General features: G+C 72.5%; 52 protein-coding genes (2 of these 52 only partly in view). 17 read left to right on the forward strand and 35 right to left on the reverse strand.

The window, feature by feature from the left end; all coding sequences use genetic code 11:
• Both ACWCPF_RS18455 and ACWCPF_RS18460 read right to left on the reverse strand, forming a co-directional pair.
• Window positions 1-267: the 5' portion of a quaternary amine ABC transporter ATP-binding protein gene (locus ACWCPF_RS18455; protein ID WP_451046082.1), read on the reverse strand. The gene continues 822 nt to the left of window position 1, outside the view; the window shows 267 of its 1,089 coding nt (coding positions 1-267); its start codon is at window positions 265-267; the stop codon falls past the left edge of the window.
• A gap of 20 nt (window positions 268-287) precedes the next feature.
• Entirely contained in the window at window positions 288-1,757 is a 1,470-nt protein-coding gene (locus ACWCPF_RS18460) for an aldehyde dehydrogenase family protein (RefSeq protein ID WP_451046083.1), read from the reverse strand.
• Between the two features lie 228 nt (window positions 1,758-1,985).
• On the opposite strand from ACWCPF_RS18460, the gene purU reads away from it, so the two are divergent.
• Complete coding sequence (gene purU / locus ACWCPF_RS18465) at window positions 1,986-2,858, forward strand: formyltetrahydrofolate deformylase (protein ID WP_451046084.1); 873 nt, start codon at window positions 1,986-1,988, stop codon at window positions 2,856-2,858.
• Between the two features lie 38 nt (window positions 2,859-2,896).
• Here the strand turns inward: purU and ACWCPF_RS18470 are convergent, their stop codons facing one another.
• Window positions 2,897-3,733: a 5,10-methylenetetrahydrofolate reductase gene (locus ACWCPF_RS18470; protein WP_451046085.1), complete on the reverse strand. Its 837-nt coding sequence runs from the start codon at window positions 3,731-3,733 to the stop codon at window positions 2,897-2,899.
• A gap of 3 nt (window positions 3,734-3,736) precedes the next feature.
• The gene (betA, locus tag ACWCPF_RS18475; protein ID WP_451046086.1) at window positions 3,737-5,413 is read right to left on the reverse strand and encodes a choline dehydrogenase; all 1,677 of its coding nucleotides are present in this window, start codon (window positions 5,411-5,413) and stop codon (window positions 3,737-3,739) included.
• A 202-nt stretch (window positions 5,414-5,615) separates the two neighbouring features.
• On the opposite strand from betA, the gene ACWCPF_RS18480 reads away from it, so the two are divergent.
• Window positions 5,616-6,362, forward strand: a complete 747-nt coding sequence (locus ACWCPF_RS18480) for an IclR family transcriptional regulator (protein ID WP_451046231.1) — start codon at window positions 5,616-5,618, stop codon at window positions 6,360-6,362.
• A 1-nt stretch (window position 6,363) separates the two neighbouring features.
• Here the strand turns inward: ACWCPF_RS18480 and ACWCPF_RS18485 are convergent, their stop codons facing one another.
• From ACWCPF_RS18485 to lnt, 8 genes are all read right to left on the reverse strand, one after another.
• The gene (locus ACWCPF_RS18485; protein ID WP_451046087.1) at window positions 6,364-7,494 is read right to left on the reverse strand and encodes an aromatic ring-hydroxylating oxygenase subunit alpha; all 1,131 of its coding nucleotides are present in this window, start codon (window positions 7,492-7,494) and stop codon (window positions 6,364-6,366) included.
• 109 nt (window positions 7,495-7,603) lie between these two features.
• On the reverse strand, window positions 7,604-8,764 hold the full coding sequence (locus ACWCPF_RS18490; RefSeq protein WP_451046088.1) for an NAD(P)/FAD-dependent oxidoreductase: 1,161 nt from the start codon (window positions 8,762-8,764) through the stop codon (window positions 7,604-7,606).
• Window positions 8,761-9,123: a bifunctional 3-phenylpropionate/cinnamic acid dioxygenase ferredoxin subunit gene (locus ACWCPF_RS18495; RefSeq protein ID WP_451046089.1), complete on the reverse strand. Its 363-nt coding sequence runs from the start codon at window positions 9,121-9,123 to the stop codon at window positions 8,761-8,763. Before ACWCPF_RS18495 ends, ACWCPF_RS18490 begins: the two co-directional genes overlap by 4 nt.
• Before the next feature lie 240 nt (window positions 9,124-9,363).
• A complete protein-coding gene (locus tag ACWCPF_RS18500; RefSeq protein WP_451046090.1) occupies window positions 9,364-9,996 on the reverse strand; it encodes an MBL fold metallo-hydrolase in 633 nt (210 codons plus the stop codon).
• Entirely contained in the window at window positions 9,996-11,081 is a 1,086-nt protein-coding gene (locus tag ACWCPF_RS18505) for an S-(hydroxymethyl)mycothiol dehydrogenase (RefSeq protein ID WP_451046091.1), read from the reverse strand. The genes ACWCPF_RS18500 and ACWCPF_RS18505 overlap by 1 nt, the downstream gene beginning before the upstream one ends.
• A 281-nt stretch (window positions 11,082-11,362) precedes the next feature.
• Window positions 11,363-12,478: a terpene synthase family protein gene (locus ACWCPF_RS18510; protein WP_451046092.1), complete on the reverse strand. Its 1,116-nt coding sequence runs from the start codon at window positions 12,476-12,478 to the stop codon at window positions 11,363-11,365.
• A gap of 195 nt (window positions 12,479-12,673) precedes the next feature.
• Window positions 12,674-13,153 carry an NUDIX hydrolase gene (locus ACWCPF_RS18515; protein WP_451046093.1) on the reverse strand — a complete coding sequence of 160 codons (480 nt, stop codon included), beginning with the start codon at window positions 13,151-13,153 and terminating at the stop codon, window positions 12,674-12,676.
• 34 nt (window positions 13,154-13,187) lie between these two features.
• Window positions 13,188-14,798 carry an apolipoprotein N-acyltransferase gene (lnt, locus tag ACWCPF_RS18520; protein ID WP_451046094.1) on the reverse strand — a complete coding sequence of 537 codons (1,611 nt, stop codon included), beginning with the start codon at window positions 14,796-14,798 and terminating at the stop codon, window positions 13,188-13,190.
• Window positions 14,799-15,186: 388 nt separating this feature from the next.
• On the opposite strand from lnt, the gene ACWCPF_RS18525 reads away from it, so the two are divergent.
• Window positions 15,187-16,224 (forward strand): O-antigen ligase family protein, encoded by a 1,038-nt coding sequence (locus tag ACWCPF_RS18525; RefSeq protein WP_451046095.1) that lies wholly within the window; start codon window positions 15,187-15,189, stop codon window positions 16,222-16,224.
• Between the two features lie 39 nt (window positions 16,225-16,263).
• Here the strand turns inward: ACWCPF_RS18525 and ACWCPF_RS18530 are convergent, their stop codons facing one another.
• Both ACWCPF_RS18530 and ACWCPF_RS18535 read right to left on the reverse strand, forming a co-directional pair.
• Window positions 16,264-16,839: a hypothetical protein gene (locus ACWCPF_RS18530; protein WP_451046096.1), complete on the reverse strand. Its 576-nt coding sequence runs from the start codon at window positions 16,837-16,839 to the stop codon at window positions 16,264-16,266.
• Between the two features lie 89 nt (window positions 16,840-16,928).
• On the reverse strand, window positions 16,929-17,729 hold the full coding sequence (locus ACWCPF_RS18535) for a glutamate racemase (RefSeq protein ID WP_451046097.1): 801 nt from the start codon (window positions 17,727-17,729) through the stop codon (window positions 16,929-16,931).
• Between the two features lie 57 nt (window positions 17,730-17,786).
• On the opposite strand from ACWCPF_RS18535, the gene ACWCPF_RS18540 reads away from it, so the two are divergent.
• Window positions 17,787-18,962 (forward strand): glycosyltransferase, encoded by a 1,176-nt coding sequence (locus ACWCPF_RS18540; RefSeq protein ID WP_451046098.1) that lies wholly within the window; start codon window positions 17,787-17,789, stop codon window positions 18,960-18,962.
• A gap of 41 nt (window positions 18,963-19,003) precedes the next feature.
• Here ACWCPF_RS18540 and ACWCPF_RS18545 read toward each other — a convergent pair whose 3' ends face one another.
• Window positions 19,004-20,323, reverse strand: a complete 1,320-nt coding sequence (locus ACWCPF_RS18545) for a TerD family protein (protein WP_451046232.1) — start codon at window positions 20,321-20,323, stop codon at window positions 19,004-19,006.
• 303 nt (window positions 20,324-20,626) lie between these two features.
• On the opposite strand from ACWCPF_RS18545, the gene ACWCPF_RS18550 reads away from it, so the two are divergent.
• From ACWCPF_RS18550 to ACWCPF_RS18565, 4 genes are all read left to right on the forward strand, one after another.
• Window positions 20,627-21,064, forward strand: coding sequence for a DUF6643 family protein (locus ACWCPF_RS18550; protein WP_451046099.1), 438 nt, complete (start codon window positions 20,627-20,629; stop codon window positions 21,062-21,064).
• 42 nt (window positions 21,065-21,106) lie between these two features.
• Window positions 21,107-21,931 (forward strand): MOSC domain-containing protein, encoded by an 825-nt coding sequence (locus tag ACWCPF_RS18555; protein ID WP_451046100.1) that lies wholly within the window; start codon window positions 21,107-21,109, stop codon window positions 21,929-21,931.
• A 318-nt stretch (window positions 21,932-22,249) separates the two neighbouring features.
• On the forward strand, window positions 22,250-22,855 hold the full coding sequence (locus ACWCPF_RS18560) for an Rv1733c family protein (RefSeq protein WP_451046101.1): 606 nt from the start codon (window positions 22,250-22,252) through the stop codon (window positions 22,853-22,855).
• A 107-nt stretch (window positions 22,856-22,962) separates the two neighbouring features.
• Window positions 22,963-25,410 (forward strand): right-handed parallel beta-helix repeat-containing protein, encoded by a 2,448-nt coding sequence (locus ACWCPF_RS18565; RefSeq protein WP_451046102.1) that lies wholly within the window; start codon window positions 22,963-22,965, stop codon window positions 25,408-25,410.
• 5 nt (window positions 25,411-25,415) lie between these two features.
• Here the strand turns inward: ACWCPF_RS18565 and ACWCPF_RS18570 are convergent, their stop codons facing one another.
• Window positions 25,416-27,788, reverse strand: coding sequence for a hypothetical protein (locus ACWCPF_RS18570; protein WP_451046103.1), 2,373 nt, complete (start codon window positions 27,786-27,788; stop codon window positions 25,416-25,418).
• Window positions 27,789-28,019: 231 nt separating this feature from the next.
• Between ACWCPF_RS18570 and ACWCPF_RS18575 the strand changes: the two genes are divergently transcribed.
• Window positions 28,020-28,850, forward strand: a complete 831-nt coding sequence (locus tag ACWCPF_RS18575) for a DeoR/GlpR family DNA-binding transcription regulator (protein ID WP_451046104.1) — start codon at window positions 28,020-28,022, stop codon at window positions 28,848-28,850.
• Window positions 28,851-28,902: 52 nt separating this feature from the next.
• Complete coding sequence (locus ACWCPF_RS18580) at window positions 28,903-29,373, forward strand: SRPBCC family protein (RefSeq protein ID WP_451046105.1); 471 nt, start codon at window positions 28,903-28,905, stop codon at window positions 29,371-29,373.
• A gap of 142 nt (window positions 29,374-29,515) precedes the next feature.
• Here the strand turns inward: ACWCPF_RS18580 and ACWCPF_RS18585 are convergent, their stop codons facing one another.
• Window positions 29,516-30,640: a PLP-dependent cysteine synthase family protein gene (locus ACWCPF_RS18585; protein ID WP_451046106.1), complete on the reverse strand. Its 1,125-nt coding sequence runs from the start codon at window positions 30,638-30,640 to the stop codon at window positions 29,516-29,518.
• A 308-nt stretch (window positions 30,641-30,948) separates the two neighbouring features.
• On the opposite strand from ACWCPF_RS18585, the gene ACWCPF_RS18590 reads away from it, so the two are divergent.
• Window positions 30,949-31,272 (forward strand): hypothetical protein, encoded by a 324-nt coding sequence (locus ACWCPF_RS18590; RefSeq protein WP_351916999.1) that lies wholly within the window; start codon window positions 30,949-30,951, stop codon window positions 31,270-31,272.
• Window positions 31,273-31,515: 243 nt separating this feature from the next.
• Window positions 31,516-32,043, forward strand: a complete 528-nt coding sequence (locus ACWCPF_RS18595; RefSeq protein WP_451046107.1) for an ATP-binding protein — start codon at window positions 31,516-31,518, stop codon at window positions 32,041-32,043.
• A 60-nt stretch (window positions 32,044-32,103) separates the two neighbouring features.
• On the opposite strand, the gene ACWCPF_RS18600 is transcribed toward ACWCPF_RS18595, so the two are convergent.
• Genes ACWCPF_RS18600 through ACWCPF_RS18610 form a run of 3 tightly spaced genes read right to left on the reverse strand, consistent with a single transcriptional unit; the run spans window position 32,104 to window position 35,731 of the window.
• A complete protein-coding gene (locus ACWCPF_RS18600) occupies window positions 32,104-34,692 on the reverse strand; it encodes an ABC transporter permease (protein WP_451046108.1) in 2,589 nt (862 codons plus the stop codon).
• Window positions 34,689-35,444, reverse strand: a complete 756-nt coding sequence (locus tag ACWCPF_RS18605) for an ABC transporter ATP-binding protein (protein WP_451046109.1) — start codon at window positions 35,442-35,444, stop codon at window positions 34,689-34,691. The genes ACWCPF_RS18600 and ACWCPF_RS18605 overlap by 4 nt, the downstream gene beginning before the upstream one ends.
• The gene (locus ACWCPF_RS18610) at window positions 35,441-35,731 is read right to left on the reverse strand and encodes an SHOCT domain-containing protein (protein WP_451046110.1); all 291 of its coding nucleotides are present in this window, start codon (window positions 35,729-35,731) and stop codon (window positions 35,441-35,443) included. Before ACWCPF_RS18610 ends, ACWCPF_RS18605 begins: the two co-directional genes overlap by 4 nt.
• Before the next feature lie 245 nt (window positions 35,732-35,976).
• On the opposite strand from ACWCPF_RS18610, the gene ACWCPF_RS18615 reads away from it, so the two are divergent.
• Window positions 35,977-36,162, forward strand: a complete 186-nt coding sequence (locus ACWCPF_RS18615; protein WP_451046111.1) for a DUF1272 domain-containing protein — start codon at window positions 35,977-35,979, stop codon at window positions 36,160-36,162.
• Between the two features lie 20 nt (window positions 36,163-36,182).
• On the opposite strand, the gene ACWCPF_RS18620 is transcribed toward ACWCPF_RS18615, so the two are convergent.
• From ACWCPF_RS18620 to ACWCPF_RS18630, 3 genes are read right to left on the reverse strand one after another with little or no spacing between them, the layout of a single operon-like run.
• Window positions 36,183-36,605, reverse strand: a complete 423-nt coding sequence (locus ACWCPF_RS18620) for a PPOX class F420-dependent oxidoreductase (RefSeq protein WP_451046112.1) — start codon at window positions 36,603-36,605, stop codon at window positions 36,183-36,185.
• Window positions 36,606-36,625: 20 nt separating this feature from the next.
• On the reverse strand, window positions 36,626-37,510 hold the full coding sequence (locus ACWCPF_RS18625; RefSeq protein ID WP_451046113.1) for an NAD(P)-dependent oxidoreductase: 885 nt from the start codon (window positions 37,508-37,510) through the stop codon (window positions 36,626-36,628).
• A gap of 33 nt (window positions 37,511-37,543) precedes the next feature.
• Window positions 37,544-38,059 carry an SRPBCC domain-containing protein gene (locus tag ACWCPF_RS18630; RefSeq protein WP_451046114.1) on the reverse strand — a complete coding sequence of 172 codons (516 nt, stop codon included), beginning with the start codon at window positions 38,057-38,059 and terminating at the stop codon, window positions 37,544-37,546.
• 148 nt (window positions 38,060-38,207) lie between these two features.
• On the opposite strand from ACWCPF_RS18630, the gene ACWCPF_RS18635 reads away from it, so the two are divergent.
• Window positions 38,208-39,164 carry a LysR family transcriptional regulator gene (locus ACWCPF_RS18635; protein ID WP_451046115.1) on the forward strand — a complete coding sequence of 319 codons (957 nt, stop codon included), beginning with the start codon at window positions 38,208-38,210 and terminating at the stop codon, window positions 39,162-39,164.
• Window positions 39,165-39,231: 67 nt separating this feature from the next.
• Window positions 39,232-39,756, forward strand: a complete 525-nt coding sequence (locus ACWCPF_RS18640) for a hypothetical protein (protein ID WP_451046116.1) — start codon at window positions 39,232-39,234, stop codon at window positions 39,754-39,756.
• 16 nt (window positions 39,757-39,772) lie between these two features.
• Here the strand turns inward: ACWCPF_RS18640 and ACWCPF_RS18645 are convergent, their stop codons facing one another.
• Window positions 39,773-41,017, reverse strand: coding sequence for an ROK family protein (locus ACWCPF_RS18645; protein WP_451046117.1), 1,245 nt, complete (start codon window positions 41,015-41,017; stop codon window positions 39,773-39,775).
• Between the two features lie 27 nt (window positions 41,018-41,044).
• Complete coding sequence (locus tag ACWCPF_RS18650; protein ID WP_451046118.1) at window positions 41,045-41,707, reverse strand: alpha-ketoglutarate-dependent dioxygenase AlkB family protein; 663 nt, start codon at window positions 41,705-41,707, stop codon at window positions 41,045-41,047.
• Between the two features lie 77 nt (window positions 41,708-41,784).
• On the opposite strand from ACWCPF_RS18650, the gene ACWCPF_RS18655 reads away from it, so the two are divergent.
• Window positions 41,785-42,924 (forward strand): methyltransferase, encoded by a 1,140-nt coding sequence (locus ACWCPF_RS18655; RefSeq protein ID WP_451046233.1) that lies wholly within the window; start codon window positions 41,785-41,787, stop codon window positions 42,922-42,924.
• On the opposite strand, the gene ACWCPF_RS18660 is transcribed toward ACWCPF_RS18655, so the two are convergent.
• The 9 genes from ACWCPF_RS18660 to ACWCPF_RS18700 form a co-directional block, all read right to left on the reverse strand.
• Window positions 42,911-43,753, reverse strand: a complete 843-nt coding sequence (locus ACWCPF_RS18660) for a class II fructose-bisphosphate aldolase (protein ID WP_451046119.1) — start codon at window positions 43,751-43,753, stop codon at window positions 42,911-42,913. The genes ACWCPF_RS18655 and ACWCPF_RS18660 overlap by 14 nt on opposite strands.
• Before the next feature lie 59 nt (window positions 43,754-43,812).
• Window positions 43,813-44,694: an SIS domain-containing protein gene (locus ACWCPF_RS18665; protein WP_451046120.1), complete on the reverse strand. Its 882-nt coding sequence runs from the start codon at window positions 44,692-44,694 to the stop codon at window positions 43,813-43,815.
• 45 nt (window positions 44,695-44,739) lie between these two features.
• Complete coding sequence (locus tag ACWCPF_RS18670; RefSeq protein WP_451046121.1) at window positions 44,740-47,085, reverse strand: MFS transporter; 2,346 nt, start codon at window positions 47,083-47,085, stop codon at window positions 44,740-44,742.
• Window positions 47,086-47,274: 189 nt separating this feature from the next.
• Window positions 47,275-49,209 carry a molecular chaperone HtpG gene (htpG, locus tag ACWCPF_RS18675; protein ID WP_451046122.1) on the reverse strand — a complete coding sequence of 645 codons (1,935 nt, stop codon included), beginning with the start codon at window positions 49,207-49,209 and terminating at the stop codon, window positions 47,275-47,277.
• Between the two features lie 135 nt (window positions 49,210-49,344).
• Window positions 49,345-49,947 (reverse strand): hypothetical protein, encoded by a 603-nt coding sequence (locus ACWCPF_RS18680; RefSeq protein WP_451046123.1) that lies wholly within the window; start codon window positions 49,945-49,947, stop codon window positions 49,345-49,347.
• 94 nt (window positions 49,948-50,041) lie between these two features.
• On the reverse strand, window positions 50,042-51,349 hold the full coding sequence (locus ACWCPF_RS18685; protein ID WP_451046124.1) for an NAD(P)/FAD-dependent oxidoreductase: 1,308 nt from the start codon (window positions 51,347-51,349) through the stop codon (window positions 50,042-50,044).
• On the reverse strand, window positions 51,346-52,140 hold the full coding sequence (locus tag ACWCPF_RS18690) for an amino acid ABC transporter ATP-binding protein (RefSeq protein ID WP_451046125.1): 795 nt from the start codon (window positions 52,138-52,140) through the stop codon (window positions 51,346-51,348). Before ACWCPF_RS18690 ends, ACWCPF_RS18685 begins: the two co-directional genes overlap by 4 nt.
• Window positions 52,137-52,904, reverse strand: coding sequence for an amino acid ABC transporter permease (locus tag ACWCPF_RS18695; RefSeq protein ID WP_451046126.1), 768 nt, complete (start codon window positions 52,902-52,904; stop codon window positions 52,137-52,139). Before ACWCPF_RS18695 ends, ACWCPF_RS18690 begins: the two co-directional genes overlap by 4 nt.
• A 9-nt stretch (window positions 52,905-52,913) precedes the next feature.
• Complete coding sequence (locus ACWCPF_RS18700; protein ID WP_451046127.1) at window positions 52,914-53,819, reverse strand: substrate-binding periplasmic protein; 906 nt, start codon at window positions 53,817-53,819, stop codon at window positions 52,914-52,916.
• A gap of 230 nt (window positions 53,820-54,049) precedes the next feature.
• Here ACWCPF_RS18700 and ACWCPF_RS18705 point away from each other — a divergent pair, with 230 nt between their 5' ends.
• Window positions 54,050-55,228, forward strand: coding sequence for a CdaR family transcriptional regulator (locus ACWCPF_RS18705; protein ID WP_451046128.1), 1,179 nt, complete (start codon window positions 54,050-54,052; stop codon window positions 55,226-55,228).
• A 166-nt stretch (window positions 55,229-55,394) separates the two neighbouring features.
• Here the strand turns inward: ACWCPF_RS18705 and ACWCPF_RS18710 are convergent, their stop codons facing one another.
• A protein-coding gene (locus ACWCPF_RS18710) for an alkaline phosphatase family protein (protein ID WP_451046129.1) crosses the window boundary here: on the reverse strand, window positions 55,395-56,055 show its final stretch. 764 nt of this gene lie beyond the right edge of the window; only the last 661 of its 1,425 coding nucleotides appear in the window; the start codon falls outside the window, past its right edge — the gene reads right to left on this strand; it ends in the stop codon at window positions 55,395-55,397.

Genomic DNA, 56,055 nt, shown 5'->3' on the forward strand with positions numbered 1-56,055 from the left:
CGTGGACTTGCCCGAACCGGACAGGCCCATCACGACGAAGACCTCGCCGGGCGCGACCTCGAAGTTCACATCGCGCACGGCGGCGGTGCAGCCGGTGCGGTCCATGAGCTCGCGGCGGGTGAGGCCGCACAGCTCCGTGGAGTCCGGGACCCGGTCGGCCTTCGGCCCGAACACCTTCCACAGGTTGCGCACGGAGATGACCGGGGTGGAGTCCGAGTCCCGTGGCGTACCGCGCCGCTGGGGGACCTCGGTCTGTGTTGGGGTCACGATCGACCTCTTTTCGGCGTTCAGCCGCGGAACCAGCGCTGCGGCCGGGGTTGGATGTTCTGCCAGATGTGTTTGGGCTCTCGGTACTCCGCCAGGCCGGTCGGTCCCAGCTCCCGGCCCACGCCCGAGTGCCCGAAGCCACCCCATTCCGCCTGCGGCACATAGGGGTGGTAGTCGTTGATCCACACCGTGCCGTGGCGCAGCCGCCCGGCGACCCGCTGGGCCTTGCCGGCGTCCTGCGTCCAGACGGCTCCGGCGAGTCCGTACTCGGTGTCGTTGGCGATGCGTACGGCGTCGTCCTCGTCGGTGAAGCGCTCCACGGTGAGCACCGGCCCGAAGGACTCCTCGTGCACGACGCGCATGTCCTGCCGGCACTCGTCGAGGACGGTCGGCGGGTAGTAGTGGCCGCCCGCCAGGGCCGGGTCGTCGGGGCGGGCGCCGCCGCAGCGCAGCACGGCGCCCTCGGCGAGCCCGGCGGCCACGTACGCCTCGACCTTGTCCCGGTGCGCCGCGGAGATCAGCGCGCCGGTCTCGGCGTCGGCGTCGAAGGGCCCGCCGAGCCGGATCCGCCGCGCGCGCCGCACGACCTCGTCGACGAACCGGTCGTGCAGCGAGTCCTCGACGATCAGCCGGGCGCCGGCCGAGCAGACCTGCCCGGAGTGCAGGAAGACGGCCGTGAGAGCGAAGTCCACGGCCGTCTCGAAGTCGGCGTCGGCGAACACGACGTTGGGGTTCTTGCCGCCGAGTTCCAGGGCCACCTTTTTCACGCCCGCCGCGGCGGTGGCCATGATGCGTTTACCGGTCTCGAGGCCGCCGGTGAAGGAGACCATGTCGACGGCCGGGTCCTCGGACAGCGGTGCGCCCACCTCGGGGCCGGCGCCCAGCACGAGGTTGGCGGCGCCCGCCGGCAGCCCGGCCTCCTCCAGCGCCCGCATCAGCAGGATCGAGGTGGAGGGGGTCAGCTCACTGGGCTTGAGGACGATCGTGTTGCCCGCCAGCAGAGCGGGCGCGACCTTCCAGGACGCCTGCAGCAGCGGGTAGTTCCAGGGGGTGATGAGGCCGCACACGCCGATCGGCTCGTACACGACACGGCTGACGGCGTCGTCCCGGCCGGTGTCGATGACCCGGCCGGCGTCGGTGCCCGCGATGCCGCCGTAGTAGCGGAAGCAGGAGACGACGTCGGCGATGTCGTACTCGCTCTCCACCAGGCGCTTGCCGGTGTCCAGCGATTCGGCGCGGGCGAACGCCTTGGCGTCGCGCTCGAGGATGTCGGCGGTGCGCAGCAGCAGCGCGCCCCGTTCGCGTTCGGGGGTGCGGGGCCAAAAGCCCTCGTCGAAGGCGCGGCGGGCCGCGGCGATCGCGGCCTCGGCGTCGGCGCGGGCGCCTTCGGACACGGTGGCCGAGAGGGTTCCATCAGCGGGACATCGAATTTCCCGGCGCCCGCCGGCCACCGCGTCCCGCCATTTCCCGTCTACATACAGGTCTGCCACGCGCCTAGCCCTTCAAAGCCCTTGAACCGAAAATGCGTTGCGCATCATGCAATCAATTGCTCGTGGTGGAACACCCTGGCGAATGTCCAGACCGACGTCAAGAGGTTCACCGATGACGATTCGGCTTTGCGGGCACTTGCCCTGCCGCCCTTGACCTCAGACGGCACCGAGCCGACCATGTTGCGTATCGCTCACCATGTTGTGCAATACGCACCAGCGGAGGCCTGCATGTCCCCTCGACCGCAACCTGGCCGTGAGTTCGTCCTCACCCTCTCCTGCCCCGACAGCGCCGGACTGGTCCACGCCGTGAGTGGCTTTCTTGTGAGGAACTCGGGCAACATCCTGGAGAGCCAGCAGTTCGACGACCGGCTCCAGGGCCGTTTCTTCATGAGGGTCCACTTCGACGTTTCCGATCCAAACGCCGATCTGGAAAATCTGCGTTACCGATTCGGACCCGTCGCCCAGGCCTACGGCATCTCCTGGACCCTGCGGGACGCGTCGACCCCGACCCGGACGCTCATCATGGTGTCGAAGTTCGGCCACTGCCTGAACGACCTGCTGTTCCGCCGGCGCACGGGCTCCCTCAACATCGAGATCCCCGCGATCGTCTCCAATCACCGCGACTTCGAGGCGCTGGCCGACACCTACGGCGTCCCCTTCCACCACATCCCGGTCACCAGGGACACCAAGGCGGAGGCCGAGGCGCGGCTGCTGGAGCTGGTGCGCGAGCTGGACGTCGAGCTGGTGGTGCTGGCCCGCTACATGCAGATCCTCTCCGACGACCTGTGCAAGCAGCTCGAGGGTCACGCCATCAACATCCACCACTCCTTCCTCCCCAGCTTCAAGGGCGCGAAGCCCTACGACCAGGCCTACGACCGCGGGGTCAAGCTCGTCGGCGCGACGGCGCACTATGTGACCTCGGATCTCGACGAGGGCCAGATCATCGAGCAGGACGTGGTCCGGGTGGACCACTCCCTCGACCCCGGCGAGCTGGTCACCGTCGGCCGGGACGTCGAGGCCCAGGTGCTCGCCCACGCGGTGAAGTGGCACAGCGAGAGCCGCGTGATGGTGGAGGGCAACCGCACGGTGGTCTTCCGTTGAGCGAGTCGAGCCCGTCCGGCGCTTGAGGACGAGGCCCCTCAACGGCCGATCCGCTCCAGTACGGCCCGCCGCCACCGCTCCGTCTCGGCGATCTGGTTGAACGTGAACAGGTGCAGCCCCGCCACCCCGGCCGAAGGCGCGGTGAGGGCCCCCTCGGTCCGCGAGAGCAGCCGCTCCGGCGCATACCCGCCGGGCACGGCGAAACGCAGGAACCACGACGGATGCCGCGTGAGAAAGCGCGTCGACTCCCCGACCCCGATCTTCGTCGCCATCGACAGCAGCTTCGCCCGCTGCACGGGCCCGGCGACGCCCACATACAGGGGCAGGGCGATGTCCCGCCGTCGTATACGGCCGATCCACTCCCCCAGCACCCGGGGGTCGAAGCACAGGTTGCTGACGATGTTCGTGGCGTGCGCGCGCTTGTCCCACATCGCCTGGATCGTGACGTCGTCGTGGATCAGGGGATGGCTCTCGGGGTAGCCGGTGACGCCGACGTGCGCGAAGGGCCTGCCCAGCTCGCCCAGCCGGCGCAGCACCGGCAGCGCCCCGTCGTAGGCCCCGGCGGGCGGGTCCGCGTCGCCCGCCGGGACGAAGACGTCGTCCACGCCCGCCCCGCGGAGCCGGTCGACGACCTCCTTCAGATGCGCGTCGTCCCGCAGCAGCCGCGCGGGCACGTGCGGGACGACGCGATAGCCGTGCGCCGCGAGCCGGCCGGCGAGGTCGAGGGTCGGCTCCAGGCCCTTGACCGGCGACGCCGTCACGGTGACGACGACCTCGCGCGGGACATGGGCGAGGACCTTGTCCTCGGTCGCCCCGGCGGGCAGCACCTCGTAGCGCACGCTCTCCAGCAGCGCCCTCAGCCCGTGGCCGGCCAAGGTCTACCCGGCCTGCTTCTGGGCGTCGCGGTGGCGGTAGTACACGGCCTTGGAGGCGGGCAGCGGTTCCTTGCCGAGGATCAGGTCGGCGGCCTTCTCGGCGACCATCATCACCGGCGCGTAGATGTTGCCGTTCGTGACGTACGGCATGACGGACGCGTCCACCACGCGCAGGCCCTCCACGCCGTGCACCCGCATGCTGGTCGGGTCGACGACGGCCATCTCGTCGGCGGAGGGGCCCATCTTGCAGGTGCAGGAGGGATGCAGGGCCGTCTCGCCGTCCTTGGCGACCCAGGCGAGGATCTCCTCGTCCGATGCGACCTGCGGGCCGGGCGAGACCTCGCCGTCGTTGTAGGGGGCCATCGCGGGCTGGTTGAGGAGGTCGCGGGCCACCCGGATCGCCTCGACCCACTCGCGGCGGTCCTGCTCGGTGGAGAGGTAGTTGAAGCGCAGCGCCGGGTGTTCGCGCGGGTCCTTGCTCTTGATCTTCACCGAGCCGATGGCGTCGGAGTACATCGGTCCCACGTGGACCTGGTAGCCGTGGCCGCCGGCCGGGGAGGAGCCGTCGTAGCGGACCGCGATGGGCAGGAAGTGGAACATCAGGTTGGGGTACTCGACGTCCTCGTTGCTGCGCGCGAAGCCGCCGGCCTCGAAGTGGTTCGTGGCAGCCGGACCCTTGCGGAACAGCCACTGCAGACCGATGAAGGGGGCGCGCCACCTCGCCATGTACGGCTGCATGGAGACCGGCTGCTTGCAGGCGTACTGGACGTACACCTCCAGATGGTCCTGCATGTTCTCGCCGACGCCGGGGAGGTCGTGGACGACGTCGATGCCGAGGGCGCGCAGTTCCTCGGCGTTTCCGACGCCGGAGAGCTGGAGCAGCTGCGGGGAGTTGATCGCGCCGCCGCAGAGGATCACCTCCTTGGCGCGGACCTGCTGGAGCGCGCCCTTGCCCCGCTGGTACTCGACGCCGACGGCCTTCTTGCCCTCGAAGAGGACGCGGGTGACCAGGGCGCGGGTCTTGACCGTGAGGTTGGGGCGCTTGCGCACGGGCTTGAGGTACGCCTTCGAGGCCGACAGCCGACGTCCGCGGTGGACATTGCGGTCGAACTTGGCGAAACCTTCCTGCCGGTAGCCGTTGACGTCGTCCGTGGGTGCGTGGCCCGCCTCCTGCGTGGCCTTGAGGAAGGCGCCGAAGAGCGGGTTGGTGGCGGGGCCGCGTTCGAGGACGAGGGGGCCGTCGTGGCCGCGGAACTCGTCGTCCGGGTCGGCCGCGAGGCAGTTCTCCATCCGCCGGAAGTAGGGCAGACAGTGCGCGTAGTCCCAGGTCTCCATGCCGGGGTCGGCCGCCCAGCGCTCGTAGTCCATGGGGTTGCCGCGCTGGAAGATCATGCCGTTGATGCTGCTGGAGCCGCCCAGTACCTTGCCGCGCGCATGGTAGACGCGTCGGCCGCCCATGTGGGGTTCGGGCTCGGACTCGTACTTCCAGTCGTAGAACCGGCTGCCGATGGGGTAGGTCAGCGCCGCGGGCATGTGGATGAAGACGTCCCACGGGAAGTCGGACCGGCCGGCCTCCAGTACCAGCACCCGGTTCGCCGGGTCCGCGGAGAGCCTGTTCGCCAGTGCGCTGCCGGCCGATCCGCCGCCGACGATGACGAAGTCGTACTGCAAGGGAGCCATGGTGCCTCGTCTCGCTCGCGCCGTAGATACGCGAGGCATGCTAGTACCGGTATCTCTATATGCACCAGGTTGCGAACCACGCAACTTAGCGAGGGTTGATTTCCGTCCCGTTACTTGCAAGCGCGTTGTTTACTACGCGTATAGTTTCACTGTGAGCAACTACAGCACTGACCCAGAAACGTCGAATTCACAGGCCGGCGGAGTGCAGTCGGTGGACCGCGCCATCAGCGTCCTGGAGATCCTCGCGCAGCGCGGCGAAGCGGGCGTCAGTGAGGTCGCGGCCGAGATCGATGTTCACAAGTCCACCGCCTTCCGGCTTCTCGGCGCCCTGGAGGCGCGCGGTCTGGTGGAGCAGGCGGGCGAGCGTGGCAAGTACCGCCTCGGGTTCGGCATCGTACGCCTGGCCGGCGCCGTCACGGGGCGCATCGACATCACGCAGCAGGGCCGCCCGGTCTGCGAGCGGCTCGCCGAGGAGATCGGCGAGACCGTCAACATCGCGGTCATGCAGGAGCAGTACGCGATCAACCTCTACGAGGTGCGCGGCCCGGGCGCCGTCACCGCGCACAACTGGGTGGGCGAGCTGACCCCCCTGCACGCCACGTCGAGCGGCAAGATCCTGCTGGCCCATCTGCCGGCCAAGGAGCGGGCCGCGCTGCTCTCCGAGGCCGGCCTCAAGAAGTCCACCCCGCGGACGATCACCGCGAAGACGAAGCTCGAGAAGAACCTCGCCGAGGCGCGGGAGCGCGGCTACGCCTGGACCCTGGAGGAGCTGGAGATCGGCCTGCACGCCATGGCCGCACCGGTCCGCAACCGGGACGGCGAGGTCATCGCCGCGCTCAGCGCCTCCGGCCCCTCGTACCGGTTCACCGAGGAGCGACTGCACGAGCTGGCTCCGGTGCTGATCAAGGGCGCGGACGAAATCAGCCACCGGATGGGGTACCTGGGCTGAGTCACCCCTGGGGGGTGCCCAGACGCTCGTTGACCCAGTCGTGGAACGCGCCGATGTGGTGCTCGCTGGGCACCAGCACGCCTCCCTTGGCGTACAGCCGGGAACTCATCCCGGGCTGGGTGCGCTCGCAGGCCTCGAAGTCCTGCACATTGACACGGTGGAACAGCTCCACGGACCGGCTGACGTCCTTGCCGCTCTCGACGACATGCGGGAGATAGAGCCAGTCGCACTCGACGACGGTGCGGTCGGCGGCCACCGGGTACATCCGGTGGAAGATCACATGGTCCGGGACGAGGTTGATGAAGACCTGCGGCCGGATGGTGATCGCGTAGTAGCGGCGGTCCTGCTCCTCGGCGACGCCGGGTATGCGGTCCAGCCCCTCGGAGCCGTCCACGGTGAACCCCTGGACCTCCGCGCCGAACTCCGCGCCGTGCCCGACGTAGTACTGGGCCGCGTAACCGTCCGCGAACTCGGGGAGCACCTCGGTGAGTTCGGGGTGGATGGTGGCGCAGTGGTAGCACTCCATGAAGTTCTCGATGATGAGCTTCCAGTTCGCCTTGACGTCGTAGACGATCCGCTTGCCCACCGAGAGGTTGTCGATGTCGTAGCGCTCGATCGACTCGACGTCGCCGAGGCGGCCGATGACCTCCCCGATGACGTCCTCCTCGAAGGACGGCGGGTTCTCCGCCAGACAGACCCAGACGTAGCCGAGCCACTCGCGGACCGCCACGCTCACCAGGCCGTACTCGGTGCGGCCGACGTCGGGCATCTTGGTGAGGTTGGGCGCCGCGACGAGCTTGCCGTTCAGGTCGTACGTCCAGGCGTGGTACGGGCACTGGAAGGCGCGTTTGACCTCGCCGGTCTCCTCCGTGCACAGCTTGGCGCCGCGATGCCGGCAGACGTTGAAATAGGCGCGGACGGAGTGGTCGCGCGCACGGGTGACCAGGATGCTCTCGCGACCCACGTCGACGGTCCGGAAGGCGCCGGGCTTCGCGAGCTCGGAGGTGCGGGCCACGCAGAACCACATGGTCTCGAAGATGCGCTCCTGCTCCTGGGCGAAGATCGCCGGGTCCGTGTAGGAGGAGCCGGGGAGGGTGGCGATCAGACTGTCCGGCAGACTGGTCGAGGTCACGGTGCACTCCTCAAGAAACGTCAAAGCGGGGAGCGCCCCCATAGGGGCGCGGGGAACTGCGCGACCAGCCACAACGGCGCCGCAGACAAAGAACAACGCATCACGGCGCTCACAGCGCAGCGTTCAACCGCTTGCGCCACCGCGTGAACACCCTCGGCTGATTCATCCCGAGCACGGCGACCGGCTGATCGGCCCGCCGGTAGACGGCCAGGACATTGCGGTCGCCGGAGGCGCCCTCCTCGACCGTCACGCTGTCCGCGCCCGCCGCGGACCCGGCGAACTGGATCTTCACTCCGTACTGGTCGGACCAGAAGTAGGGCGGCCGGGGCACCCCCGGCTCCACCGCGCCCCCCGCCAGCAGCGTCGCGACGGCCGCGGCGGGACGCTCCAGCGCACCGGTCCAGTGCTCGACGCGACGATGCGAGCCCACGCGAGGGTCGTACCAGTTGGCGCAGTCGCCGACCGCGACCACGCCGGCCAGGCTGGTGCGGCCGTCCGCACCGCACTTGACGCCGTTGTCGAGGGCGACGCCGGATCCCTCCAGCCACTCGACGCACGGTCGAGCGCCGACCCCGACGACGACGATGTCCGCGGGAACGCTGCGGCCGTCCTCGAGGAGCACGGCGTCCACCCGGGTCTCCCCGCTCAGCCCCTTGACGCCGACCCCGCACAACAGCCGCACGCCGTGGTCCGCGTGGAGGGCGGAGACGACGGCGCCCATGGTCTCGCCGAGCGGTCCGGCGAGCGGCGTCGGGGCGGCCTCGATGACGGTGACGTCGAGCCCGAGGGCGTAGGCGGTGGAGGCGACCTCGGCGCCGATGAAGCCGCCGCCGATCACCACCAGCCGTCCGCCGCGGCCGAGTTCGTCCCGCAGGGCGCGGGCGTCGTCCAGGGTGCGCAGGGTGTGCACGCCGGCCAGGCCCTCGGAGCCGGGCAGCATGCGTGCGGCGGCGCCGGTCGCGATGACGATGCCGTCGGCGCGCAGCGTGCGGCCGTCGGCGAGCCGGAGGGCGCGCTCGGCGCGGTCGAGTCCGGTGGCGCGGACGCCGAGCAGCCACTCCGCCGCCAGTTCCTCGTCGTCCGTCTCCAGCGCGAGGTCCGCTTCGCCGAGGTCGCCGGCCAGGAACTCCTTGGACAGGGGCGGTCGGTCGTAGGGGCGGTGGAGCTCGTCCCCGATGACCACCAGGCGTCCGTCGTAACCCTGTTTGCGCAGTGAGCGGGCCGCCGAGAGCCCGGCGAGCGAGGCTCCCACCACGGCGACGGTCCTCACGCGGGGCCCCCGGCCAGCCGGGCCGAGATGCACGGCGGCAGGTTGGGGGCGTCCGTGGACAACCGGATGTGGATCACGCCGTCCTCGACCACGACCTCGTGGGTGCGCACGGGCAGCTTGGCGGGCGGGGAGTCGACCGCGCCGGTCCTGAGGTCGAACGTCGAGGCATGCAGCGGGCATTCCACCTCGCAGCCCTCCAGCCAGCCGTCGGCGAGCGAGGCGTCCTGATGGGTGCAGGTGTCGTCGATGGCGAAGAGCTCGCCGTCGTCGGTGTGGAACACCGAGACCGGCGGATCGATGTCGAGCCGGAAGGCCTCACCTCGCGGGAGATCCGCGAGTCGGCACGCGGGAATCATCATGACACCTCGGTGCGTATAGCGAAACGGATTGCGGTAAGCGCAACATCAGTCTGGGGTCGCCCCGAACCCTTGTCAAGGCATCCAGAAGGCCCGCGGAACAGCCTCTCGCTGTTCCTCATCACACAACTCTCGGCGCGATACGAAACACAAGGAAGGCGACAGACGGAAGACGACAAATGCACGCCCACCTCGCCGGGACCGCAGGTCCGGGAGGGGGCGTGCACAGTGCGGGGACGACGGTCAGAAGCCCCGGTCGATCCACTCCTGAAGGTGCGGGGCCTCGGCCGCGATCGTGGTCGTGTCCCCGTGGCCGGTGTGCACGACGGTGTCGCCCCCCAGCGTCAGCAGCCGGTGCCGGATGGAGTCCACGATCGTCGGGAAGTCGCTGTACGACCGTCCCGTCGCCCCCGGGCCGCCCGCGAAGAGCGTGTCACCGCTGAACAGGGCCGCCAGCTCCGGCGCGTACAGGCACACCGCGCCGGGGGCGTGGCCGGGGGTGTGCAGCACGGTCAGCTCGACGCCGGCCACCGCGAGGATCTGGCCGTCGGCGAGTTCGCCGTCGGGCAGCCGGTCGGGGTGGGTCTGCTTCCACAGCGGCAGGTCGTCGCCGTGCAGCAGGATCGGGGCGCCGGTGCGCGCCGCGAGTTCGGGCGCGGCGTCGATGTGGTCGTTGTGGGCGTGGGTGCACACGATGGCGCGCAGGGTGCGCCCGCCGAGGGCCGCGGCGATCGCCTCGGCGTCATGCGCCGCGTCGACGACGATCGCCTCGCTGTCGTCGCCGACGATCCACACGTTGTTGTCGACGTCCCACGTGCCGCCGTCCAGGGAGAACGTCCCCGAGGTGACGAGCCGCTCGATGCGGGCGCCGGCCATCAGAAGACCACCACCGAGCGCAGCACGTCGCCGCCGTGCATCCGCTCGAAGGCCTTCTCGACGTCGTCCAGCGCGATGGTCTCGGTGACGAACGCGTCCAGATCCAGCCGGCCCTGCAGATAGAGGTCGACGAGCATGGGGAAGTCCCGGCTCGGCAGACAGTCGCCGTACCAGGAGGACTTCAGCGCGCCGCCCCGGCCGAAGACGTCCAGCAGCGGCAGCTCCAGCTTCATCTCCGGGGTCGGCACCCCGACCAGGACGACCGTGCCGGCCAGGTCACGGGCGTAGAACGCCTGCTTGTACGTCTCCGGGCGGCCCACCGCCTCGATGACGACATCGGCGCCGAAGCCGCCGGTCAGCTCCCGGATCGCCTCGATCGCGTCGGCGTTCCGGGAGTTGACCGTGTGGGTCGCGCCCAGCTTCTTCGCGGTGTCCAGCTTGTGGTCGTCGATGTCCACGGCGATGATCTTCGCCGCGCCCGCCAGGCGCGCTCCGACGACCGCGGCGTCCCCGACGCCGCCGCAGCCGATGACGGCCACGGTGTCGCCGCGTCCGACCTGGCCGGTGTTGATGGCCGCGCCGATGCCCGCCATCACGCCACAGCCCAGCAGGCCGACGGCGGCCGCCGAGGCCGCCCGGTCGACCTTGGTGCACTGCCCGGCCGCGACCAGCGTCTTCTCCGCGAAGGCGCCGATGCCCAGGGCCGGCGACAGCTCGGTGCCGTCGAGCAAGGTCATCTTCTGCTTCGCGTTGTGGGTGTCGAAGCAGTACTGCGGGCGTCCGCGCAGACAGGCCCGGCACTGCCCGCAGACGGCACGCCAGTTGAGGATGACGAAATCGCCCGGGGCGACATCGGTGACGCCCTCCCCCACCGACTCCACGACGCCCGCGGCCTCATGGCCCAGCAGGAAGGGGAAGTCGTCGTTGATGCCGCCCTCGCGATAGTGCAGATCGGTGTGGCAGACCCCGCAGGCCTCGATCTTCACCAGCGCCTCGCCCGGGCCCGGGTCGGGCACGATGATCGTCTCCAGGCTGACGGGGGCGCCCTTGCCGCGCGCGACGACAGCACGGACCTGATGCGTCATGGCCACTCCTCGGTTGGTGCGAGACCTGAGTCTGATGTTGCTCATTACGGCACACCTCTCATGTGCCGCAACAAGCATCGTGGAGCACCGACCGGGGGTCAAGGATCCGACACGGGGGGCTGGTTCACGCGAGCGTCGCGCGTGCGCCCTGAAGGGGCGCGGGGAACTGCGCGACCAGCCACGACGACGCCGCAGCAAAACGACTGCAGATCGCGGCACTTCCAGCGAAGCGCCCAGCGGAGCGCGTCGCGGAGCGCCCAGCGGAGCGCCCGGCGGAGCGCTCAGGCGACCGCCGAAGCCGCCTCGTGGCGGTCCCCGCAGTGCGGGCAGAAACCGGCGGCGGGCCAGGACTGCGCATCGCCCTCCAGCCGATCATGGGTGGGCCCCTGCGGCCCCGTCCGCGGGGTGGGGCGTCCCGCGCGATCGTTGTGCCGTCCGGTGAGGGTGTGCCATTCGAGGTTTCCGCGCATCCAGTGCCGCAGCCCGGCGAGGTAGCGGCCGAGTTCGGGCGAGGCGCCGCGCGCGACCTCGGGCTCCCTCCGCAGATAGGCGCGCATGAGGCGGTCGTGGAGCGCGCCGGTCGCGTCCATGCCCTGCTCGAGACACCAGCCGTGGCGGGCGGCCAGCACGGTGGGCAGGCTGTGGCTGCCGACGTCGGCACTCTCCTTGGCGACCGAGTACAGATCGTTCACCAGCATGATCATCAAAGAGGCGGCGAGCGACAGCGACCGGACGCCGGGCTCTTCCCAGTCGCGGGCGGACAGTTCATAGCCGCCGACGACGTCGATCAGCGCCAGGCAGGCCATGGCGCCGTTGTACTTGCGATGGGCCAGGTACTCCGCGGGGTCGGGAACATGCCCCGCGATGCGCCAGGAGTTCTCCGCCGCCATGGCCAGGAACGTGGCGATCGTCTCGTGGCGCAAACGGCCTACTTGCGTCGGCGTGCCCAGGCGTGCCAGGTGGCCCGCGGTCTCGCGGAGCGCATGCGTCACCGGGTCGCCGCCGACGAAGTCCTCGACCGAGGGGCAGTCGGCCATCGGGGAACAGCTCTCCAGCGCGGTCAGCGTCCCCGCGAGCTTCGAGGCGCTCAGGGCCAGCCGGACGCCTTCGACCCCCTCGTCGCAGTAGTGGTCGTCCGCCGCGAAGAGGGCGGTCATGTTGCGGGCGGCGAGCAGCAGGTGATCGTCGTCGACCGCGTCAGGGTGCGTCAACGCCGCGAACGTGCCGAACCGGTAGCCGCTCAGCTCGGCCCGCTGCCCCGGAAACAGACCGAGGCTCTGTGCCCAAGCAACGATTTCTTCGTCTGCGCTGCGAGCCGCCCTCTCGTCGTGGACGACGGGGAAAGGGCACAGGACACTCGGCACGAGCAGTTCCCGAACGAAAGTTTCGCTACTCATACCTAGCATAATGCGGCGAATGCGCCGTCTTGAGGACGCGCGTTTCCGGCCACAACCGAAATAGTTCCGAAACGCGTCTGTTCAAGCGCGACTCGACCTGCCTTGGTACAGCGGTCAGTTCCGGGCCGGAAGCGCCAATCTGTCCAATCTCAAAGCAGGGTCGCGGCCTCGCCCCATCTGGTCAGCGGCCGTACTTCACTCCGACGTCGTGGTGTCGAACCATGTGGGTTCGTCGGAGAGCGCCTGCTTGATGCGGAACAGCTGCCGCTCCCGCATCGGCGGCAGGGCGTCCACCGCGAACCAGCCCACCGCGATCGACTCGTCGTCGTTGACCCGGGCCTCGCCGCCGACGGCCCGGCAGCGGAAGGTGACGTCCATGAACTGGCACTGGTCGCCGTTCGGATACTCCACCCGCCGCCCGGAGCGGACGAGGACGATCCGTTCGGGGACGCACCTGACGCCCGCCTCCTCGTACACCTCCCGCACGGCACAGTCCGCGGGCTGCTCGCCCGGGTCCGGGATGCCCGAGATCACGCACCACTCGTGGTTGTCGGCGCGCTGTCCCAGCAGCACCCGCCCCTCGTCGTCTAGGACGACGGCGCTGACGCCGGGAAGCCAGAGCAGTCGGTGGCCGGCGGCGGCCCGGATCTCGGTGATGAACTCAGGAGTCGGCATGCGACCGACCCTATCCAAGATCCAAGCGGCCTCGTCAGTCCGTCGCGCTGCGCCGGGCCCGCAGGCCGAGGCCGATCGCCCAGCCCAGGCCGCCGACGGCGACGAGCACCAGGGCGATCTCGGGCAGGATGCCCAGCTTCGTGGCCGGGGTCTCCGAGGAGCGCAGGGGCACCTTCTGCACCAGGGAGTCCGCGACGAACATGCCGGTCTTCTGGGTGATCTTCCCGTCCGGCATGATGATCGCGCTGACGCCGCTGGTCACGGGCACCGTCACGGTCCGGCTGTGCTCGACCGCGCGGACCCGCGACATGGCGAGCTGCTGGTAGGTCATCTCGCTGCGGTCGAAGGTGGCGTTGTTGCTGGGCACGGAGATCAGCTGCGCCCCGTGCGTGACCGTGTCGCGTACGGCCCAGTCGAAGGCCGCCTCGTAGCAGGTGGCGAGGCCGACCTTGGCGCCGTCCATGTCGAAGACACCCGGCTTGCTGCCCCGGCTGAAGTCCTGGTGGACCATGGAGGTCCAGGTCTCGTTGATGGCGCCGATGAACGAGCGCAGCGGGAGGTACTCCCCGAACGGCTGGACCTGCCGCTTGTCGTACGTCTGGGTCGGGCCCTCGACCGGGTCCCACAGGATCTGCTCGTTGTAGAGCTTGCCGTCCCGCTGGACGACCCCGCCGACCGAGATCGGCGCGCCGATCGCCTTGGCCGCCTTGTCGATGACGGCGGCGGCGTCCGCATAGGCGAAGGGGTCGATGTCGGAGGAGTTCTCGGGCCACAGCACGAAGTCGGGCTGGGCGACCTTGCCCGCCTTGACCTCGGCGGCCAGCCGCTCCGTCTCCCGTACGTGGTAGTCGAGCACGGCCCGGCGCTGGGCGTTGAACTCCAGGCCGAGGCGGGGCACGTTGCCCTGGATGACGGCGACCGTCGCGGTGCCGTCCTCCGCCTTGTCGCTCACCAGGGTGCGGGCCGCCACGGCGGCCACGACCGGGACGGCCATGCTGAGCAGGGCCACGGTGGCCGCCGACCGCCGTACCTCGCCCGAGCGCCGCCGCTCCAGGGCGAGGCGCACCACGTCGTACAGGCCGAAGCCGCACAGGACGACCGCGAAGCCGAGCACGGGGGTGCCGCCGAGCGCGGCGAGGGGCAGGAACACGCCGTCCGCCTGGCCGAAGGCGATCTTGCCCCAGGGGAAGCCGCGGAAGGGCACACGCGCGCGTGCGGCCTCGCCGGCGATCCAGAGCGCGGCCGCCCACACGGGCCAGGCCGGCAGCTTCGACACGGCGGCGACGCCGACGCCGACCAGCGCGACAAAGACCGCCTCGATGGCCACCAGGGCGAGCCAGGGTCCGGGGCCGACCTCCACGCCGGTCCACACCAGCAGCGGCAGCAGGAAGCCGAGGCCGAAGAGGTAGCCGAGGCCGAGGGCCGCCTTCCAGCTGCGTCCGCGCAGCACCCAGCCGAAGCCCGCGAAGGCCGGCAGCGCCAGCCACCACAGGGTGCGCGGCGGGAAGCTGACGTAGAGCAGCACTCCGGAGAGCACCGCTGCGGCGGCCGGGACGAGGCGCAGCAGCCGCGCGCCGCGCGCGGTCGGCGCGGGGCGGGGCTCCAGCTCGTCCGACTGGCCCACGGAAGTTGCGGTGACGGTCACTCCGGGAGTGTACGGCGCGTGACCATTTGGCCGACAGCGCAGTCCGCGGGGCGGGCGCACCACCCCGGCGCACGACCCCGGCGCAACTCATCCACAAACCGCCCATCAGCCGTTACGGTGTGCCAGAGCTCCGGTCGCGCGGGCGGTCGGGGTCCGTCACGGTTCAGGGCCGTCACGGTCGCGGGGGCGACCGGGTTCGGGGGGACGGGTGGGTTCCACGGGGATGACGTCCACGGCCGGAACGGGCGCGGACGACGACAACGACGAAGACGACGACGGCAACGGAGAAGCAGGGGAAACCGGAGGAACCGGGGAGACCGGGGAGACCGGGGAGACCGGGGAATCCGAAGGAACCGGGGAAAGACGAAACGTTTCTGACGCGGCGGGCGTGGCCGTGCTCGGGGCCTGCGCCGTCTGGTCCCTGGTCACCGCCGCCGTGCACGGCGGACGCCCCGAGGGCGTGCTGCTCGCGGTGCTGGCGCTGGCCGCCGGCTACGCGGCGGGGCGGATCTCCGGTGCGCTGCTGCCGGTCGCCGCACCCTGCGCCGGAGCGGTCGCGGGGCTCACGCTGACGGTGGCGCTGCCCCGGCTCGCCCCGGGTCCCGAGATCGTCGCGCCGCTGGGCCACGCCGGCGCCACCGCCGCCGTGCTGACTCTGTCGACCGGCGCCGCGTGCTGCGCCGCATGGGTGACCCGACGGCCGCTGCTCCGGCTCGCGCTGTGGCTGCTCGCCGGGGGCGGCGCGGTCGCCGGGGCGCTGCTGGGCTCGACCACGGCCGTGGTGACCTGTTGTGCCGTGCTGCTGTGCTCGCTGGCCGCCGGCCGGGTGCGCCACCGGGGTCCGACACTCGCGACGCTGGCCGCCGCCACCGCCGTGGTCACGGGCCTGACCTGGGCGGTCGCCGCGAAAGCGCTGCCGGCCGGACTCACCGAGGCCCTGACGGACCACCTCACGGCGCGCCGGCTCGATCTGTGGCACGACGCCCTGGGCATGGCCCGCCGCGAGGCCGGCCTCGGCGTCGGCCCCGGACGCTTCGGAGAGCTGAGCCCGACGGCGGCCGAGGCGTCCCTGTCCGACGGCAAGCCGCACTCTGCGCCGCTGCAGCTGGCGGCCGAGCAGGGCGTCGTCGGAGTGCTGCTGCTCGCCGCGGTCTTCTGCTGGGTGCTGTGCGCGCTCTGGCGCGCGCCGCGCCCCACGCCGGTGGTCCTCACGGCGGGCGCCGCGCTCACGGCTCTCGCCGCCGTCGCCGCGATCGGCAACGCGCTGAGTTTCACCACGGTCTCGGTGGGCGCGGGACTGCTGGCCGGTCTGGCCACGGCCCGCCCGCTCGCCGAGGAGCAGCCCGCGCTGCCCGAGACGGCGTCGGAGTCCGCAAGGGACCCGCACCATGCCGACCCGCACCCCGGCGACCGCCCGGCCGCCTGATGTCCATCTCCCCGTTCACGCCCCGCCGGGGGGCAGAGGTCAGTGCGCGGCGCCCGGCGTGCCGGTCCGCAGCCGGGCCCTGATGGCGCGGACGGCCGACTCGGCGTCGTCCACGGTGATCGTGAAGGTGTGCCCGTCCCACAGCCGCAGCACCACGCCCTCGCCCCGGCGCACGACGACCGCGGTGCCCATCTCCGGCCGCCAGCGATAACCCCAGCCGCCCCAGTGGCGCGGGGTGACGCACGGTTCGAAGTCGGCTCCGGCGACATGGGACAGCGGGATGCGGCGGCGCGGCACGCCGATGTGGCCGCAGCGCACTTCGACGCACTCCCGGTCGAGCTTGAGGTCGACGTGGACGAAGGCGAGGGTACCGAAGAGGACCAGCAGCCCGGCGGCGATGCAGCCGACGACGGCCATCGCGAGCGGGGCGATGCCGGACGTCCAGGCGGAGTCGACGGCCAGCTCGACGCCGAGCGCCATACAGGCGGCGCCGACGAGCGCGAGCAGCCACTGGAACCGGTTCGTCGCGCGCCCGGTCCACACGTCGGGATGGGGGGCGTCGTGATGCGGGACGTCCGGAAGCGGGGTGCTCTCGTCGTGGGCGTGGTCCCTCATACACATGAGGTTACTCAGGTTTCGCTGCGCCGGTAGCAGGTTGCGCAGGGTGACTGCTCCGCCCGGGGAGACCGGTCGGCAGCCGCAGCTCAGGGGGCCGGGCTGGGAGCCGGGCTGACGGCCGTCTGGAGGAGTCGGCCCTCCGCGTAGGCCAGCGCGGGCGCCGGGAGAGCGCCCACCCGGCCGCTGAGGAGAACCGTCACTGCGCCGAGGGCGGAGGTCTCGGGTTCGGGACGCGCGCCGATCCGGCGCAGCGCCTGCGCGACCACGGCGCCCGCCGAGCCGTGCAGGACGAGCGGCGGACGGCCGGGACGCTGCACGGCCGCGCGGATGCGGTCGGCGACCAGCTCGTAGTGCGTGCAGCCCAGGACGACGGTCGTCGCATCGGCGGGAGTGAGGGCCGCGGCCGCGGCGACCGCCGCGTCGATCGCCGACTCGTCCGCGTGCTCCACGGCCTCGGCCAGCCCCCAGCAGGGCACCTCGGTGACCGTGACGCCGTCGGCGAAGTCCTCGATCAGGCCGCGCTGGTAGGGGCTGCCGGTGGTGGCGGGGGTGGCCCAGATCGCGAGGGGGCCGCCGCCGGCCGCGGCCGGCTTGATCGCCGGGACGGTGCCGATCACCGGGACGGCGGGTTCCAGGCGGGCCCGCAGGGTCGGCAGGGCGTGCACGGTCGCCGTGTTGCAGCCGACGATCAGGGCCTCGGGCCGGTATGCGGCGGCGGCCTCGGCGACGGCCACGGCCCGCTCGGTGAGATCCTGCGGAGTGCGCGGGCCCCAGGGCATGCCGTCGGGGTCGAGGGAGAGCACGAGATCGGCGTCGGGTCGCATGCGCCGTACCGCGGCGGTGGCCGCCAGCAGACCGATTCCGGAGTCCATGAGCGCGATCTTCACCCGGCCACGATAGACGATGTGCTCTTGCGGCCGGGCCGGGTGGGGCAGACTGCGCGCGTGAGCGCCATCGTGTGGATCGCCGCCCTGTCCCTGGCCGCCTGGCTGTGGCTGCTGCTCGGTCAGGGCTTCTTCTGGCGCACGGACGTCAGGCTCCCCGCCCGCACGGATCCGCGCGAGTGGCCGTCGGTCTGTGTCGTGGTCCCCGCGCGCGACGAGGCGGCGGTGCTGCCCGAGAGCCTGCCCTCGCTGCTCGCGCAGGACTATCCGGGGCGGGCGGAGATCTTCCTCGTGGACGACGGCAGCGGCGACGGCACGGGCGAGCTGGCGCGCACCCTCGCGCGGCGGCACGGCGGGCTTCCGCTGACCGTGGCCTCGCCGGGCGAACCGCCCGTCGGCTGGACCGGGAAGCTGTGGGCGGTGCGCCATGGAGTCGGTCTGGCACGCGCGCGTGAGCCCGAGTACCTCCTCCTCACGGACGCCGACATCGCGCACGCACCCGACAGCCTGCGGGAACTGGTGGCGGCGGCGCGCACCGGGAGTTTCGACGTCGTCTCGCAGATGGCCCGGCTCCGGGTGGAGAGCGGGTGGGAGCGGCTGGTGGTGCCGGCCTTCGTCTACTTCTTCGCCCAGCTCTACCCCTTCCGCCGGATCGGCCGGCGCGGGGCGCGGACGGCGGCCGCCGCGGGCGGCTGCGTCCTGCTGCGCGCCGAGGCGGCCGAGCGGGCGCGGATCCCGGACGCCATCCGGCACGCCGTCATCGACGACGTGGCACTCGCGCGGGCCGTGAAGAAGGGGGGCGGCCGCATCTGGCTGGGACTGGCGGACCGCGTGGACAGCGTGCGCCCGTACCCGAGGCTGCACGACCTGTGGCGGATGGTGTCGCGCAGTGCCTACGCGCAGCTGCGGCACAACCCGCTGCTGCTCGTCGGCACGGTGCTCGGCCTGGCCCTGGTGTACCTGGCGCCGCCGCTCGCGCTGTTCGGCGGGCTCGCCGTCGGCAGCATGGCGACCGCGGTGTTCGGCGGCCTGGCGTGGCTGGTGATGACGGGGACCTATCTGCCGATGCTCCGCTACTACCGTCAGCCGCCGTGGCTCGCCCCCGCGCTGCCGTTCACGGCGTTCCTCTACCTCCTGATGACGGTCGATTCGGCGGTCCAGCACTACCGGGGGCGCGGTGCGGCCTGGAAGGGCCGCACCTACGCGCGTCCGGACGCCGTCGTCGACGAGGGCTGAGTCCGCCGGGAGTCGGTGGTCGGGTCGGGTCGGGAGAGCCCTTACTTGCGGCCCGGCGTCCAGTTCATGCCCCATCCGTAGGCGTGGTCGACGGTCCGCTGCGGGCTGACCCCGCGGTCGGGCACCAGGTAGCGGGCCTCGCGCTGGACGACGAGGTCGCCGCCGTGGTTGGTGATCAGCGCGAGCGCGCAGACGGTCGACGGGACCGTGCACTCGTCCAGCGAGAAGTCGATCGCGGCGCCGTACTGGGGTTGCAGCGTGACCGTGGCATGCAGGTCGGCGAAGGAGCGCGCGCCCTCGTAGATGGTCACGAAGACGAGGATGCGCCGGAAGTCGCTCCGGTGGTCGAGGTTGACGGTGAGGTTCTCGCCGCCGGCCACCGCGCCGGTGCGGTCGTCGCCGTCGAGGTGGATGTAGGGCGGCTGGTGCAGGGCGCCGAAGGAGTTGCCGAGCGCCTGGACGACGCCCTTGCGGCCGTCGGCGAGCTCGAACAGGGCGCACAGGTCGAGGTCGAGGTCGTTGTGCAGGGCCATCGCGCGCCCGCGCTTGCTGCCCCACCCGGAGAATTGCTTGCGCACCTCCCAGTTGAGGTTCACCCGCAGCGCGCCCGAGGTGCCGCCCTGCTTGCTCAGGGACACCGAGGGCGCGGCCTTGGTGAGCGTCACCTTGGTCAGCCGGACCGGCGTGACGGGCGGGGCCGGCGGCGCGGAAGGCGGGCCCTGGCGGGCGGGCGGGGGCACGGTGACCGGGAAAGCGGGCACCATCGCCGGCGGAGGCGGCGGTGACTGAGGAGGAGGCGGCGGTGTCCGGGGCGCCGCCGGAGCGGGGGCGGCCGCGTGCTGCGGCTCGTCCACGGTGATCCCGAAGTCCGTGGCCAGCCCTTCGAGACCGCTGCCGTAGCCCTGGCCGACGGCCCGGAATTTCCAGGCGCCCTGACGGCGGTAGAACTCGCCCAGCACGAAGGCCGTCTCGACCGTGGCGCCGGCGCTGTCGAACCGGGCCACGACCGTGCCCTGTGCCGCCTCCCGCACCTCGATGTAGAGGTCCGGGACCCGGCCGAACGCGCCGCCGTCCGTCGAGGCGGCCAGGACGACGGTCTCGATCGCGGGCTCCACGCGCGCGAGGTCGACGAGAAGGGTGTCGGTGACCCGGCCTCCGGCCTCGCGTTTGCCTTCGTGGCGGACGGCTCCGGAGGTATGGGCCGGCTGGTTGTAGAAGACGAAATCGGCGTCGGAGCGGACCTTTCCGCCCACGAGCAGCAGCGCCGAGGCGTCCGCGTCCGGAACGCCCGGTCCCGAGCGCCAGCCCAATTCCACTCGCAGTGCCGTGGTCGGCACCGGAGCGTTGGAACCCTTCGACATTGACATGTACGCCCCCATCGCGTGTCGGTGCGCAAGGCAGCACGCGGCCCCGGCACCCCTCCGGTCTGTCTACCCGGCCAACCTATTGCGCGGGACGGCGAACGCCCATGAGGAGCACAGGAACAGCACTGGCCAACCCTTGGTAACCCGCCAGGAACTCGGCCTTTACACGATCTGTGCGGCGATTGCCGTCCTTTTTTCCCAAGTTCGCTCGCATTGGGGCTCCAAGGTCACTGCCGACACGGAAAACAACCCTCTTATCGGTCTCCCCAACCAGCACATCGTGGGCTTAACTTATGTGCCATGACCTCCCCCCGCTCCACCTATGGCGGCGGCTACTACGCCTCCTTCCCGGACACTCCGATCTACGACTCGCTCGTGGCCGAGCGGGGGACCCCGCAGATCGCCCCGATCCGGGTCCCCGCCGCGTACGACATGGGCATGAGCGGCAGCAACCTGCCCGCGTTGCCGTCGGCACTGCCGGCGCTCCCCGCGGGTCCGTCCCAGCAGCCCTACGGCTACCCGCAGGCGCAGCAGCCCTCGCCGCTGCAGCAGGCCCCGGCGGCGTACATCCCGCCGCAGGCCGGCCCGCCGCGCGGCTACCCCGGTCCCCAGGCGCCGCAGCAGCAGCGCCCGGCGGGTCCCGGCACGGGCTACGAGGCGATGCGCCCGGCCGCGCCCCGGCCCGCCGCGCCGCAGTACCAGGACCCGTACAACAACCAGCAGTACCGCGGCTACTAAAACCTGTCCGGGGTTGTCCGTGCCACCTGGCAGGATGGCCTCATGGGCACCGCGCACCTGCTGTCGATTCACGTCCATCCGGTCAAGGCGTTCCGGGGCCAGGAGCCCCGCACGGCCGCAGTGGAGCCCTGGGGGCTGGCCGGCGACCGACGCTGGGCGCTGATCGACGACGGGGGAAAGGTCGTCACACAACGTCAGCAGCCGCGCCTCGCACTGGCCGCCGCCGAGCTTCTGCCCGGCGGCGGCGTGCGTCTGTCCGCGCCCGGCTTGGAGCCGCTGGCCGTGTCGGTGCCCGAGCCGGTGAGCACGGTGTCGGTGCAGATCTTCCGCGACAAGGTGGAGGGGGTCCTCGCCGCCGACGCCGCGCACGCGTGGTGCAGCGCGCACGTGGGCGCCGAGGTGCGGCTGGTGCACATGGACGACCCCGCGACGCGCAGGACCGTGGACCCCGAGTACGCCCTGCCCGGCGAGACCGTCACGTTCGCCGACGGATTTCCGCTGCTGGCCGCCTCAACCTCCTCCCTCGACGCCCTCAACGCCCTGATCGCACGGGGCGAGCACCCCGAGGAGGGACCGCTGCCGATGAACCGCTTCCGGCCGAACCTGGTCGTGGCGGGCACCGACCCCTGGGCCGAGGACGGCTGGTCGCGCCTCACGGTCGGCGAGGTCGAGTTCCGGGTCGCCAAGCCGTGCGGCCGGTGTGTCGTGACCACCACCGACCAGGGCACCGCCGAGCGCGGCAGGGAACCCCTGCACACCCTGGGCCGGCACCGGCGCCTCGGCGGCAAGCTGGTCTTCGGCCAGAACCTGGTGCCCCTCTCCCCCGGCACGATCACGGTCGGCGATCCGGTACGCGTCGTCGCCTGAGCGGATCGGGCGAAGTCGGCTGCGGTTCGGCAGCGCCCCTTTAGGGGCGCGGGGAACTGCGCGACCAGCCACGACGGCGCCGCAGCAGAACGACGGCACATCGCGGCACTTCCAGCAAAGCGCTCAGCGCCTCGTCCGGTTCCCGGCCCGCGAGTCGGTCGGTCCGTGGGAACCCCCGCCCGGTCCCGAAGCGTTGGGATTGCGTGAGAAGTTCATGAGACGTCCCGAGCCCTGGTGATTTCGCTCTCTCTTTCACCGGGCTCGCGCGTGAACGGCTCCGCCGGGGGTTATCACGGAGCGGGGAAGGGGGTGCGGGCGGTGCGAGCGATCGGCGGAATCTGGCGCTGGCGACACAACCCGCTGCGCCGTAGGACGGATCTGGTCGAGGCGTGGGTGGCGCTGTCGGCCCTGCTCCTGATCGTCCTCGTCGCGCCGGCGGTGGGCTCCGTCGTGGGCGCCGTCGCGCAGGACGTCCTGCAGCGATCGGCCCGCGAGCAGCGCAAGTCGCGCCACGAGGTCACGGCCACCGTGGTGCGCGAGGTGGACGATGCGCCGCCGGCGGTGGATCCGGAGACCGCCACCGGCCGGGAGACCCGCACCCGGGTCGTCGCGGACTGGACCGGGCCGGACGGCACCGCGCAGCACGGCACGGTCCTGGCGGGCCTCACCACCCCGCACAGCGGCGACCGCTTCGAGATATGGACCGACGGCCAGGGCCGCCCGACGGCCCGCCCGCTGGACCCCGCCGCGGCCACGACGCACGCCGTGCTCGCCGGCTTCGGCGCGGCCCTGCTCACCGCGGGCGCCGTCGAGGCCGGCCGGCGGCTGATCGTCTGGCGCATGGTCCGCCGCCGGTACACCCGTTGGGAGCAGGCGTGGGACCGGGCGGGCCCGGACTGGGGCCGCACCGGCACCGGCAGCTGACGGCCTTTCGTCTCTGGTCAACCCACCACCCGCGCGCACGCTACGGTGGTCCGGCCGAACCATTCGGCATCAACCCGCGTACCACGAGGTGGGGGCACAGCAACGCCATGGCACAGGGCACGGTCCAGGTGACGCACACCGGCACATCGAGGTGGCGGCGCCGCACGGGTGAGTACGCATCGCTCGCCGCCGCCCTGGAGGCCGCGGCCGAGGGGGACGTCCTCACCATCGCTCCCGGCACCTACCGGGAGAACCTCGTCGTGGAGCGGTCGGTGACCCTGCGCGGCCCCGAGGGCTCCCCGGGTTCCGTGCGCCTGGCGCCGCTGGACGGGGTGCCTCTGACGGTGCGCGCCTCGGCCGTGGTGCAGGACCTGCATGTGGAGGGCCAGGACGCGGCCGCGCCCGCGGTGCTCGTCGAGGAGGGCACGCCCGAGCTGCTGGACCTGCGGATCGTCACGCGGTCCGCGGCGGGCATCGAGGTCCGCGGCAGCGCCCGCCCGACGGTGCGGCGGTGCACCGTCGACAACCCGGCGGGCATCGGCATCGCCGTGGTCGACGGCGGCGGCGGGGTCTTCGAGGAGTGCGAGGTCGTCGCGGCGGGCCAGGCGGGCGTCGCGGTGCGCGGGGGCGGTCACCCCAGGCTGGAACGCTGCCGGGTGCACCACACCTCGGGCGCGGGCCTGAGCGCGACCGGCGACAACTCCGCCCTGGAGGCGGTGGGGTGCGAGATCTACGAGATCCGCGGCAGCGGCGTCCAGATCACCGCGCGGGCCGCAGCCCACCTCACCGACTGCGATGTGCACCGCACCACCTCCGACGGCGTCACCCTCGACACGGACGCGGTGCTGACGCTGGCGGACTGCCGGATCCACGACATCCCGGAGAACGCGGTCGATCTGCGCTCCCGCTCGGTGCTGACGCTGACCCGTACGACGGTGCGTCAGTTCGGCCGCAACGGGCTGTCGGTGTGGGACCCGGGCACGCGCGTGGACGCCAATCAGTGCGAGATCTTCGACAGCACCGGCGACTACCCGGCCGTCTGGGTCAGCGACGGCGCCACCGCGGTCCTCGATTCCTGCCGGGTGCACGACGTGCCGGACGCGCTGTTCGTCCTCGACCGCGGCTCCCGCGCGGACGTCGTCGACAGCGACCTCTCCCAGGTCCGCAACACGGCCGTGTCGGTGAGCGACGGCGCGACGGCCCAGCTCGACGACTGCCGGATCCGGGACGCGGCGACCGGCGCGTGGTTCCGCGACCACGGCAGCGGCGGCACCCTCAACAACTGCACCGTGGACGGCACGCAGACCGGCGTGATCGTCACCAAGGGCGCCGACCCCACCGTCGAGCGCTGCACGGTGGACTCCCCCGCCGAGGCCGGGTTCTATGTGTCGGCCGGCGGCCGCGGCAGCTTCCTGAACTGCCGGGTGACCAACAGCGGCGGCTACGGCTTCCACGTGATAGACGGCAGCCGTACGACACTGCGGAAGTGCCGTACGGAGCGCTGTGCGCGGGGCGGCTACGAGTTCGCGGACGCCGGGGGCGACGCCGCGTCCGGCTCCGGCCCCGTGGTCGAGGACTGCACCAGCGACGAGAGCGCGGGTGTGCGCACTCCGGGCGCTTCGGCGGCCCCGGAGCCGGCCGTGCAGACGACCGCCCAGTCGGCCGGTCTGCTCGGCATGATCCCCGAGCAGCGCGCCACCGTGCCCGAGTCGCAGCCGTCCGCCGCCGAACCGGAGATCTCGGTGCGGACCTCCAAGGACGTGCTCGGTGAGCTGGACACCCTGGTGGGCCTGGACAGCGTCAAGCGCGAGGTGCGGGCCCTGATCGACATGATCGAGGTCGGCCGGCGCCGTCAGCAGGCGGGGCTCAAGGCGGCGTCCGTCAAGCGCCATCTGGTCTTCACCGGCTCCCCGGGCACCGGCAAGACGACGGTCGCGCGCCTGTACGGCGAGATCCTCGCCTCGCTGCACGTCCTGGAGAAGGGCCATCTCGTCGAGGTGTCCCGGGTCGACCTGGTCGGCGAGCACATCGGCTCGACGGCGATCCGCACCCAGGAGGCCTTCCAACGGGCGCACGGCGGTGTGCTGTTCATCGACGAGGCGTACGCGCTGTCGCCGGAGGACGCGGGGCGGGACTTCGGCAAGGAGGCCATCGACACCCTCGTCAAGCTGATGGAGGACCACCGGGACGCCGTCGTCGTGATCGTCGCGGGCTACACGGCGGAGATGGAGCGGTTCCTTTCGGTCAACCCCGGGGTGGCGTCCCGTTTCTCGCGGACCATCACCTTCGGCGACTACGGACCCGAGGAGCTGCTGCGGATCGTGGAGCAGCAGGCCGAGGAGCACGAGTACCGGCTCGGGCCGGCCACCTCGGAGGCCCTGCTGAAGTACTTCACGGAACTCCCGAAGGGCCCCGCGTTCGGCAACGGGCGTACCGCGCGCCAGACGTTCGAGGCGATGGTGGAGCGGCACGCGAGCCGCGTCGCGCAGGTGGTGGAGCCGAGCAAGGACGATCTGACGTTGCTGTACGCGGAGGACCTGCCCGAGCTGCCCTGACCGGTTCAGGTGCGCTGCACGGGAACCTCCGGGTGCAGCCGCGCCAGCAGGAGCTCGCGCTCTTCGGCGAACGCCGGGTCGGCCTGGTAGTCGGAGTGGCCGAGGACGGGTGTGGGCAGCGGGTGCGCCTCGGTGCGGCCGTAGGCGAGCGGGTCGGCGAGGGGCTCACGGTCCACCTGGGGGCCGCAGTCGTCGCCGGCCAGGCGCACCGGGCCGCCGATGGGGTCGGTCGGCCGGTACAGGTTGCGCCAGCAGTCGATGTCCTGGTGCAGGGCGTCGAGCGCGGCGGGGCCGAAGTGGGCCGGGAACCAGCGGCCGTAGAGGCGCTCGATCGGGGAGCCGTAGGTGAGCAGGGCGACCCGTTTGCGGTCGGAGGGTTTCAGCTGCCAGGCCGCGGCGGCCGCGAGGACGCTGCCCTGGGAGTGGCCGGAGATGACGAGCCGTCCGCCGGTGGCGCGCGTCCAGGAGGCCATGCGCCAGGTCAGGTCGGGTACCGCGCGCTCGGCGTAGCAGGGCGGGGCGAAGGGGTGCGCGGCTCTGGGCCAGAAGGTGCCGACGTCCCAGAGGATGCCGATGGTGCGCCGCGCGGAGGCGTCCTTGTAGGCGCGTCTGCCCCAGGTGACGAACAGTATGAAGCCGAGTCCGATGAGCCAGGAGCCCAGTGCCTGCGCGGTCTGGGCCGCGCCGTGCACGAAGGGCTGGGCGCTCTCTCCGGCCCGGACCGGGGTCTTCCCGGTGCCGAAGGCGCCGACGAGCGCGCCCGCGCCCAGCAGCAGCGTCGTGGTGGCGGTGACGGCGACGAGGAGCGGGGCGCGGTCGGTGAGCGTGGCCATCGCGCGGGCCCGGGCGATGCGCCGGGTGCGGGCCGGGTCGCCGGGCGCCACCCCGTACTCGCTGATCACCTTGTCCTGTTCGGCCCGGGTCAGCAGCAGGGTCTGTCGGCCGAGCACCGCGCCCAGCACCAGCAGGACGACGAGCAGCACGGGGATCACGGACGCCTGCCAGGTCAGCAGGACCGGCGGTCCGTCGAGGAAGGTTCCGGTGCCGTCGAGCCAGTCCGACACCCGCTGCGCGACACCGCCGGACATCACACTGCCCAGGGCGCAGGCCAGCATCGCGACGGCGGGTCCGCCGAGCCCGTGCAGGGCGCAGCGTTCGCCGGGCGCGGAGGTGTTCCGCGGGCAGTGGTGCAGGGCGCGGGCGACGATCGCGAGGGCGATGACCAGGGCTCCCTGGACGAGGGCGAGGCCGCCGAAGGTCACGTCGCCCGGGAGGCGGCCCTGGGAGGTCCAGCCGGGGCGGTCCCAGCCGGCGTACACGAGCGTGAGGGCGAGCAGGACGAGGGCGGCCGACGGCAGGCGGTGCACGAGGTGGGCGTCGAGGCGGCGGTCGAGGTGACGTTCGCTGCGGCCCCGGCGGCACACCACCCACACGGTGGCCAGCGCGCCCGTGGCCAGGGACGCCTCCAGCAGCCGTCCGAGCACGTCGAGGAGGGCCGGGCCGCCGGGGCGGCGGTCCTGGCGGGCGGCCGCGGTACCGACCGCCGCGGCCACGGTGAGCAGGCCGGCCGCGGTGTGGGCGGCGCGGAGGCGGGCCACCAGGCGGCGCCCGTACCAGAAGCCGGGCCGGCCGAGGGCGGTGTGCCCGGAGCCGTCCTCGGGTTCGGGCGCGCGGTCGAGGGGTTCCTGGGACTCGTACGCCCGCCAGGTGCGGTGGGAGAGGTACCACAGGAGGCCGACGAGAGCGGTCGGGACCAGCGCCGCGAGGGCGAGCCGACGGCCGGGCAGGCTCCACCAGCCGCCGTCGGAGACCGTCGGCGAGAGGAAGCCCAGCCAGGAATGGCGCTCCGCGCACGCGTGCGTGCCCGCGCACTGCCAGGCCGTCAGATCGAGGGCGACCTCGCAGGCCGCGGCGACGAGCAGCACCGTCAGGCTCAGCGCGGCGAGCCGCACCAGCAGTCCGTAGAGCCGCACGGCGCGGGTGCGTTCCGGGGCGGCGGCGGGGCGCATCCAGTGGGCGAGGTTGACGACCATGAACGGCAGCAGCAGGAGCCACAGGGCGCGGGTGCCGTTGCCGGAGGTGAGGTTGGACCAGACGTAGGCCTCGGGGACCGGGGTCGCGCGGCGGCGGTCGTCGCCGGGGTCGAGGTCGGGGGCGGAGTCCGCGGAGACGTCCTCGGCGCGGCGGAAGACGGCCGCGGTCTCGTCACCGGTGATCCGCACCGTGCGCGGATCGTTCAGCATCTTCTCGGGCGTGGCGCCACCCACGCCGTGGACCAGGAGTTCCAGGGCGGCTCCGCCCGGAGCGGTACGTTTCACTGTTCGCGCTTCCCCCGTGACACGCTTTCGACAGGTGTCCGTATGTGCCCGTGCGGGCATAAGGATCGCCGCTCCGCCGCCCTGATACACCTCTCGTCACGGAATCTCCCCGGAGCGTGCGACGGACACGCGCGCTTTCCACGAGTGGCATGCACGCGTCGGGGTGATGGCCCAGCTGTCAGCGAGCCGTGCGAGGATGGGGCACCCGCACACCGGCGCCGGGCGAAAATTCCGTGTCGGGGCAGGTGAGCGGGCCTGTCGGACGGTGTGAGGGAAAGGACCGGAGCGTACGTGAGTGAGAATCAGAACCTCCTCGCGGAGCAGCGTCGCGCCCTGATCCTGGACGAGGTACGGCGTCGGGGCGGTGTCCGGGTCAATGAGCTGACCCGCAAGCTCGGCGTGTCGGACATGACGGTCCGGCGCGATCTCGACGCGCTGGCGCGGCAGGGTGTGCTGGAGAAGGTGCACGGCGGGGCGGTGCCGGTCGTGGAGACGAGCACCCACGAGCCGGGCTTCGAGGCGAAGTCGGGCCTGGAGCTGACCGCCAAGGAGGACATCGCGAAGGCCGCGGCGGAGCTCGTGACCCCGGGCAGTGCGATCGCGCTGTCGGGCGGGACGACCACGTACGCGCTGGCGCATCATCTGGTGGACGTGCCGGATCTGACGGTGGTGACCAACTCGGTGCGCGTGGCCGACGTCTTCCACATGGCGCAGCGCACCTCGGGCCCGCGGCAGGGCGCGGCCACGGTGGTGCTGACCGGCGGGGTGCGCACTCCGTCGGACTCGCTGGTGGGCCCGGTCGCCGACCAGGCCATCGCGGCGCTCCACTTCGACGTGCTGTTCCTCGGTGTGCACGGCATATCCGCCGAGGCGGGCCTGTCGACGCCGAACCTCGCGGAGGCCGAGACGAACCGGCGGCTGGTGCAGTCGGCGCGCCGGGTGGTGGTGGTCGCGGACCACACCAAGTGGGGTGTGGTGGGCCTGAGTTCGTTCGCGGCGCTGGAGCAGGTCGACACGCTGGTGACGGACGGGGGGCTGCCCGCCGAGGCGCGCACGGAGATCTCCGAGCAGCTGCGGCTGCTGGTGGTCGCGGGCGAGCCCACCGAGGGTGCAGACATCTGACGAGGGTGCGGCTAGGGTGACGCCCCCGTCGACCCAGGGGGTTCGTCTCGCCATGGCCCGTCGTCTGCGCTCCGAAGGGCTCGACTTCGTCGATACCGCTCCCGTCCGCATGGCCTTCACCCGGGAGCTCGCCGCTCCCCCGGAGCGGGTCTTCCACGCGCTGGCCGACGACCCGGCCGGCTGGGCCGAGTGGTTCACGGCCGTGGCCGCCGTCCAGCCGCTCGACGGCGGCGCGGGACGCGATGTACGGCTGCGGGGCGGCGCCCGCTTCCGGGAGACGATCCTGGTGGCGAAGGCGCCGGAGGTGTACGCCTATCGCGTGGACGTCGCCAATGTGCCGGGGGTCCGGGCCCTGGTCGAGGAGTGGCGGCTGACGCCCGCCGGCGCCGGAACGCAGGTGCGCTGGACCTTCGCGACGGACGGGTCGCGCGTGTTCCGCGCCCTGGCCCGGCTGGCCGGACCGGGCTTCGGGCGCTCCTTCCGCGGCGCGGTCACGGCCCTGGACCGAAGGCTGTCGGGCTGAGCGGGTCACGCGCGAAGTCGACCCCACTTCGGCAGCGCCCCTTCAGGGGCGCGGGGAACTGCGCGACCAGCCACAACGGCGCCGCAGCGGAACGACTACACATCGCGGCACTCCCAGCGGAGCGCGTGGCGGGTCCCGGCCGTCACTCCTGCCACAGGCCCGTGGCCAGCAGGGAGTCGATCGCCGCGGTGTACGGGGCGATGTCCAGGCCCTGGCCGGCGAGCCAGGCGTCGGAGTAGTACTTGTCCAGGTAGCGGTCGCCCGGGTCGCAGAGGAGGGTGACCACGCTGCCTTGCCGGCCGTCGGCCACCATCTCGGCGACGATCTTGAGCGCGCTCCACAGTCCGGTGCCCGTCGAGCCGCCCGCCTTGCGGCCGATGGCCCGTTCGAGCGCACGTACGGCGGCGACGCTGGCCGCGTCGGGCACCTTCATCATCCGGTCGATCGCGCCGGGCACGAAGCTGGGCTCCATGCGCGGCCGCCCGATGCCCTCGATGCGCGAGCCGCAGTCGCAGGTGACGTCCGGATCGCCGGTGGTCCAGCCCTCGAAGAAGCAGGAGTTCTCCGGGTCGGCGACGCAGATGCTGGTGTTGCGCCGCGTGTAGTGGACATAGCGCGCGAGGGTCGCGGAGGTGCCGCCGGTGCCGGCCGTGGCCACGATCCACGCGGGCTCCGGGAACCGTTCCCACTCCAGCTGGCGGAAGATGGATTCGGCGATGTTGTTGTTGCCGCGCCAGTCCGTGGCCCGTTCCGCGTAGGTGAACTGGTCCATGTAGTGGCCCCCGCTGTCCGCCGCGAGGCGGGCCGACTCCTCGTACATCGTGCGCGAGTCGTCGACGAAGTGACATCGGCCGCCGTGGAACTCGATCAGACGGATCTTCTCGGCGCTCGTCGTGCGCGGCATGACGGCGATGAAGGGCACGCCGATCAGCTTGGCGAAGTACGCCTCGGAGACGGCCGTCGAACCGCTGGAGGCCTCGATCACCGGGCGGCCCGGCCGGATCCAGCCGTTGCACAGGCCGTAGAGGAAGAGGGAGCGGGCGAGTCGGTGCTTGAGGCTGCCGGTGGGGTGGGTCGACTCGTCCTTGAGATACAGGTCGATGCCCCACTTGTCCGGGAGCGGGAAGCGCAGCAGATGTGTGTCCGCCGAGCGATTGGCATCCGCTTGGACCTTGCGGACGGCTTCTTTCAGCCAGTCACGGTAGGTGGTGTCGCTGTGGTCGACGTCGAGGGTGGCACCGGTTCTCGCGGGCGGGGAGGTGGTCACGGCGGGCTCCTTCCGGCTGCGCGCCGCCGGTGGTCCGCGCGGCCGACACTCCGATCATAAACAGCTTCCCCATGCTTCTCACCTGCATAAACACGACTTTGCGCGTCCCAAAGGCGACTCTGGGGAGCAGACGCGGGCTCAGGGGGGCGCATTCGGGCGAGTGCTCCGGACGAGCGTCCCGGCCGGGTCGTGCGCACTGGTGCTCGACGCCGGGCGCGGGCAGACTGCACCCCGGCGGGGCGCAGGTCCCGGACGGGGGCGCACACTGGATCACAGCAACGCGTTCGATCACGAGGGGGCGGGACGGCATGGCGGAGCCGGAGTTCACGGCTACGGGCGTGCGCATAGGGAAGCGGCTGCGCTCGCTCACCCGGGCCGGGCAGGTCCGGATCAGCGGCGGCAGGCTGGAGTTGCTGACCAGCTACGGCAGCGAGATCGACAGCGCGCCCGTGCAGGCGGTGCGCGCCTCCAGGCCGTGGTTCGCGCCGGAGGACCGGGCGCTGGCCGACCTCAACGGCAAGCGGTACCTGCTGACCCTCGGCGACCACGACCCGGCCCCCGGCGAGCCGGGGCCGCCCGCGGCGCGCCGCTTCATCGAAGCCGTGCGCAGGGCGGCGGGGCGCGGCGGCTGAGCCCGCGCGCAGGCAGAGCCCGGCCCGCGGCATGCGCGCAGGACCCCTGCCCGCCGACCGGACCATCGCGAGTTGCGGTGCCGTACGGGCTGCGCCACTCTGGTCTCACGTCACTCTGGGTTTACCGGCGATAACGCTGCGAACCAGCCCCGCCGGCCACGACAGCAGGCGGCCGCCTTGCGCAGACGCTCTGCTCGATCCGAACTCCGTGTTCTTCCGGACCTCAGTCGGGGAGTCGCAGCCGTGATCACCAACCCGAACAGGCACTGCATGGTGGAGCTTCAGGCTCTGCCGTCGCGGATCGGCCAGGTCCGCAGAATCGTATCGGCGCAGTTGCGCTACTGGCATATGGACCCGCTCATAGACCGGGCGGCGCTCGGTGTGACGGAGCTGTTGACCAACGTCCACTTGCACGCGCAGCCCGACAAGACGTGCGTCGTGGAGATGGAACTGCTGCTCGACCGGCTCACCGTCTCCGTGCGCGACCGGGACCCGCGGCTGCCGGTCGTCAGGGCCGTCGACCACGAGGTCCTCGCCACCTGCGGGCGCGGCCTCGCCATGGTGGCCGCGGTGAGCGAGAGCTGGGGAGCCCGGCCGGACGGCGAGTCCGGCAAGGTCGTCTGGTTCACGCTGCCGGCGTCCGTCGCCGCGCGCGAGCTGTCGGCGCGTCGCATGCCCCGGGAACAGGCCTCGCCCCGGTTCACGGAGGTCGTCTCGGTCGACGATCTGCGGCCCGCACATGCTCCCGCCCGGTCCGCCGTCGTCGGCTGACCGGGCGGTGACCTCTCTTTCCGGTCACCCGGATCGCTCGGATCACCCGGATCGCTCGGGTCACTCCGTGGCGATGGCCCGCAGGACGTCCAGGCGGGCCGCGCGCCGTGCCGGGCGCAGGCCCGCGAGGGCTCCGGCGGCGACGCCCACCAGGGCCACCACGACGAGGGGGACGGGCGGCACCGCGAAGGCGAAGGCGCTGTCGCTCGCGCCGTCGGAGGCCCGCACGAGCACCCAGCCGAGGAAGGCGCCCAGGACCAGTCCGCCCGCCGCGCCGAACGCGGCGACCAGGACCGACTCCCAGCGGACCATGGCCCGCAGCTGGGAGCGGGTCTGACCGACGGCCCGCAGCAGGCCCAGCTCGCGGGTGCGCTCGTGGATCGCGAGGGTCAGCGTGTTGGCGATGCCGAGAAGCGCGATGAGGACGGCGAGGGCGAGCAGGGCGTAGACGAGGGTCAGCATCATGTCGATGCCGCCGGCCGAGGACCGCGCGTACGCGTCGCGGGTCTGCACCTCGGGGTCGCCGTACCGCGCGGCGACCTGCTCGACGGCGGCCTTGCCGGCGTCCGCGCTCACGCCGTCCTCGAAGGAGACCGCGATCAGGGTGTCGGCGTCCTGGGTGCGGTGCGGGGCCCAGGCGGCGCGGGTGATGACGTAGTCGCCGGCGAGTTCGGAGCGGCCGTAGACCGCGCGGACGGTGAAGGTCCGCCGCTCACCGTCGGCGAAGACGAGCCGGGCGGTGTCGCCGGTCGTCAGCCCCTGACGGTCGGCCTCCTGGCGGGTGATCGCGATGCCGTCGGCTCCCAGCTCGTCCAGGTCGCCCTGGACGGCCCCGAGGTCGAAGGTACGCCGCAGCGCCGCCGGGTCGGTGACGGTCAACGCCCGTCCCTTGCCGTCGACTTCGGCGACGCCCCGGCCCAGGCCGACGGCCGTGTCCACCTCGGGCAGCCGGTCGATCGCCGGGGCGAGCTTGGGGCTCAGGCCGCTGCAGCCCGCGCCGAAGGAGGGGGTGCTGACGGCGACGTCGCCCGCGAAGGAGCGGGAGACGGTCTGGTCCATGGTCGCCTTCAGCGAGGCGCCGAACACGGTGAAGAGGGAGACCACGGCGACCCCGATCATCAGGGCGCTCGCGGTGGCCGCCGTCCGCTTCGGGCTGCGCAGCGCGTTACGGCGGGCGAGGCGCCCGGTGACGCCGCGCAGCCGGTCCAGTGGGCCGCCGAGGACGCGTACGGCCGTGCCGGAGGCGACCGGCCCGAGCACCACGAAGGCGACCAGGGCCAGCACGGCTCCGCCGCCGGCCAGCCACAGGGAGGGGGAGCCGAGGACGCCGGTGAGGGTCGCGCCGACGGCGAGGGCGAGCAGCACCAGGCCGGTGACGGCGCGCGGGCGGGAGGCGCCGGAGGCGTCCACGGCCGTCTCGCGCAGCGCGGCCAGCGGAGCCGTGCGGCCGGCCCGGACGGCGGGCAGCAGCGCGGAGCCCAGGCAGACCAGGACGCCGACCGCGAGGGGGAGGGCCAGCGACAGGGCGCCGATCACCAGGTCGCCCTCGGGGAAGGGGAATCCGATGGCCGGGAACAGCGCCTGGAGGCCGGCCGCGATGCCGATGCCGCCCGCGAGTCCGGCCGCCGAGGCGGTCACGGCGACGACGCTCGCCTCGACGAGGGTGGCCGCGGTGACCTGGCGGCGGGAGGCGCCCAGCGCGCGCAACAGGGCGTTCTCACGGGTGCGTTGGGCGACGACGATCGCGAACGTGTTGTGGATGGAGAACGTCGCGACCAGCAGCGCCACCCCGGAGAACACCAGCAGGAACGTGGTGAAGACCGTCAGGAACTGGCCGGCGATCATGTCCGTGTTCTCCTGCGCCGCCTCCTGCCCGGTGATCGCCTCGACGCCCGCGGGGAGCACGGGAGTCAGCCGGTCGACCAGTTCCGACTGGCTCACCCCGGGATCGGCCCGCACGACGATGCCCGCCGCCTGGCCGGGCCGGGCGGTGAGGTACTGCTCGGCGTCGGCGCGGGTCAGGCCGGTGAAGGTCACCTGGGCCATGCCGTCCTCGCCGCCGAAGGTCGCGAGGCCGACGATCGTCACGCGCAGGGGGTCGGGCGTGCGCAGCGTGGTGGTGTCGCCGATCTTCAGGCCGCCCCGGTCGGCGGTGCCGCGGTTGACGACGACCTCGCCGGACCGGGCCGGGGCGCGGCCCTCGGCGAGCCGGTAGGGGTTGAGCTTCGGGTCGGTGATCCAGTTGCCGGCGATCGTGGGCGGTCCCTTACCGCCGATCGGGTCGCCGTCGCGGCCGAGGAGCTGGCCCGCGCCCTGGATGTCGGGGGCGGCTGCCGCGACGCCGGGGACGGCCTCGACCGTCCGGACCAGGTCGGTGTCGACGGGCCGGCGCACGCCCTGGCTCTCGCCGGGGGCCGTGACGGTGTCGGCGCCGCGCACGACCGCGTCGGTGCCGGCCGTCGCGGCGCCGAACATCGAGTCGAAGCTCGCGCGCAGGGTGTCGCCCATGACGAGGGTTCCGGCGAGGAAGGCGACGCCGAGGAAGACGGCGAGGAAGGTCCCGGCGAACCGGCGTCGATGGGCGCGCAGGGACGACACGCTCAGGCGGAGGGCGGCCGGGGAAGCTGGGGAGGCTGGGGAGGCGTTCATGACTGCACCTCGAAGGCTTTCAGCCGGTCCAGGACGCGGTCGGCGGTCGGGGACGCCATCCGGTCGACGAGACGGCCGTCGGCGAGGAAGACGACCTCGTCGGCGTGGGCGGCCGCGACCGGGTCGTGGGTGACCATGACGACCGTGCGGCCGGTCCGGCGCACCGTGTCGGCGAGCAGCCCGAGCACCTCTCCCCCGGCGCGGGAGTCGAGGTTGCCGGTGGGCTCGTCGGCGAAGACGACGTCCGGCCGGCCGGCGAACGCCCGGGCCACGGCCACGCGTTGCTGCTGGCCCCCGGAGAGCTCGGAGGGCCGGTGGCGGAGGCGGTCGCGCAGGCCGACGACGTCGACGAGGGCGTCGATCCACTCCGTCTCGCCCCGCTCGCCCGCCAGGTCCAGCGGCAGCCGGATGTTCTCCTCGACGGTCAGCGTCGGCACCAGGTTGAAGGCCTGGAAGACGAAGCCGACCCGGTCGCGGCGCAACAGCGTGAGGCGTCGGTCGTCGAGCGTGCCGAGGTCGGTGTCGCCGACGTAGGCGGTGCCCGAGGTGAGGTCGTCCAGGCCGGCCGCGCAGTGCATCAGGGTGGACTTGCCGGAGCCCGAGGGGCCCATGATCGCGGTGAAGCGGCCGGCCGGGAAGTCGACGCTCACCCCGTCCAGGGCCCGTACGGCGGTGTCGCCGACGCCGTAGACCTTCACGGCGTCGACGACCCGCGCGGCGCTGCGCGTGGTGGTGGCGGTCGCGGTGGTCATGCCGCACCGCCCTTGCCCATGGGGCCGAACTGCTCGTCCAGGACGGACAGCCGGCGCCAGTACTCGTCCTCGTCGATCTCGCCGGAGGCGAAGCGCCGGCCGAGGACGGCCAGGGGCGCGTCGCCGGTGGGGCGGCCGTCCCGCGGGCCGCCCCACGGGCCGCCGCGGCCGCGCCACGCGGTGCGGCGCAGGAGGGTGACCACGCCGATCACGACGGCCGCCCAGATCAGCGGGAAGAACAGGATCCAGGGGCCGGGGCCGCCGTCCCAGTTCGCCAGTGTCTGCATCTCGAGTCATCTCCCAGGTGGGTCTTCCGGTGATGTCTCGAGACTCCCGCCGGGGAGGGGTCCGGGTCGTCGTACGGCCGGCGGCACCGCACGTACTTCCCGGGGAGCAGCCGGGGCCGACCGCGCTGCTCCCGGGTGTGGCCCGATCGTGTGGATCCTTGTCCCGGGGAGGTGGTGGCGGACCCCGAAGCGGCCCGCGAGGATGGGCGTCGACGAACGAACCCGCGGGTGAGGAGCCGTACCCCATGGCCCTGGAGATGCGCGACCGCTGCGAGCGCTGCACGACGGCCGTACTGCCGCCCGACGCCCCGGCCCGGATCTGCTCCTACGAGTGCACGTTCTGCGTGCCGTGCACCGACGCCCTGCGGGGCGTCTGCCCCAACTGCGCAGGCGAGCTGGTGCCCCGGCCGCGCCGGACCGTGGCGGTGTGACGGCGCGGCCGCGGGGGGGCTCAGGTGGACGCCTGGTCGCTGTCCTTCATCGTGCCCCAGCCGTGCCAGCGGTCGATCTCGATCCAGGCGCTGAACCGGGAGCGGACCCGGTCGGGGTACGGCTTGCCGATGTAGTGGGCGGAGACGCGGTCGATGTCGGCCAGGCCCTCGTCCTCGTGCAGCTCGACCACCCGGCCGATGAGGGTCACATGGGTGTACCAGTCGTCGCCGTCTAGGACGGTCAGCGTCACGCGCGGGTCGCGCCGCAGGTGCTTGAGCCGGACCCGGCCCTCGTCCAGGCTGATCAGGACGCGGCCGTCCTCCCAGACGTACCAGGTCGGGGCGGAGACGGGGGTTCCGTCGGAGCGCAGGGTCGCCATCACACAGGGGTTGGGGCGGCTCAGCAGCTCGACGGCCTCGGGCGGCAGCGGGGGCTTGGACATGTGCGGCTCTCCTGTCGGTTTCAGGCGTCGGTGTCGAAGCTGGCGAAGTAGGCGGCGGCCATGTCCTCGTCGCCGTGGCCCTGGGCGGCGGCCCGTTCCAGACGCTCGGCGCCGGCGGCCGCCACATCGAGCCGGACGCCGCCCCGGGCCCCGGCCTCGACGATCAGCCGCGCGTCCTTCGCGGCCGTCGTCACCGCGAACTGGGCGGGCGAGAGCCGGTCTTCGAGGATCAGGTCGGTCTTCGCCTTCAGGTAGCCCATGTCGAGCGGGCCGCCCGCGATCAGTTCGAAGAACGCGTTCGGGTCGACGTCGAGGGACTGGGACAGGGCGAGGACCTCGCCGGCCGCGGCGGTGGCCGCGATGACCCAGCTGTTGGCCACCAGCTTCAGCCGGGTGGCGCTGCCCGTGCCGCCGTCCTCGCCGGTCCACACCGTGCGCGCGCCGATCGTGTCCAGAACGGGCGCGACCGCGTCCCGGCTCGCCGTGGGGCCCGCCGCCAGCACGGTCAGCTGGCCGGCCTCGGCGGGCTGCCGGGTGCCGAGGACCGGGGCGTCGAAGAAGACGAGGCCGTGTTCGCGGGCGAAGGCGGCGAGGTCGCCGACGGAGTCGATCCCGGCGGTCGTGGACTGCAGCCAGGCCGTGCCGGCGCGCAGGGCCGGAGCGGCCTCGCGCATGACGTCCAGGGTGGCGGGGCCGTCGTAGAGCATGGTCAGGACGACGTCCGCGCCCTCGACCGCCTCGGCCGGGGTGTCGACGACGTGTGCGCCGTCGGCGGTGAGCGGCTCGGCCTTGGCCCGGGTGCGGTTCCAGGCGCGCACGGTGTGGCCGGCCCGGGCGAGGTTGCGGGCCATCGCGGCGCCCATGATGCCGGTGCCCAGGACGCTCACGGTGAGCTTGTCTGTCATGACGTCAACTCCCTGATCAGTCGCGGTACGAGACTACTTGGAGGCAGCGCCGATCAGGCCGTCCAGCCACGCCTGGTGGCCGTTGAGCATCGGATTGGGCCGCTCGTGCGCGAGGGCCGCGGCGGGCACGCCGAGCTGGGTCTCCTGGGTCAGGACGCGCACCCGGCCGCCCGGAAGATCTTCCACCAGCCAGGCGTGCAGGACGTCCAGCCGCTCCTGCGGCGCGCCGTCCTGCTTCGCCGTCCACGACAGCCGGCCGGGAACGCCGTCGGCGGGGGCCTGGAACTGCACGACGTGGGCGGCCAGGGGCGGGAAGCCGAAGGTGCCGAACGAGAACACCAGGTCGTCGCGGAGCACCGGGCCGCCGCCCTGCGGGAAGGAGATGTCGGCGACGTTGTCGTAGTAGCCCTCCCACTCGGAGGTGTCGATCAGGAAGCGCCAGATCTGCGGGGCGGCGAGGCCCTTGACGATCATCTCGTTGGAGACGAAGTTGTCGCCGGTGCCGGGCAGGTACTTCTCGGGCCAGTCGATCGCGTTCTGCGTGGTCATCGGAAGATCCCTTCGTGGGGTGGTGCGGTACTGGGTGCCACCGCTCGGCGACGTCTTCGACGGTAGAGCCCTCGCCCATCGGGAAACCAATAGAGAGGCGGATGTCTGTCATCGGGATGCCGATGCGGTCCGGAGCTACCCTGGCGGTATGAAGACCCGGACGCCCGACATCGCGGAGGCCGTGGCAGGCGACGGCAGGCAGCTGCCGACGCACGCCGACCTCAATCTGCTGCGCACCTTCCTGGCCGTGTACCGCTCCGGCTCGTTCACGGCGGCCGCCCCGCAGCTGGGGCTGTCCCAGCCCACCGTGACCGCCCAGATCCGCACCCTGGAGCAGCAGACCGGGCGCGAGCTGTTCACCCGGCTGCCCCGGGGCGTGGAGCCGACGCCCCCGGCGCACGAGCTGGCGGAGCAGCTCGCGGCGCCGCTCGACGCGCTGGCCGCTCTCGAGGGCGGCGGTCCGCTGTCCGGGCAGACCGCGCCGGTGCATCTGGCGGGGCCGTCGGAGCTGCTGTGCGTGCGGGTGCTGCCCGCGCTCGCGCCGCTGGTCGCCGACGGGCTGCGGCTCCGGGTCACGCAGGGGCTGACCGAGCCGCTCCTGGAGGAGATGCGGGCGGGCCGGCACGATCTGGTGATCGCCACCCGCCGGCCGCGCGGGCGGGCCCTGGAGTCGGTTCCGCTGGCCGACGAGGAGTACGTCCTGGTGGCCTCCCCGTCCTGGGCGCGGCAGGTCGCGGAGCACCCTGCGGCCGGTGACCTGTGCGCCGTGCTGCGGGAGGTCCCGCTGGTCACCTACGCGGAGGACCTCCCGATCGCCCGGCGCTACTGGCGCAACGTCTTCGGCAAGCAGCTCACCGCCCGGGCGGCGGTCACGGTGCCGAATCTGTACGCGGTGCTGTCGGCGGTCAACGCGGGCGCGGGCTACAGCGTCCTGCCGCACTCGCTGTGCCAGGAGTATCTGGACTCTGGACGCCTGGTGCTCCTGCACGCGCCTGAGGAGCCACCGCTCAACACGCTGTTCCTCGTCCAGCGCCCCGGCTCCGACGCCAACCCCGACGTGAACCGGGTCCACGACCGGCTGCGGTCGGCGGCGCGGGGCTGGTAGCCGAAACGTATTGTCCTGCGCCGGGGCAGCCGTCACGATGGAGGCTTCGTCGAAGGGGGGTGGGCTCGTGCGGGCCCGATTCCGGTATGCGGCCACGGCCTGCGCCGGTGCCGCGGTCGTGGCCTCGTTGACCGGCTGCGGGGTCCCCGTGGCGGGCGTCACGGGCGTCACGGTGACGGCGGACGGACGGCCGGTCGGCGTGCTGATGGTCTGTGACGACCACATCGACGGGGTCACGTTGTACACCGACGGCCCGGGGGACGACACCACGGACGTGGCGAGGTGGAGCCGCGCCGAGCCCGTCACCGGGTTCGTCAGCTGGCCGATGGACGCCGCCGGCGAGGGCTGGACCGTCGCGAAGGCGATGCCGGCCGCCCTCGATCGGCAGCGTACATACACCCTGTACGGCTGGACCGAGGACAACTCCTGGTCGACGGCCCATGTGTCCTTCGACCTCACCGAACTGGCCGGGCTGACGCCGGGCCAGGTGCGCTACTTCGCGGGCGAGGACGTGCAGGGCGCCGACGCCGACGGCCGGCGCACCGCCGCGTCCGTGGCGGAGTTCCGCACCGCCGCGTGCGAAGACTTCTGAGCGCCTGCGCGAGGCCTCACCCGAGGCTCAGCGCCCCCAGCGGATCGTCCAGCACCGGCTGCCACGCCAACTCCGCCGCTCCGACGAGGCTGTTGTGGTCGAGGGAGCAGGCGAGGATCGGGACTCCGCCGCTGCGGCCCCACAGGCTGCGGTCGGTGACGACCGCGCGGAGCCGTTCGGGGTCGGCGTCGAGGAGGGTGCGGTGCAGGCCGCCGAGGATGATGCGGTCGGGGTTGAGGAGGTTCACCAGACCGGCGAGGCCCAGGCCCAGCCGGTCGATCAGCGTTTCGGCGGCCGTGCGCACGACCGGGTCGCCGTACTCCTCGCGCAGCAGTTGGTCGGCCTGCTGGAGCAGCGAGCCCTCGGGCCCGGGCTCGCGCCCGGCGGTGGTGAGCAGGGCGAGCGGGTCCGCCTCGACGTCGAGACAGCCCCGGCTGCCGCAATGACAGGGGCGGCCCTCGGGGTTGACGGTGAGATGGCCGACTTCGAGGGCGAGGCCCGAACTCCCGGTGTGCAGACGGCCGTCCAGCACCAGCGCGCCGCCGACGCCCCGGTGCCCGGTGGCCACGCACAGCAGATCGCGGGCGCCGCGTCCGGCGCCGTGCCGGTGTTCGGCGAGGGCGGCGAGGTTGACGTCGTTGGCCGCGAATGCGGGGCCGGTGACACCGGCGGCGCGGACCCGCTCGGCGAAGATCTCCCGCACGGGCGCGCCCGCCGGCCAGTCGAGGTGCAGGGGGTTGAGCGCCAGCCCCTCGGGCTCGGTGACCGCGGAGGGTACGGCGAGCCCGGCGCCCACGCAGCGGCGGCCGGTCTGCCGCAGCAGCTCCGCACCCGCGTCGACGGTCGCGCCGAGCACCTTGGCGGGGTCGGCGTCGACCGTCTCGCAGCTGGGCGTGGTGGCGATGATCCGTCCGCCGAGGCCGACCAGCGCGGCCCTGAATCCGTCGGCGTGGACCTGGGCGGCCAGAGCCACCGGGCCGTCCGGCGCGACTTCGAGCCGGTGGGAGGGGCGGCCCTGGGAACCGGCGGCCGCGCCGGGCCGGGCGTCGACCCGGATGAGCCCGAGCGCCTCCAGCTCCGCGGCGACCGCGCCGGCGGTCGCCCGGGTGACGCCGAGTTCGGCGGTGAGCACCGCGCGGGTGGGCGCGCGCCCGGTGTGCACGAGCTCCAGCGCGGGCCCGAGCGCACCGCGCCCCCGGTCCAACCGCGCCCTCGAGGTGGTCCCTTCCCCCGCCGACCGGGGGTCCGCCTTGCCGCTCATGAGGGCGAGTCTCCCATGATCCGTTCCTCAGGCGACGGCGGGGAAGCCACTCGCCCGCAGTGTGACGTTCAGCCGCCCGGCAAGGCCCAGTTCGGCCGGCGCCGTGCCCGGCAGCACGCGCGGCACCCCGTGGTAGGCGAGCCGGGACGGCCCGCCGAACACGAACAGGTCGCCGCTGCGCAGCTCGACGTCGGTGTAGGGGCGCGCCCGGGTCCGCGTGTTGCCGAACCGGAAGACGCAGGCATCGCCGAGGCTGAGGGACACGACGGGCGCGTCGCACTGTTCGTCGGCGTCCCGGTGCATGCCCATCCGGGCGTCGCCGTCGTAGAAGTTGATCAGCGCGATGTCGTACGCGGCCGCCCCGGCCGCCTCCGGTCCCAGGGCGTCCGCGACCGCGCGTCGGCCCAGGTCGCCCAGCCAGGCGGGGAAGGGCTTGACGGGCGCGCCGTCGCCGTCGGCGACCGTGCGGGCGTAGGCGTACGGGTACCAGTGCCAGCCCAGACAGACCTGGCGGGCGGTCATCGTGCCGCCGCCGGGCGTACGCACCGTGCGCAGTCCGGCCGGCGGACGGGCCCAGTACCGGCAGGACCGCAGCAGCTCGGCCTGGCGCGCCGCGTCCAGCCAGTCGGGCACGTGCACCGCGCCCGGCGCGACCCGCACCCGCTCCCGGGGAAACAGCTCGGTGTCCATGCGTCCATCCTCCTCCATGGCTCCGACACCGGGCCTGAGCTGCGGTTCGGTTAGCCTGGCTGACGATGAACGACCCTTTGACGACGCCGTGGGGCGAGGTCTCGCCGGCCCGCCACCCCGAGGATCCGCGCGATCGACTGCGTGCCTGGGACGCCTCCGACGCGTACCTGCTCAGACACCTCGCCGCCCAGGACACGCCGCTGACGGGCACGGTGGTGGTGCTCGGCGACCGCTGGGGCGCGCTGGTCACGGCGCTCGCGGCGCACCGTCCGACGCAGATCACCGACTCCTGGCTGGGGCAGGAGGCGACCCGGACGAACCTGGCGCGGGCCGGGGTCGAGACCGGCTCCGTCGGGCTGCTCACCACCCGGGACCCGGTCCCGGAGCGGATCGACGTGCTCCTGATCAGGGTGCCCAAGAGCCTCGCGCTCCTGGAGGACCAGCTGCTGCGGCTGGCGCCCGCCGTGCACGCGGACACGGTGGTCGTCGGCGCGGGCATGGTGAAGGAGATCCACACCTCGACGCTGAGACTGTTCGAGCGGATCCTGGGGCCGACCCGGACCTCGCTCGCCGAGCAGAAGGCCCGGCTGATCCTGTGCACCCCGGATCCGGCGCTGAGGCGCCCCGCCAATCCGTGGCCGCACGTCTACGACCTCCCCGCCGACCTCGGGGACCCGCTCGCGGGCCGTCCCGTCGTCAACCACGCGGGCGTGTTCTGCGCCGAGCGGCTGGACATCGGCACCCGGTTCTTCCTCGGACGGCTGCCGCGGACCGCCGGCCCGAGCCGGGTCGTCGACCTGGGCTGCGGCAACGGGATCGTCGGTACGGCGGTGGCGCTGGCCAATCCGGAGGCCGAGGTGCTGTTCACGGACGAGTCGTTCCAGGCGGTGGCGTCGGCGGAGGCCACGTACAAGGCGAACGGCGTGCCCGGGCAGGCCGAGTTCCGGGTCGGGGACGGGCTGGCGGGGGTGGCGGACGACAGTGTGGACCTCGTGCTGAACAATCCGCCGTTCCACTCCCACCAGGCCACCACGGACGCGACGGCGTTGCGGATGTTCACGGGGGCCCGGCGGGCGCTGCGGCCGGGCGGCGAGCTGTGGGTGGTGGGCAACCGGCACCTGGGCTATCACGTCAAGCTGAAGCGGCTGTTCGGCAACTGCGAACTGGTCGCCGGCGAACCGAAGTTCGTGGTGCTGAAGGCGGTCAGACAAGGGTGAGCCCCACGCCGGTGAGGATCCGCTCGACCGTTCGCGCCATGGCCGCCCGTCCCGCGCTGAGGTAGGTGCGGGCGTCGACGGCGTCCGGATGCGTGGCGAGGTGGTCGCGGATCGCGCCGGTCAGGGCCTGGTTGAGCGCGGTGCCGATGTTGACCTTGGCGATGCCCCCGGCGACGGCGGCCCGCAGTTCCCCGTCGGGGACTCCGGAGGAGCCGTGCAGGACGAGGGGCACGTCCAGGGCCGCGCTGAGCCGTGCGAGCAGGTCGTGGTCGAGGGCGGCGGTGCGGGCGGTCATCGCGTGGACGCTGCCGATGGCCACCGCCAGGGCGTCCACGCCCGATTCCGCGACGAACGCGCGGGCCTCGGCCGGGTCGGTGCGGGCCCCGGGGACATGCGCGCCCTTGCCGCCGATCTCCCCCAACTCGGCTTCGATCCACAGCCCTTGGGCGTGCGCCCGGTCGACGGCAATGCGGGTCGCGGCGAGGTTCTCGGCGTACGGCAGCCGGGAGGCGTCGTACATGACCGAACCGAAGCCGGCGTCGGCCGCCTGACCGAGCAGGTCGGCGTTCTGGACGTGGTCGAGGTGCAACGCGACCGGCACGGCGGCCCGTTCGGCGGCTGCGGCGGCGGCCCGGGCGAGCGGCAGCAGACGGCCCTGCCGGAACTTGACGGCGTTCTCGCTGACTTGGAGGACGACGGACGCGCCGGCGGCCTCGGCCCCCTCGACGACGGCCTCGATGTGCTCCAGCGTGATGATGTTGAAGGCGGCGACGGCGGTACCGGCCGTGTGGGCCCGGGTGACCAGCTCGCCGGTCGTGGTGAGGGGCACGGCGACTCCTCTTCGGCTCGTCAGGAGTTCAGGGCGCGTTCAGGACGCGTAGGGCGTGTTCAGGGCGCGAGGATCACCGAGCGGGTGAGGTGGCGCGGCCGGTCCGGATCGAGGCCGCGGGCCGCCGCCACGGCCACGGCGAGGCGCTGGGCGCGGACCAGTTCGGCAAGCGGGTCCAGCCGTCCCGCGATCCACAACGCCCCGGTGGCGCACACCTGTTGGGCCAGCCCCTCGGGCGCGTCGCCGAACATCCAGGTGGCCGTGGCGGCGGTGCTGACGCTGATCGGGCCGTGCCGGTACTCCATCGCGGGATACGCTTCGGTCCAGGACAGGGAGGCCTCGCGCATCTTCAGCGCGGCCTCGTTCGCCAGGCCGACGGTCCAGCCGCGCCCCAGGAACGTGAACTGCCCGCGGTCCACGAGCCCTTCGGGCAGCGGCTCGGCGAGCGCGGTGCGGGCGTCGGCGACGACGGCGTCGGTGTGCAGCCCCACGTGCGCGCGCAGCAGGGTGAACGCGGTGGTCGCGAACCGGGTTTGCACGACGGAGCGTTCGTCGGCGTGATCCAGGACGACGACATGGTCGGCGGCCCGCATGACCGGGGTGTGCGGGTCGGCGGTGATCGCGGTCGTGCGGGTGTGTCCGCGCAGCCGGGTGAGCAGGTCGAGGACCTCGGTGGTGGTGCCGGAGCGGGTCAGGGCCACGACCCGGTCGTAGCCGCGGCCGGTCGGGAACTCCGAGGCGGCGAAGGCGTCCGTCTCGCCGTGCCCCGCGCCCTCGCGCAGGGCCGCCGCGGCCTGGGCCATGAACCAGGAGGTGCCGCAGCCGACCAGCGCGACCCGCTCCCCCGGCCTCGGCAACTCCCCGGCGTGCCGGACGGCTTCGGCCGCGGCGCGGGTCCAGCACTCGGGCTGGGTGGTCAGTTCGTCCTCGATATGGGTCATGGCCCACCTCTCGTCCGGACGGCGTCTGCTCGATTCCTCGGTGAACTACTCCCCCAGGTGGGCGAGTTCGATGTCGTGGTCGTCCATGTCACCGCCGCCGAGGCTGATGCCGGCCGCCCGGGGCGGGTAGCCGGTGGCGATGACCGTGTACTGGCCGCTGTCCAGGTCGGAGAAGGCGTAGGCACCGTCGCGCCCGGTCGTGGTGGTCGCCACCACGTTGCCGGCGGCGTCGACGAGAGTGACCCGGGCGTCGCCCAGCGGAGCGCCCGCGCCGCGTACCGTGCCCCGCACCTGCGCGCCGGGCCGCAGCTCGACGTCGACCCGGGTGACGCCGGCGCCGCCGATCTCCACGGGCCGGGCCAGCGGCCGGTGTTTGGGCGAGCTGACCGCGAGGATCATGGGGCCCGGCACCAGGTCGGCGACAGAGAACCCGCCTGTGCCGTCGGTCCGCGTGGTGGCCTGCACATCGCCGCGGACGTCCGTGAGGATGACCACCGCCCCGGCGACCGGCGCTCCGCCGTCCGCGGACCGTACCGCGCCGACGAGCCCGCTGGAGCCGCTGAGCAGCACGTCGTAGGTGACCGGCGTCGCCCCGACCACGACGGTCGTCGCCTGCGGCTGGTGGCCGTCGGCGGAGGCGATGAGCACGTACGTGCCCTCGGCGGGCGCCTCGACGCCGTAGGAGCCGTCGGTCTCGGCGACCGCGCGGCTCGACTGCCGTCCGCCCAGGGAGATCAGTGTGACGGCGGCGCCGCCGACCGGTGCGCCCTCCGCGCCCCGCACCTGCCCGCGGACCGGGTGTCCGCCGCCGCCCGGACCGTCGTCGGTGAGGCCGGGGACGGTCGCGACGAGTTCCGCGACGGCGCGGGCAAGCGGCACGGCGATCGCGGCGCCCACGGCCCGTCCGTCCGGTTCCGTGCCGACCGGCCCGGCGGTGACCGGTTCCGCGACGGTCACCGCGTCCTTGCCCGCCGTGCGCTGCCGTGGGAGGAACGCGGCGACGACGAGGGCGAGGAGCGCGGCGCCGGAGCCGACGGCCATGACCACCTTGAAGCCGTTCTCCGAGGGCAGCGCGGCGCTCCCGAAGTCGGTCGTCAGCTGGGCCAGGATCACTCCGGCGACGGCGCTGGCGGTGGAGGTGCCGATGGACCGCATCAGGGTGTTGAGGCTGTTCGCGGCGGCGGTCTCGGCGGGGTCCACGGCGGCCATGATGAGCGCGGGCATGGCCCCGTAGGCGAAGCCGATGCCCGCGCCGATGACGCAGGACACCAGGACGAGCTGCCACACCTCGTCCATCAGCACGATGTTGAGGCCGTACCCGGCGGCGACGATCACCGCGCCGAGCATCAGGGTCACCTTCGGGCCGCGTGCCTTGGAGAGCAGCGCGGACAGCGGCGCGGTGGCCATCATGACCAGGCCGGTGGGGGCCATGACGAGGCCGGCGGTCAGCAGCGATCTGCCCAGACCGTAGCCCGTCGCCTCAGGCAACTGCAGGAGCTGAGGGAGGACCAGGGACATCGCGAACATCGAGAAGCCGAAGGCCATCGAGGCGAGGTTGGTCACCAGCACCTGTCGGCGGGCGGTGGTCCGCAGGTCCACCAGGGGTTCCTCGACGCGCAGTTCGAACAGACCCCACAGGAGCAGGACGACGACCGCGGCGGCGAAGAGCCCGAGGGTGGTGGCGCTGTCCCAGCCCCAGTCGGCGCCCTTGGAGATCGCGAGCAGCAGACAGATCAGCCCGGTCGCCATGCCGAGGGCGCCGGCCAGGTCGAAGCGTCCGCCGGTGCGCACCTTCGACTCCGGCACGGCCAGCGGGACGAGCACGGCGGCGACGGCGCCGAGCGCGGCCGACGTCCAGAACAGCATGTGCCAGTCGAAGTGGTCCGCGATGAGCGCGGCGGCGGGCAGGCCGAGGGCGCCGCCGACGCCGAGGGAGGCGCTCATGAGGGCGGTGGCCGAGCCGAGCCGCTCGGCGGGCAGTTCGTCGCGCATGATGCTGATGCCGAGCGGGATGACGCCGGAGGCGAGTCCTTGCAGGGCCCGGCCGACGATCATCGGGGCGAGCTCGTCGCTGAGGGCGGCCGTGACCGAGCCGGCGATCAGCACGAGGAGGCTGACCAGCAGCATGCGGCGCTTGCCGTACATGTCGCCGAGCCGTCCCATGACGGGGGTGGCGACGGCGGCCGCGAGCAGGGTGGCGGTGATCGCCCAGGCGGTGTCCGAGGCCGGGGCGTCCAGCAGCTCGGGCAGCTCCGGGACGATCGGGATCACCAGGGTCTGCATCAGCGAGACGACGATGCCGCCGAAGGCCAGCACCGCCACCACGAGGTTGGTCCGCGGTGCGAGGGACCGCTCCCCCGGCTCGGCCGGCCTGGGGTGTGCGTGGGACATGGTCGGGCCTCCGTGGGGGATGCGGTCCTGCACGAGTGCCCGACATCGTATGCGCGCTTGATTTACTCAAGCAACTAGTACTTTCGGTGTGCGGCGCGTGAAGAAACCGGGCAGGCGACCGGGCAGGCGGCTCCTGCCCGGTCCCCCACGGCGACGGCCGTGTCGCCTCTGCTGCGGGGCGCGCCTCTGCTACAGCGCGCGCTCCAGGTGGTCCGCCACCAGCTTCACGAACCGGCCGGGCTCCTTCGGCCGCCCGCCCTCGGCGAGGACCGCCAGACCGTGCAGCAGCTCGGCGGTCTCGGCGAGCCCCGCACGGTCCTCACGCTCCTTGTAGGCCTGGTTGAGGCCCTTCACGAGCACGTGATCGGGGTTCAGTTCGAGGATCCGCGGCGCGCGCGGCACCTCCTGCCCCATCGCCCGGTACATGTTCTCCAGCGCCGGGGTGAGCTCGTTCGCGTCGGAGACGATGCAGGCCGGCGACACGGTGAGGCGGGAGGACAGCCGCACCTCCTTCACGTCGTCGTCCAGGTTCTCCTTCATCCAGCCGAGCAGACCGGCGTACTCCGCGCTCTGCTTCTCCCGCTCGCCCTCGGCCTGCGCGTCGTCCTCGCCGCCGAGGTCGACCTCGCCCTTGGCGACGGACTGCAGCGGCTTGCCGTCGAACTCGCCCACCGCGTCGACCCACACCTCGTCGACCGGGTCGGTGAGCAGCAGCACCTCGACGCCCTTGGCGCGGAACGCCTCCATGTGCGGGGAGTTCTCGATCGCCTGCCGGGACTCGCCGGTGAGGTAGTAGACGGCGTCCTGCCCGTCCTTCATCCGCTCGACGTAGCTCTTCAGCGTCGTCGGCTCGTCCTCGCTGTGCGTGGTCGCGAACGAGGAGACCGCGAGGAGGGCGTCGCGGTTGTCGGAGTCGGAGAGCAGCCCCTCCTTCAGGACCGCGCCGAACTCCCGCCAGAACGTGGCGTAGCGGTCGGGGGCCGCGGTCATCATGTCCTTGACCGTCGAGACGACCTTCTTGGTGAGCCGGCGCTGCATCATCCGGATGTGCCGGTCCTGCTGGAGGATCTCCCGGGAGACGTTCAGCGAGAGGTCCGCCGCGTCGACCACGCCCTTGACGAAGCGCAGGTACGACGGCAGCAGCGCCTCACAGTCGTCCATGATGAAGACGCGCTTCACATACAGCTGGACACCGCGCTTGTAGCCCTGGTTGTACAGGTCGTGCGGGGCGTGCGAGGGGACGAACAGCAGCGCCTGGTACTCGAAGGTGCCCTCCGCCTGGAGCCGGACGGTCTCCAGCGGTTCGCGCCAGTCGTGGCTGATGTGCTTGTACAGCTCGTGGTACTCGTCGTCGGACACCTCGTCGCGCGAGCGCGCCCACAGCGCCTTCATCGAGTTCAGCGTCTCGGGCTCGGGCGCGGGCGTGTCGTCGGCGGCGTCGGAGCCGTCCGCGTCGGCCTTCTTCGCGGCCTGCTTCGGGACGGTCCGGATCGGCCAGGTGATGAAGTCCGAGTACCGCTTGACGATCTCCTTGATCGTCCACGGCGAGGTGTAGTCCTGCAGCTTGTCCTCGTCGTCCGCCGGCTTGAGGTGCAGCGTGACGGCAGTGCCCTGGGGCGCGTCCTCGACGGTCTCCAGGGTGTACGTGCCCTCCCCGCGCGACGACCAGCGGGTGCCCTTGCTCTCGCCGGCCCGCCGGGTCACCAGGGTCATCTCGTCGGCGACCATGAAGCCGGAGTAGAAGCCGACGCCGAACTGCCCGATGAGCCCCTCGGCCCCGCCCTCCTCCTGGGCCTCGCGCAGCTCCTGCGCGAACTTCGCCGTGCCCGAGTTGGCGATCGTGCCGATGAGCCGGCCGACCTCCTCGTACGACATCCCGATGCCGTTGTCGCGCACGATCAGGGTGCGGGCCTCGGTGTCGGTCTCGATCTCGATGTGCAGGTCGGACACGTCCGCGTCGGGAGCGTCGTCGCGCAGCGCGGCGAGGCGCAACTTGTCCAGCGCGTCGGAGGCGTTGGAGACGAGCTCGCGAAGAAACACGTCCTTGTTCGAGTAGACCGAGTGGATCATCAACTGCAACAGCTGACGGGCCTCTACCTGGAACTCAAACGTTTCGGTCGACATGATGCGTGTATCCCTCACAGGTTCCGGAGTCTCCTGGACTGGCGACAGCCACTGTAAAACACCAAGTCAGCCCGCACCGCTCGCTGTTCGAGCTAGTCGCTTCGGCGGACGTCGACGCGCTGCGCGGCGGGTCGGTCAGCGCGGGATCTCCTCCACCTGTGCGAAGCCTCCGGCCGGGGTCCAGCGGAGCCGGGTCAGCGACTCGGTGGAGCCCCTGGTGAAGAGCAGGCGTCGCGGGTCGCCGCCCTCGGCGGTGACCTTCGTCCAGCCGTCGAAGCTCCTGGTGAGGTTCGTGTCCCAGCGGGTGAGGTCGGTGGCGCCCACCGCCGCGATCGACTCCGTCGGCGGTTCGCCGTCGTAGCAGTAGACGCCCCAGTCCGCGATGACGGCGACGGTGCCGTCGAACTCCTCGAGGGTGAGGCTCTGGCACCGGTCCGTCGCGGTCGCGTACACGAGGTTCGGCGCGCTCCACGCCGTCGAGTCCGCGTCCCGGTGCCGCTCGACGAGCCCGCGTCCGGCGGCGTACGCCATGCCCACGCGCCGGCCGTCGGACAGCTCCAGCTCCTCGTCGAAGCGAGGGGCCGCCGCCGGTGCGCTCGATGCGACGCCGGTCGCGGTGGACGCGGCCGTCCCGGCTCCGCTCCCCGTCCCGGCTCCGCCGCCCGGTCCGCCGCAGGCCACCGCGACGCTCACCGCCAACGCCGCCCCGGCCAGGGCCCGCAGCCGATCTCCACTCATGCGCATCCCTCATGTTCCCCCGCGGGGCCGCGCATCACGGCATCACCTGTGTGTTCGGTGACGAGAATCGCCCGTGGAGACGGGCAACGCCCGCTCAGCTGCGGAGGCGGTCGAAGCGGAACGGGGCGAGGGACGCGGGGCGGCGGCCGGTCAGGACGTACTGGGTGAGCTCGTGGCCGGTGGCGGGGCCGAGCGTGACGCCGAGCATGCCGTGTCCGGTGGCGGCGAACGCGTTGACGTGGTCCGGGAGCCGGTCGATCACCGGGAGCCCGTCGGGGAGGAAGGGCCGGCCGCCGACCCAGGGGTCGCGGATCAGACCGACCAGGTCGTCGGGGTCGTCGAACCAGCGGCCCAGGTAGTGCCGGCTGGCGAGGGCCACGGCGACGACCCGACGCCAGTCGAGGCGGTTGTTGTTGCCGCTGAGCTCCATCGTCCCGCCGATCCGGGTGGTGCCGCCGATCGGTGAGGCGACGGCCCTGCGTTCGCCGAAGTAGAGGGTGTGGCGGGGCGCGGGGTCCAGCTCCACCGAGAAGCTGTAGCCCTTGCCCGCCTGCAGCGGCAGCCGGGCGCCCAGGGCGCCGAGCAGCCGGGCGGAGCGCATGCCGGCCGCGACGACCACGGCCGCGCAGGGGATCTCGCCCTGGGCGGTGCGCAGCGCGGTCACCCGCCCGCCGGAGACGCGGAACCCGAGGGCCTCGACGTGCTCATGGATCTTCACCCCCGAGGCGGCGAGGGTCTCGCCGAGGCCGCGGGCGAACGCCTCCGGGTCCACCACGCCCTCCCCCTCGACGAGGTACGAGGCGCGCACCCCGTCCGACAGGGCGTCGTCCAGCAGCCGGGCCCCGTCGCCGGTGACGACCTCGTCGGGGAGCGGGTAGCGGCCGTCGGCCATCTGCCGTTGCAGGGCGAGATGGTGGCGGGCCTCGGCCGGGGACAGGAACGCGTGCACCATGCCCGGTCGGGTCAGGCTCGTCTCGACGCCGGCCTCGCGCAGGCCGTCGAAGAGGTCGAACGTGGTGCGGTTCAGCTCGGCGATGGCCGCGTAGCCGCGCCGGAAGGCGGCCGGGGTGCTGCTGCGCCAGAACCGCCACAGCCACCGTACGAACGCCGGGTCGGGCAGCGGCCGCAGATAGAGGGGCGAGTCCGGACGGCCCAGTGAGCGCAGCGCGTACCGTACGACGCCGGGTGCGGGGACCGGCGTCGAGTGGCTGAGGCAGACCCAGCCGGCGTTGCCCCGGGAGGCCCCGGAGCCCAGGCCGCCGCGTTCGACGACCTCCACGGCGAGGCCCGCGCGGGCCAGGTAGTAGGCGGTGCACAGCCCCACGACGCCGCCCCCGACCACCACGACCGGGCTGCCGCCGACCACGACGACCGGGCTGCCGCCGTCCGGTGCGGCGGTCATGACGCCGGCCCGTACGAGGCGAGGAACTCCCGGGTGCGGGCCTCGGCGGGGCGGTCGAGGACGTCCTGCGGGCGGCCCTCCTCGACGATCCGGCCGCCGTCGACGAAGACGACATGGTCGGACACCTCGCGGGCGAAGGACAGTTCATGGGTGACCAGCAGCATCGTCATGCCGTCCGCGGCCAGTTCGCGCATCACGGCCAGGACCTCGCGGGTCGCCTCCGGGTCGAGGGAGGAGGTGGGTTCGTCGAAGAGCAGCACCTCCGGCCGGAGCGCGAGCGCGCGGGCGATGGCGACCCGCTGCTGTTCGCCGCCGGAGAGCTGCTCGGGCCGGGCGAGGCCGCGGTGGGCGACGCCGACCCGGCGCAGCAGCGTGACGGCCCGTTCCAGCGCCTCGCGTTCCGGGACGCCCGCCTTGCGCTGCGCCAGGACGACGTTCTCCACGGCGGTGAGGTGCGGGAAGAGGTTGAACCGCTGGAAGACCATGCCGACGGTGCGGCGCAGCCGGGGCAGGTCGCGGCAGAGCGTCCGGCCGCCCTGGTGCACGACTTCGCCGACGACCTCGACCGTGCCCCGGTCCGGCCGCTCCAGCAGGTTGACGCAGCGCATCAGGGTGGTCTTGCCGCCGCCGCTCTGCCCGATGACGCTCACGATGCGGCCGCGGCCGACCTCCAGGTTCACCTGGTCGAGCACCGGGCGGCCGTCGAAGGACTTGCTCAGCGCCTCGATCCGTACGACGGCGTCCGAGGGCGCGGGGGTGACGGTCGGGGCGGTGGTGACGGGCTCGGTCATACCCCTGCCTCCTTCCGGTCCGCCGCCCGCTCGATGTCCGCGCCAAGGTCGGCGGCGAGGAGTTCCCTGGCCGTCCGTACGCGCCGGCGTCGCCCCGGGGACAGCGGGACGCCCGCCCGGACCTTCCGCTCCAGCAGCAGGAGGAGCTGGGAGAGCGGATAGCACAGGGCGAAGTAGAGGGCGGAGATCACGAGGTAGACCTCCAGCGCCCGGAATGTCGTCGACGTGATGAGCCGGCCCTCCGACATCAGCTCCGCGGCGGAGACGGTGACGAGCAGCGAGGTGGACTTGAGCAGGTCGACCAGCATGGTGTTGGTGCCGGGCAGCGCCTGCCGGACGGCCTGGGGCAGGACGACATGGACGAAGATGCACACCCGGCCCATGCCGAGCGCCTCCCCCGCCTCGGTCTGTCCGCCGTGCACTCCGCTGATGGCGGAGCGGAAGATCTCGGACAGGTAGGCGGCGTAGAACACGACGAGGCTGAGGCAGCCTGCGGTGAACACGTCCAGCCGGATCCCGGCCGAGGCGAGGCCGAAGTAGGTCAGGAAGATGATGGCCAGCAGCGGGACGTTCTTGAAGATCTCGGTGTAGACGGCGGCGACGGCCCGCGCGGGCCAGGCCCGGCTCAGCCGGAGCAGCGCCACGACCAGGCCGAGGACGACCGCTCCGACGAAGCTGACCGCCGTGTAGGAGACGGTGCGGCCCAGTGCGTCGACCAGTTCGGGCCGGTAGTCGGACCAGGGGACTTGGAAGAGGTCGGACATGTCATCCCCTCACTGGCCGATGGTCGGCGGAGTCCAGCTGCCGGGCCGGTCCACTCCGCGGCGCGCGGTGGCGACGTCGGCGGCCGGCTCGAGAAACTGCTCGGGGTCGCCGCCGTACTTCTCGACGAGCTTGGCCATCTCGCCGTTGGTGTACATGGCGTCGATCTGCGCGGAGATCGCCTTCTCCAGCTTCGTGGCCTGCTTGGGGAGGTAGAAGCCGGTCTGGTACGGCTGGAAGTAGGCGTAGGCGGGCTTCGCCTTGACCTCCAGGGCGGTCGGCGGGGTCAGGTACTCGGTGCTGATCTTCAGCTCGGGGCGCTGCTTCCGCGCCGCGATGATGATCAGCGGGTCGAGGAAGCCGACGTCGATCCGGCCCGCGCCGAGGTCGTCGAAGACGCCGGTGGCGTCGGGGTAGGCGTGCAGCTCGGCCTCGGGGACGGACTGGATGGACTTGACCCAGACATAGCCCTCGACGGTGCCGAGGTCGAGGCCCCGGAGGTCGTCCACGGTCCGGTAGGTCTTGCCGTTGCGGACGGCCATCGCCGGGGGCGAGTAGTAGGGCGGGTCGGTGAACAGCCCCTGTTTCTGCCGGTCGGCGGTCCAGGCGACACCGCCGACGGTGATGTCCACCCGGCGTGACTGCACTCCGGCGAGCATCCCGGCGAAGTCGGTGACCTGCGGTTTCACCGTCAGGCCCAGCTTCTTGGCGACATAGGTGAGGATGTCGCCGTCCAGTCCGACGATCTTGTCGCCCTCGACGGTGGTGTACGGCGCGTACGGCTGCACGGCCACCTTGATGACGCCGGGCGTGAGCGTGCCCAGGGCGGCGGTCTGCGCGGAGACGTTCTTCGGAGCGTCGTCGTCGCCGTCGGAGCCGCAGGCGGCGACCGAGGAGAACAGGAGAAGTGCTGACAAAGCGGATATGAGAGAACGCATACGGGTCATCGGCCTGGGCCTTCCGTAGGGCGCTGAAGGGACCCGCCGTTCACCGCGATGTGCCCCCGGCGGGGAAGTGATGGGGCCATACGCTAGAGATCCGTCTGCCGCCAGTCACCGTTCAGTTCGTACGAAGTTATGGCTGAAATCGCTCGCTCCCCTGTACGGTGCGTCCAACCACGGCCCCACTCGTGTCGGGAGGAGCGCCGATGCTGAGCCCGTCACTCGCCCAGGAGATCGCCGGGGACACCTCGGCCGTCATCGGCTTCAACGTGCTGATCACCGATGCGGAGGGCATGGTCATCGGCAGCGGCGACAGCAGCCGGGTCGGCACCTTCCACGAGGCCTCGGTCGACGTCGTCCGCACCCAGGAACCGGCCACCCACAGCGCCTCGCAGGCCCAGCGGCTGCGCGGGGTGCGCCCCGGGATGACGCTGCCGCTGGTCAGCGGCGGCCGGGCGGTGGGGACCGTCGGGATCACCGGCACCCCCGAGCGGGTACGCCGGTTCGGGCTGCTGGTGAAACGGCAGACGGAGATCCTGCTCAGGGAGTCCGTGATGCTGCGCTCCCGGCTGCTCGCGGAGCGGGCGGCCGAGAAACTCCTCGCCGACATCGCCTCCTACGATCCGCAGGTCGTCGAGGGCGACTTCCTGGTGTTCCGGGCCGCCGAACTCGGTTTCGACCTACGGCTGCCGAGGATCGCGGTGGCCTTCGAGGTGACGGTGCCCGCCTCGGCCGCACGGGGGCGGGGCGCTCCCGCCCAGGACATGGCGCTGATCCGCTCGGAACTGCTGCGCACCGTCCGCGAGGTGTTCGCCGACCCCCAGGACATCGTGGCCGCCACGGCCCCCGGCTGGATCGGCGTCCTGCACCGGCTGCCCGCCCGACGTCCGACCGAGTCGGTAGCGGCCGCCTGCCGGCGGGTCGCCGACGTCATCGCCGCGCAGGACGGTCTCTCGGCCCGCGCGGGCATCGGCGAGCCGGCCGCCTCGGTGAGCGGTCTGCACGACTCCTACCAGGACGCCTGCGACGCCCTGCGGCTCGGCGGGCGCCCGACGGACGGCACCCCCGTCCATCTGATCGTCGACCTGAGGGTCCATCAGGTCCTGGCGACGATCAGCCAGTCCGCCCGCACCCGGCTGCTCGACCGCACGACGGCGGACCTGCGCGCCCAGCCGGACTGGCCGGCGCTGCGCGACACGATCACGGCATGGTGCGAGAGCGGCTGCAACCTCGTACGGGCCTCCGCCGCCCTGCACATCCATCGCAACACGGTCGTCTACCGGATGCGCAAGATCGAGCAGATCACCGGCCGCCCGCTGCGCGACCACCGGGCCACCATGGCGCTCTACCTGGCTTGCCTGGCCGACCAGTCGGGCGGTGGGTGAGCCGCGCTCCGGCGTCCCGGGTGATGTCGAGCGTGTCGGGGGCGGCGAAGACCGCGGGATCCCGGGACGTTCTCCGAGCTGAAGCGCGCGTCGCTGAGGACGGCCCGGGCGTCCTCGTCGCGGGTGACCAGCCAGGGGTGCAGGTCGCGCCACAGGCTGATCCGGGTCAGGGGCCGTTCCCTGACCCAACTCCCGTACTCGGCGGCTGGATCGAGGAGCGGGAGGTGAGGCCGGCCAGGGTGAGGAGGAGGTCCTTGACCTCCGTGGCGTCGATCTCGCCCCGCGCCAGGTCGGGCCGCGAGCACAGCAGGACGGGGCTGTCCTGCGGATCCTGCGGCAGTCGGCCGTGGCTGCCGCGCACCCCGGAGGGGTCCAGGGGGACGGTCCTGATGCGGTAGCGCAGGCCGGCCTTCTTGCGGGCGACCTGGCCGATGGCGCGGGCCTTCACGCCGGGCACGGTGGGGTCGTAGAGGAGTTCGGCGGGGTCGTAGCCGGGCTTGCGATGGATCTCGACCTGGCGGGCGAAGTCCGGGGCCCGGTCGTCGTCGAGCCAGTAGTAGTAGGTGAACCAGGCGTCCGACTCCGCGACGGCGACCAGTTCGCCGGAACGTTCGTGGTCCAGGCCGTGGGCGGCCTTGCCGACGGCGTCCAACACCTCGTCCACGCCGTCCAGTTCGGCCACGATCTTCGCGACGCGCTCGACGTCCGCCGGGTCCCGTACGTACACGTGGGCGATCTGGTGGTCGGCGACGGCGAAGGCGCGGGAGGTCCAGGGGTCGAGGTACTCCATGCCGTCCTGGGTGTGGACTTCGAGCAGCCCGGCCCGG

It is taken from the genome of Streptomyces sp. NPDC001858 (genome assembly GCF_053594615.1).

Bases quoted from the DNA above. Each gene is read 5' to 3' on its own strand.
- ACWCPF_RS18580 (WP_451046105.1), top strand. From the start codon at position 28,903: ATGGCCCGTCGTCTGCGCTCCGAAGGGCTCGACTTCGTCGATACCGCT.
- ACWCPF_RS18680 (WP_451046123.1), bottom strand. From the start codon at position 49,947: ATGAGTGGAGATCGGCTGCGGGCCCTGGCCGGGGCGGCGTTGGCGGTG.
- htpG (WP_451046122.1), bottom strand. From the start codon at position 49,209: ATGTCGACCGAAACGTTTGAGTTCCAGGTAGAGGCCCGTCAGCTGTTG.
- purU (WP_451046084.1), top strand. From the start codon at position 1,986: ATGTCCCCTCGACCGCAACCTGGCCGTGAGTTCGTCCTCACCCTCTCC.
- ACWCPF_RS18505 (WP_451046091.1), bottom strand. From the start codon at position 11,081: ATGACGCATCAGGTCCGTGCTGTCGTCGCGCGCGGCAAGGGCGCCCCC.
- ACWCPF_RS18590 (WP_351916999.1), top strand. From the start codon at position 30,949: ATGGCGGAGCCGGAGTTCACGGCTACGGGCGTGCGCATAGGGAAGCGG.
- ACWCPF_RS18600 (WP_451046108.1), bottom strand. From the start codon at position 34,692: ATGAACGCCTCCCCAGCCTCCCCAGCTTCCCCGGCCGCCCTCCGCCTG.
- ACWCPF_RS18695 (WP_451046126.1), bottom strand. From the start codon at position 52,904: ATGTCCGACCTCTTCCAAGTCCCCTGGTCCGACTACCGGCCCGAACTG.
- ACWCPF_RS18495 (WP_451046089.1), bottom strand. From the start codon at position 9,123: ATGATGATTCCCGCGTGCCGACTCGCGGATCTCCCGCGAGGTGAGGCC.
- ACWCPF_RS18550 (WP_451046099.1), top strand. From the start codon at position 20,627: ATGACCTCCCCCCGCTCCACCTATGGCGGCGGCTACTACGCCTCCTTC.
- ACWCPF_RS18645 (WP_451046117.1), bottom strand. From the start codon at position 41,017: ATGAGCGGCAAGGCGGACCCCCGGTCGGCGGGGGAAGGGACCACCTCG.
- ACWCPF_RS18530 (WP_451046096.1), bottom strand. From the start codon at position 16,839: ATGAGGGACCACGCCCACGACGAGAGCACCCCGCTTCCGGACGTCCCG.
- ACWCPF_RS18565 (WP_451046102.1), top strand. From the start codon at position 22,963: ATGGCACAGGGCACGGTCCAGGTGACGCACACCGGCACATCGAGGTGG.
- ACWCPF_RS18570 (WP_451046103.1), bottom strand. From the start codon at position 27,788: ATGCCCGCACGGGCACATACGGACACCTGTCGAAAGCGTGTCACGGGG.
- ACWCPF_RS18610 (WP_451046110.1), bottom strand. From the start codon at position 35,731: ATGCAGACACTGGCGAACTGGGACGGCGGCCCCGGCCCCTGGATCCTG.
- betA (WP_451046086.1), bottom strand. From the start codon at position 5,413: ATGGCTCCCTTGCAGTACGACTTCGTCATCGTCGGCGGCGGATCGGCC.
- ACWCPF_RS18510 (WP_451046092.1), bottom strand. From the start codon at position 12,478: ATGAGTAGCGAAACTTTCGTTCGGGAACTGCTCGTGCCGAGTGTCCTG.
- ACWCPF_RS18615 (WP_451046111.1), top strand. From the start codon at position 35,977: ATGGCCCTGGAGATGCGCGACCGCTGCGAGCGCTGCACGACGGCCGTA.
- ACWCPF_RS18555 (WP_451046100.1), top strand. From the start codon at position 21,107: ATGGGCACCGCGCACCTGCTGTCGATTCACGTCCATCCGGTCAAGGCG.
- ACWCPF_RS18605 (WP_451046109.1), bottom strand. From the start codon at position 35,444: ATGACCACCGCGACCGCCACCACCACGCGCAGCGCCGCGCGGGTCGTC.
- ACWCPF_RS18620 (WP_451046112.1), bottom strand. From the start codon at position 36,605: ATGTCCAAGCCCCCGCTGCCGCCCGAGGCCGTCGAGCTGCTGAGCCGC.
- ACWCPF_RS18500 (WP_451046090.1), bottom strand. From the start codon at position 9,996: ATGGCCGGCGCCCGCATCGAGCGGCTCGTCACCTCGGGGACGTTCTCC.
- ACWCPF_RS18665 (WP_451046120.1), bottom strand. From the start codon at position 44,694: ATGACCCATATCGAGGACGAACTGACCACCCAGCCCGAGTGCTGGACC.
- ACWCPF_RS18625 (WP_451046113.1), bottom strand. From the start codon at position 37,510: ATGACAGACAAGCTCACCGTGAGCGTCCTGGGCACCGGCATCATGGGC.
- ACWCPF_RS18515 (WP_451046093.1), bottom strand. From the start codon at position 13,153: ATGCCGACTCCTGAGTTCATCACCGAGATCCGGGCCGCCGCCGGCCAC.
- ACWCPF_RS18630 (WP_451046114.1), bottom strand. From the start codon at position 38,059: ATGACCACGCAGAACGCGATCGACTGGCCCGAGAAGTACCTGCCCGGC.
- ACWCPF_RS18670 (WP_451046121.1), bottom strand. From the start codon at position 47,085: ATGTCCCACGCACACCCCAGGCCGGCCGAGCCGGGGGAGCGGTCCCTC.
- ACWCPF_RS18705 (WP_451046128.1), top strand. From the start codon at position 54,050: ATGCTGAGCCCGTCACTCGCCCAGGAGATCGCCGGGGACACCTCGGCC.
- ACWCPF_RS18650 (WP_451046118.1), bottom strand. From the start codon at position 41,707: ATGGACACCGAGCTGTTTCCCCGGGAGCGGGTGCGGGTCGCGCCGGGC.
- ACWCPF_RS18690 (WP_451046125.1), bottom strand. From the start codon at position 52,140: ATGACCGAGCCCGTCACCACCGCCCCGACCGTCACCCCCGCGCCCTCG.
- ACWCPF_RS18685 (WP_451046124.1), bottom strand. From the start codon at position 51,349: ATGACCGCCGCACCGGACGGCGGCAGCCCGGTCGTCGTGGTCGGCGGC.
- ACWCPF_RS18635 (WP_451046115.1), top strand. From the start codon at position 38,208: ATGAAGACCCGGACGCCCGACATCGCGGAGGCCGTGGCAGGCGACGGC.
- ACWCPF_RS18545 (WP_451046232.1), bottom strand. From the start codon at position 20,323: ATGTCGAAGGGTTCCAACGCTCCGGTGCCGACCACGGCACTGCGAGTG.